At 69.6% G+C, this 57,671-nt stretch carries 46 protein-coding genes, 3 tRNA genes and 4 pseudogenes (2 of these 53 running past the window's edge); 28 read left to right on the forward strand and 25 right to left on the reverse strand.

From position 1 onward, the window contains the following. Positions 1-213: pseudogene (locus EDD90_RS28285) on the forward strand (hypothetical protein); its annotated part reaches 267 nt to the left of the window's first position; the annotation flags it as partial. Between the two features lie 371 nt (positions 214-584). Here the strand turns inward: EDD90_RS28285 and EDD90_RS28290 are convergent. From EDD90_RS28290 to EDD90_RS28300, 3 genes are all read right to left on the reverse strand, one after another. Beyond that, positions 585-1,550: a DUF5926 family protein gene (locus EDD90_RS28290; protein WP_123975794.1), complete on the reverse strand. Its 966-nt coding sequence runs from the start codon at positions 1,548-1,550 to the stop codon at positions 585-587. A 211-nt stretch (positions 1,551-1,761) separates the two neighbouring features. Then, a complete protein-coding gene (locus tag EDD90_RS28295; RefSeq protein WP_123975795.1) occupies positions 1,762-2,409 on the reverse strand; it encodes an ATP-binding protein in 648 nt (215 codons plus the stop codon). Between the two features lie 205 nt (positions 2,410-2,614). Beyond that, positions 2,615-3,442, reverse strand: a complete 828-nt coding sequence (locus tag EDD90_RS28300; protein ID WP_123975796.1) for a glycerophosphodiester phosphodiesterase — start codon at positions 3,440-3,442, stop codon at positions 2,615-2,617. Between the two features lie 257 nt (positions 3,443-3,699). Between EDD90_RS28300 and EDD90_RS28310 the strand changes: the two genes are divergently transcribed. Both EDD90_RS28310 and EDD90_RS28315 read left to right on the forward strand, forming a co-directional pair. Further along, entirely contained in the window at positions 3,700-5,211 is a 1,512-nt protein-coding gene (locus tag EDD90_RS28310; protein ID WP_123975797.1) for a S1C family serine protease, read from the forward strand. A gap of 60 nt (positions 5,212-5,271) precedes the next feature. Further along, a tRNA-Ser gene (locus EDD90_RS28315) sits at positions 5,272-5,358 on the forward strand. Here the strand turns inward: EDD90_RS28315 and EDD90_RS28320 are convergent. Both EDD90_RS28320 and EDD90_RS28325 read right to left on the reverse strand, forming a co-directional pair. Beyond that, positions 5,329-6,144, reverse strand: coding sequence for an alpha/beta fold hydrolase (locus EDD90_RS28320; RefSeq protein WP_123975798.1), 816 nt, complete (start codon positions 6,142-6,144; stop codon positions 5,329-5,331). The two genes, EDD90_RS28315 and EDD90_RS28320, sit on opposite strands and share 30 nt — an antisense overlap. Before the next feature lie 7 nt (positions 6,145-6,151). Further along, positions 6,152-7,075, reverse strand: a complete 924-nt coding sequence (locus EDD90_RS28325) for a bifunctional DNA primase/polymerase (protein ID WP_123975799.1) — start codon at positions 7,073-7,075, stop codon at positions 6,152-6,154. 360 nt (positions 7,076-7,435) lie between these two features. Between EDD90_RS28325 and EDD90_RS28330 the strand changes: the two genes are divergently transcribed. The 8 genes from EDD90_RS28330 (at position 7,436) to EDD90_RS28365 (ending at position 15,220) form a co-directional block, all read left to right on the forward strand. After that, entirely contained in the window at positions 7,436-7,753 is a 318-nt protein-coding gene (locus EDD90_RS28330; RefSeq protein WP_123975800.1) for a hypothetical protein, read from the forward strand. A 197-nt stretch (positions 7,754-7,950) separates the two neighbouring features. Continuing rightward, a complete protein-coding gene (locus EDD90_RS28335) occupies positions 7,951-9,123 on the forward strand; it encodes an acyl-CoA dehydrogenase family protein (protein ID WP_123975801.1) in 1,173 nt (390 codons plus the stop codon). Next, positions 9,104-10,024, forward strand: a complete 921-nt coding sequence (locus EDD90_RS28340) for a bifunctional MaoC family dehydratase N-terminal/OB-fold nucleic acid binding domain-containing protein (RefSeq protein WP_123975802.1) — start codon at positions 9,104-9,106, stop codon at positions 10,022-10,024. The genes EDD90_RS28335 and EDD90_RS28340 overlap by 20 nt, the downstream gene beginning before the upstream one ends. 1 nt (position 10,025) lies before the next feature. Next, positions 10,026-11,054 (forward strand): acyl-CoA dehydrogenase family protein, encoded by a 1,029-nt coding sequence (locus EDD90_RS28345; protein WP_123975803.1) that lies wholly within the window; start codon positions 10,026-10,028, stop codon positions 11,052-11,054. A 10-nt stretch (positions 11,055-11,064) separates the two neighbouring features. Beyond that, positions 11,065-11,547: a MaoC family dehydratase gene (locus tag EDD90_RS28350; RefSeq protein WP_123981739.1), complete on the forward strand. Its 483-nt coding sequence runs from the start codon at positions 11,065-11,067 to the stop codon at positions 11,545-11,547. Further along, the gene (locus EDD90_RS28355) at positions 11,544-12,710 is read left to right on the forward strand and encodes a lipid-transfer protein (RefSeq protein ID WP_123975804.1); all 1,167 of its coding nucleotides are present in this window, start codon (positions 11,544-11,546) and stop codon (positions 12,708-12,710) included. Before EDD90_RS28350 ends, EDD90_RS28355 begins: the two co-directional genes overlap by 4 nt. 170 nt (positions 12,711-12,880) lie before the next feature. Then, entirely contained in the window at positions 12,881-13,450 is a 570-nt protein-coding gene (locus EDD90_RS28360) for a SigE family RNA polymerase sigma factor (protein ID WP_123975805.1), read from the forward strand. Positions 13,451-13,564: 114 nt separating this feature from the next. Beyond that, positions 13,565-15,220 carry a long-chain fatty acid--CoA ligase gene (locus tag EDD90_RS28365; protein WP_123975806.1) on the forward strand — a complete coding sequence of 552 codons (1,656 nt, stop codon included), beginning with the start codon at positions 13,565-13,567 and terminating at the stop codon, positions 15,218-15,220. Between the two features lie 127 nt (positions 15,221-15,347). Here EDD90_RS28365 and EDD90_RS28370 read toward each other — a convergent pair whose 3' ends face one another. Both EDD90_RS28370 and EDD90_RS28375 read right to left on the reverse strand, forming a co-directional pair. Continuing rightward, the gene (locus EDD90_RS28370; protein ID WP_123975807.1) at positions 15,348-19,346 is read right to left on the reverse strand and encodes a PAS domain-containing protein; all 3,999 of its coding nucleotides are present in this window, start codon (positions 19,344-19,346) and stop codon (positions 15,348-15,350) included. Positions 19,347-19,583: 237 nt separating this feature from the next. Continuing rightward, positions 19,584-20,075, reverse strand: coding sequence for an SSI family serine proteinase inhibitor (locus tag EDD90_RS28375; RefSeq protein ID WP_123975808.1), 492 nt, complete (start codon positions 20,073-20,075; stop codon positions 19,584-19,586). Between the two features lie 181 nt (positions 20,076-20,256). Here EDD90_RS28375 and EDD90_RS28380 point away from each other — a divergent pair. Further along, positions 20,257-20,347 (forward strand) — tRNA-Ser (locus EDD90_RS28380). A gap of 508 nt (positions 20,348-20,855) precedes the next feature. Continuing rightward, positions 20,856-20,928: transfer RNA gene (locus tag EDD90_RS28385), tRNA-Arg, on the forward strand. A gap of 154 nt (positions 20,929-21,082) precedes the next feature. On the opposite strand, the gene EDD90_RS28390 is transcribed toward EDD90_RS28385, so the two are convergent. The 4 genes and pseudogenes from EDD90_RS28390 to EDD90_RS28405 form a co-directional block, all read right to left on the reverse strand. After that, the gene (locus EDD90_RS28390) at positions 21,083-21,382 is read right to left on the reverse strand and encodes a hypothetical protein (RefSeq protein WP_123975809.1); all 300 of its coding nucleotides are present in this window, start codon (positions 21,380-21,382) and stop codon (positions 21,083-21,085) included. A 171-nt stretch (positions 21,383-21,553) separates the two neighbouring features. Next, positions 21,554-22,654 (reverse strand): tyrosine recombinase XerC, encoded by a 1,101-nt coding sequence (gene xerC, locus EDD90_RS57620; RefSeq protein WP_260328118.1) that lies wholly within the window; start codon positions 22,652-22,654, stop codon positions 21,554-21,556. 983 nt (positions 22,655-23,637) lie between these two features. Beyond that, positions 23,638-24,162 carry a hypothetical protein gene (locus EDD90_RS28400; RefSeq protein WP_123975810.1) on the reverse strand — a complete coding sequence of 175 codons (525 nt, stop codon included), beginning with the start codon at positions 24,160-24,162 and terminating at the stop codon, positions 23,638-23,640. A 664-nt stretch (positions 24,163-24,826) separates the two neighbouring features. After that, positions 24,827-25,164 (reverse strand): annotated as a pseudogene (locus EDD90_RS28405) (tyrosine-type recombinase/integrase); the annotation flags it as partial. Positions 25,165-25,182: 18 nt separating this feature from the next. On the opposite strand from EDD90_RS28405, the gene EDD90_RS28410 reads away from it, so the two are divergent. Together EDD90_RS28410 and EDD90_RS28415 are read left to right on the forward strand one after the other, a co-directional pair. After that, positions 25,183-25,461, forward strand: coding sequence for an ATP-binding protein (locus tag EDD90_RS28410; RefSeq protein ID WP_260328119.1), 279 nt, complete (start codon positions 25,183-25,185; stop codon positions 25,459-25,461). After that, a complete protein-coding gene (locus tag EDD90_RS28415; protein WP_123975811.1) occupies positions 25,455-25,850 on the forward strand; it encodes a hypothetical protein in 396 nt (131 codons plus the stop codon). The genes EDD90_RS28410 and EDD90_RS28415 overlap by 7 nt, the downstream gene beginning before the upstream one ends. 949 nt (positions 25,851-26,799) lie before the next feature. Here the strand turns inward: EDD90_RS28415 and EDD90_RS28420 are convergent. From EDD90_RS28420 to EDD90_RS55690, 4 genes and pseudogenes are all read right to left on the reverse strand, one after another. Next, positions 26,800-28,767, reverse strand: coding sequence for a SpoIIE family protein phosphatase (locus EDD90_RS28420; protein ID WP_123975812.1), 1,968 nt, complete (start codon positions 28,765-28,767; stop codon positions 26,800-26,802). A 399-nt stretch (positions 28,768-29,166) separates the two neighbouring features. Beyond that, a complete protein-coding gene (locus EDD90_RS57625) occupies positions 29,167-29,838 on the reverse strand; it encodes a site-specific integrase (RefSeq protein WP_260328121.1) in 672 nt (223 codons plus the stop codon). A 38-nt stretch (positions 29,839-29,876) separates the two neighbouring features. Further along, positions 29,877-30,221, reverse strand: coding sequence for an N-terminal phage integrase SAM-like domain-containing protein (locus EDD90_RS57630; RefSeq protein WP_260328766.1), 345 nt, complete (start codon positions 30,219-30,221; stop codon positions 29,877-29,879). A gap of 237 nt (positions 30,222-30,458) precedes the next feature. Beyond that, positions 30,459-30,653, reverse strand: a pseudogene (locus tag EDD90_RS55690) (helix-turn-helix domain-containing protein); the annotation flags it as partial. Positions 30,654-31,459: 806 nt separating this feature from the next. Here EDD90_RS55690 and EDD90_RS28435 point away from each other — a divergent pair. Together EDD90_RS28435 and EDD90_RS28440 are read left to right on the forward strand one after the other, a co-directional pair. Further along, entirely contained in the window at positions 31,460-32,698 is a 1,239-nt protein-coding gene (locus tag EDD90_RS28435) for an IS256 family transposase (RefSeq protein ID WP_123972384.1), read from the forward strand. An 82-nt stretch (positions 32,699-32,780) separates the two neighbouring features. After that, complete coding sequence (locus tag EDD90_RS28440; RefSeq protein WP_123975814.1) at positions 32,781-34,307, forward strand: FAD-binding oxidoreductase; 1,527 nt, start codon at positions 32,781-32,783, stop codon at positions 34,305-34,307. Between the two features lie 268 nt (positions 34,308-34,575). On the opposite strand, the pseudogene EDD90_RS59110 reads toward EDD90_RS28440, so the two are convergent. From EDD90_RS59110 to EDD90_RS28460, 4 genes and pseudogenes are all read right to left on the reverse strand, one after another. Then, positions 34,576-34,709 (reverse strand): annotated as a pseudogene (locus EDD90_RS59110) (IS1380 family transposase); the annotation flags it as partial. Between the two features lie 231 nt (positions 34,710-34,940). Then, positions 34,941-36,329, reverse strand: coding sequence for an MFS transporter (locus EDD90_RS28450; protein WP_221305135.1), 1,389 nt, complete (start codon positions 36,327-36,329; stop codon positions 34,941-34,943). After that, positions 36,322-38,241 carry a glycoside hydrolase family 15 protein gene (locus tag EDD90_RS28455; RefSeq protein ID WP_123975815.1) on the reverse strand — a complete coding sequence of 640 codons (1,920 nt, stop codon included), beginning with the start codon at positions 38,239-38,241 and terminating at the stop codon, positions 36,322-36,324. The genes EDD90_RS28450 and EDD90_RS28455 overlap by 8 nt, the downstream gene beginning before the upstream one ends. Positions 38,242-38,419: 178 nt before the next feature. Further along, positions 38,420-38,911, reverse strand: coding sequence for a MarR family winged helix-turn-helix transcriptional regulator (locus EDD90_RS28460; protein ID WP_123975816.1), 492 nt, complete (start codon positions 38,909-38,911; stop codon positions 38,420-38,422). A gap of 120 nt (positions 38,912-39,031) precedes the next feature. On the opposite strand from EDD90_RS28460, the gene EDD90_RS28465 reads away from it, so the two are divergent. From EDD90_RS28465 to EDD90_RS28475, 3 genes are all read left to right on the forward strand, one after another. Next, the gene (locus tag EDD90_RS28465) at positions 39,032-39,373 is read left to right on the forward strand and encodes an HGxxPAAW family protein (RefSeq protein WP_123975817.1); all 342 of its coding nucleotides are present in this window, start codon (positions 39,032-39,034) and stop codon (positions 39,371-39,373) included. Positions 39,374-39,495: 122 nt separating this feature from the next. Beyond that, complete coding sequence (locus tag EDD90_RS28470; protein ID WP_123975818.1) at positions 39,496-40,512, forward strand: Bro-N domain-containing protein; 1,017 nt, start codon at positions 39,496-39,498, stop codon at positions 40,510-40,512. Between the two features lie 120 nt (positions 40,513-40,632). After that, positions 40,633-41,508 (forward strand): DUF2797 domain-containing protein, encoded by an 876-nt coding sequence (locus EDD90_RS28475; RefSeq protein WP_123975819.1) that lies wholly within the window; start codon positions 40,633-40,635, stop codon positions 41,506-41,508. A 149-nt stretch (positions 41,509-41,657) separates the two neighbouring features. Here EDD90_RS28475 and EDD90_RS28480 read toward each other — a convergent pair whose 3' ends face one another. After that, positions 41,658-42,227 (reverse strand): DUF3291 domain-containing protein, encoded by a 570-nt coding sequence (locus tag EDD90_RS28480; RefSeq protein WP_123975820.1) that lies wholly within the window; start codon positions 42,225-42,227, stop codon positions 41,658-41,660. A gap of 348 nt (positions 42,228-42,575) precedes the next feature. Continuing rightward, complete coding sequence (locus EDD90_RS28485; RefSeq protein WP_123975821.1) at positions 42,576-42,902, reverse strand: hypothetical protein; 327 nt, start codon at positions 42,900-42,902, stop codon at positions 42,576-42,578. A 662-nt stretch (positions 42,903-43,564) separates the two neighbouring features. Here EDD90_RS28485 and EDD90_RS28490 point away from each other — a divergent pair. The 6 genes from EDD90_RS28490 to EDD90_RS28515 all read left to right on the forward strand — a co-directional run bounded on the left by EDD90_RS28490 (position 43,565) and on the right by EDD90_RS28515 (position 52,189). Then, on the forward strand, positions 43,565-44,305 hold the full coding sequence (locus EDD90_RS28490; protein ID WP_150134013.1) for a response regulator transcription factor: 741 nt from the start codon (positions 43,565-43,567) through the stop codon (positions 44,303-44,305). Further along, positions 44,302-45,942, forward strand: a complete 1,641-nt coding sequence (locus tag EDD90_RS28495; RefSeq protein ID WP_123975822.1) for a HAMP domain-containing sensor histidine kinase — start codon at positions 44,302-44,304, stop codon at positions 45,940-45,942. The genes EDD90_RS28490 and EDD90_RS28495 overlap by 4 nt, the downstream gene beginning before the upstream one ends. A gap of 14 nt (positions 45,943-45,956) precedes the next feature. Continuing rightward, entirely contained in the window at positions 45,957-47,483 is a 1,527-nt protein-coding gene (locus tag EDD90_RS28500; protein ID WP_123975823.1) for a bifunctional glycosyltransferase family 2/GtrA family protein, read from the forward strand. Continuing rightward, positions 47,480-49,780, forward strand: a complete 2,301-nt coding sequence (locus EDD90_RS28505) for a glycosyltransferase family 39 protein (RefSeq protein ID WP_123975824.1) — start codon at positions 47,480-47,482, stop codon at positions 49,778-49,780. The genes EDD90_RS28500 and EDD90_RS28505 overlap by 4 nt, the downstream gene beginning before the upstream one ends. A 117-nt stretch (positions 49,781-49,897) precedes the next feature. Further along, the gene (locus EDD90_RS28510; protein ID WP_260328122.1) at positions 49,898-51,280 is read left to right on the forward strand and encodes an MFS transporter; all 1,383 of its coding nucleotides are present in this window, start codon (positions 49,898-49,900) and stop codon (positions 51,278-51,280) included. 159 nt (positions 51,281-51,439) lie between these two features. Further along, positions 51,440-52,189 (forward strand): TetR/AcrR family transcriptional regulator, encoded by a 750-nt coding sequence (locus tag EDD90_RS28515; RefSeq protein ID WP_185149632.1) that lies wholly within the window; start codon positions 51,440-51,442, stop codon positions 52,187-52,189. Between the two features lie 98 nt (positions 52,190-52,287). Here EDD90_RS28515 and EDD90_RS28520 read toward each other — a convergent pair whose 3' ends face one another. Continuing rightward, positions 52,288-52,761 (reverse strand): PPOX class F420-dependent oxidoreductase, encoded by a 474-nt coding sequence (locus EDD90_RS28520; RefSeq protein ID WP_123975826.1) that lies wholly within the window; start codon positions 52,759-52,761, stop codon positions 52,288-52,290. Between the two features lie 72 nt (positions 52,762-52,833). On the opposite strand from EDD90_RS28520, the gene EDD90_RS28525 reads away from it, so the two are divergent. Further along, positions 52,834-53,325, forward strand: coding sequence for a hypothetical protein (locus EDD90_RS28525; RefSeq protein ID WP_123975827.1), 492 nt, complete (start codon positions 52,834-52,836; stop codon positions 53,323-53,325). 37 nt (positions 53,326-53,362) lie between these two features. Here the strand turns inward: EDD90_RS28525 and EDD90_RS28530 are convergent, their stop codons facing one another. From EDD90_RS28530 to EDD90_RS28540, 3 genes are all read right to left on the reverse strand, one after another. Beyond that, positions 53,363-54,184 (reverse strand): YceI family protein, encoded by an 822-nt coding sequence (locus EDD90_RS28530; RefSeq protein ID WP_123975828.1) that lies wholly within the window; start codon positions 54,182-54,184, stop codon positions 53,363-53,365. A 122-nt stretch (positions 54,185-54,306) separates the two neighbouring features. Further along, positions 54,307-56,853: an MFS transporter gene (locus tag EDD90_RS28535; protein ID WP_123975829.1), complete on the reverse strand. Its 2,547-nt coding sequence runs from the start codon at positions 56,851-56,853 to the stop codon at positions 54,307-54,309. Between the two features lie 20 nt (positions 56,854-56,873). After that, positions 56,874-57,461 (reverse strand): MarR family winged helix-turn-helix transcriptional regulator, encoded by a 588-nt coding sequence (locus EDD90_RS28540; RefSeq protein WP_123975830.1) that lies wholly within the window; start codon positions 57,459-57,461, stop codon positions 56,874-56,876. A gap of 194 nt (positions 57,462-57,655) precedes the next feature. On the opposite strand from EDD90_RS28540, the gene EDD90_RS28545 reads away from it, so the two are divergent. Beyond that, positions 57,656-57,671: the beginning of a hypothetical protein gene (locus tag EDD90_RS28545; protein ID WP_123975831.1), read on the forward strand. 191 nt of this gene lie beyond the right edge of the window; the window shows 16 of its 207 coding nt (coding positions 1-16); it begins with the start codon at positions 57,656-57,658; the stop codon falls past the right edge of the window.

Genomic DNA, 57,671 nt, shown 5'->3' on the forward strand with positions numbered 1-57,671 from the left:
CAGGCCGTTCTGAGCCTCATGGGCCCGTCCGGCCGCACCCTGCAGACCCGCTGCGACGCCGGTGCCGACGACGAGCCGGCCACCTGTGAGACCCCCAGGGAGCACACCCGGGGCGCGCTCGACGCCTACACGGCCGTCGCGGAGTTCGCGGCACGCGGCGGGGGCGGACCGCTGCTGCTGCGCTCGGGGAGCAATTCAGGGGCGGCGGCCGGGGGCGGCCCCCGTAGCTCGGCCGGGAGCAATCCCGGGAGTGGTTCCGGGGGCTCCGCCGGGAACGACCCCGAGGGCGGCCCCGGCGCTGTGGCGGGGAGCAACTCCGCCGGGTCAAGCGGGAGTTGACGTATCGCTACGGTCCGTACACCGGACGCGGGCATGAAAAGGCCCGGTTGCTGGCGACGGGGGATGCACCAGCAACCGGGCTACTGAGACGGTAACAAGAGATCGGCGGTTCGCAAATTCGATCTCGGCTATTCGGACACGTATTTGCTTGCCGTGTAGGGAGGTTGTGACAGGAGTCACCCGAGTCAACGGGCCCGGTGCGGCTGACCGGTCGGTCAGCCGCGACCCTTTGCCCGCGCTGATCGTCAGCTGAGCGTGACCTGCCGGTTGGTCAGCCCGCCACGGGCCCGGCGCTCGTCCGCCGTGAGCGGTGCCTCCGAGGCCAGAGCCGTCGCGAGCCGCTCCGCGAACTCGGCGGCCGGCTTCTCCACGTCCTCCGCGCCGACCCCGCTCGGCAGGTCCCAGACCGGCACGGTGAGGCCGTGGGCACGGAAGGAGCCGACCAGCCGGGTGCCCTCCCCGAGGCTCGACCTGCCCGCCGCGTGCAGCCGCGCAAGAGCGTCCAGAAGCTGCTCCTCGGGATACGGCATGACCCACCGCAGATGGTTCTTCTCGGGCGTCTCGCACCAGTAGGCCGAGTCGACGCCGGTCAGCTTCACCGTCGGGATGGCCGCCGCGTTGGCCCGCTCCAGGGAGGCGGTCACGTCCGGGGTGGCGTTCTCCGCGTCCTGCACCCAGAACTCGAAGCCGTCGTGCACAACTGGCTCGAACGGACCCTTGGGGTCGAGCAGATCCTGCAGCCGCGGGCTGTCGGCGGGGGCGCGGCGACCCTGCACCGGGGTGCCCGGCTCGGCCGCGAGGGCGCGCTGGAGGGTGTCGGCGAGGTCGCGGCTGATGTCGCCGGACGCCGTGTCGTTCTGCAGGCCGAGGAGGACCGAGCCGTCGTCGCGGCGCAGTGCCGGCCAGGCCATCGGCAGCACCGTCGCGAGCGTGACCGACGGGACGCCCTCGGGCAGGCCGTCCTTCAGGTGCAGCTCGACCGTGGCGGCGGGCACCAGCTCGCGCAGGGCCACCCAGTCGCCCTCGCCCGGCAGCGCCTCGAACGGGCGGTGCACCAGCTCGGTCGCCGCGTGTGCGGCCGCCCTGCCGTGGCACGCCTTGTAGCGCCGGCCGCTGCCGCAGGGGCAGGGCTCACGGGCACCGACAACCGGGATCTCGGCATCGCCGAGCTGCGGCCGCGTGGCCTTCGTCTGGGGTCGCTTCTTGGCCATCTGCGTTTCTCCCGGTTACGGCTCGTCTCGTACTGGCGGGAGCCTAGCCGTTCACGCCTCGGACCACGGGAACCTGTGGACAACGGCGCCGACACGGGCCGCCCACCCGGGCACGGAGCCGCTGCCGCGTATCCGGACAGAGCCGCCGTGTCGCACCCGGACGGGGCCCGCGGTGTCGTACCCGGACGGATCCGGCCGCGCCGTGATCCGGTCAGTCCAGGTCGTCGAACGCGTCCGCGAAGTCCAGACCGGCCAGTTCCGGGGCCGAGGGAGCCATGACGCGCGTAGCGAAGGCGTCACGGCGGCCGACGGCATCCGGGACATCCGGGTCGACCGCGTTCTCCTGGACCACGACCCAGACCGTCACCTCGCCCCGGGCGTCGTCCCGGACCCCCCAGTCGTCGGCCAGGGCCGTGATGATGTTCAGCCCGCGGCCGCCGTGTGCCGTGACCGAAGGGGTCATGGGGGCCGGGCGGGTCGGGCCGCCCCCGTCCGTCACCTCGACGATCAGCCGGCCGCGCGGGTCCACCCGCCAGGCGGCCCGGACGTCACCGTCCCCGGCCAGCGCGTCCCCCAGCGGACGCCCGTGTTTGCAGGCGTTGCTCAAAAGTTCGGAAAGGATGAGTACGGCGTCGTCGATGACCGATTCCGAAACGCCACCCATGCGCAATTGATCGCGCATACGGTGTCTCGCCTTCCCCACGCCCGCAGGGCCATGGGGTACGGCCATGCTCGACGACGTGGGCACCTCCTGTGCCACCACCAACGCCACCCCCGAGACCTCCTTTGCCCCACGCCACGGTGTGGATGCCCCATCGGCCTGAACCGGAAACCGGCCAATGAATGTCCGGTGACGCATTCGCAACGAACGAATACGTACCGAACGCGCCGGAGCACTCCCTGTGACGGGCTCGAAGCCATATCCCCGCGTATGGCTTCGTGTGGCTTGATTTCGATGGTGTGGCCGAGAAGTGAGAATGGTGTGAGTGCGCTGTCGGGTCAAGAGGTGCGGGAGCGTCCTTACGTGACTTTTTATCTGAGGCCCGGTCAGGACGGTCCCGGATTCAGCGGCCCAGCCTGCGCAGCACCGCTCCCGGCCGGTTGGTGATGATCGCGTCGATACCGAGGTCGAGGCAGAGATCCACGTCCTCCGGCTCGTTCACCGTCCATACGTGCACCTGGTGGCCGTTGCGCTGCAGCCGCTCCACGTACCCGGGGTGATTGCGCACGATCCGGATCGAGGGACCCGCGATCCGCACCCCCGCCGGCAGCCGGCCGTCGCGCAGCCGGGGCGAGAGGAACTGCAGCAGATAGACCGTCGGCAGGGTCGGCGAGGCAGCCCGTACCCGGGCCAGCGACCGCGCGGAGAAGCTCATGACCCGCACCGGCGAGTCGGCCGCCGTGGCCGGGGCGTCCAGTCCGAACCGCTTCAGCAGCAGCAACAGGCGCTCCTCGACCTGTCCCGCCCACCGCGTGGGGTGCTTGGTCTCGATCGCCAGCTCCACCCGCCGCCCGGCGTCCGCGACCAGCTCCAGCAGCCGCTCCAGTGTCAGTACGGAGGTGTCCGCGCGGTCCTCGGGCCGGAACTCCCAGTCGGGCTCCTCGTCCCGCCCCCGCCGGCCCGCGCCCTTCTTCCATGAACCGAAGTCCAGGGCGGCCAGCTCCGCCAGCTCCAGGGCCGACACCGCACCGCGCCCGTTCGACGTACGGTTGACCCGGCGGTCGTGCACGCACACCAGATGTCCGTCGGCGGTCAGGCGTACGTCGCACTCAAGGGCGTCGGCGCCGTCCTCGATGGCCTTCTTGTAGGCGGCCAGCGTGTGCTCGGGGGCCTCTTCGGAGGCGCCGCGGTGGGCGACGACCTGGATGCGGTGCTGTGGTGCGTGGGTCACCGCGACATGGTGCCACCGAGCGGGGGTACCTGGGGGCATCCCCGATGCCAGCAAAGGGAACTTTTGTCAGACAGGCCCTATATAAAGGTTGTCCGTGTACCCACAGCCACCGCTTATGGTGCTCTGACGGCCTGTGGGAAAAGCTGACGGCATACAAAAGCACATGCACAGCTGAATCGCGCCGGACCGACAACAAGCGTGAAAGAGCGTGACCGAGTGCGACCGACAAGAACAGCCGTGGACCGAGGAGAGAAGCTGTGAGCACCGAGAACGAGGACAACCCGGTACCCCCGGCCCCGTCCGTACCTCCCGTGCCGCCGGCGACTCCCGCCGCCTCCCCGCAGCCGGCCGCATCCGACGGGGACGCGCCGACCGCACCGATCCCACCGGCCCCCCAGGGCACCCCCGCCGCAGCCGCGGGCGACCCCTACGGTCCCCCGCCGCAGGCTCCCGCGGGCGACCCCTACGGGCCCCCGCCGCAGTCTCCGGAGGGCTCCTGGCCGCCCCCGCCCCCGGCGACCCCCTCCTACGCGGACGCCGGCGCGGGCTCAGGCACCGGCTGGGGCTCGTCGTACGACCAGGCACACCAGGCGTACCAGACGAACCAGGCGTACCAGCAGCCGCAGGGCGCGCCGCAGAAGGGCAGCGGGCGTGGCGGTCTGATCGCCGCCGTCCTGGTGGCCGCGCTGGTCGCGGGCGGCCTCGGCGGCGGCCTCGGCTACACGCTGGCCAAGAACAACGACAACACCGGCTCCACGACCGTCTCCGCGTCCACCGACGCGGGTGCCGCCCAGGTCAAGCGCGCCGCCGGCACCATCGCGGCGGTCGCCGCGAAGTCGCTGCCCAGCACGGTCACCATCGAGGCCGAGGGCACCAACGGCGAGGGCGGCACCGGCACCGGGTTCGTCTTCGACACCCAGGGCCACATCGTCACCAACAACCACGTGGTCGCGGACGCCCTCGGCGGCGGCAAGCTGACCGCGACCTTCCCGAACGGCAAGAAGTACGACGCCGAGGTCGTCGGCCACGCACAGGGCTACGACGTCGCGGTCATCAAGCTCAAGAACCCGCCGTCGGACCTCAACCCGCTCACCCTCGGCAACTCCGACAACGTGGCCGTCGGCGACGAGACGATCGCGATCGGTGCCCCCTTCGGCCTGTCCAACACCGTCACCACCGGCATCATCAGCGCCAAGAACCGCCCCGTCGCCTCCAGCGACGGCAGCAGCGACAGCAAGGCGTCCTACATGAGCGCCCTGCAGACCGACGCCTCCATCAACCCCGGCAACTCCGGCGGTCCGCTGCTGGACGCCTCCGGCGCGGTGATCGGCATCAACTCCGCGATCCAGTCCGCCTCCAGCGGCGGCCTCGGCAGCACCGGGCAGTCGGGCTCGATCGGCCTGGGCTTCGCCATCCCGATCAACCAGGCCAAGTACGTGGCCCAGCAGCTGATCAAGACCGGCAAGCCGGTCTACGCGAAGATCGGTGCGTCGGTGTCCCTGGAGGACTCGTCGAACGGTGCGCAGATCACCGACTCCGGTTCGGGCGGCTCCGCCCCGGTCGAGTCGGGCGGCCCCGCGGACAAGGCCGGCCTCAAGCCCGGCGACGTCATCACCAAGCTCGACGACTCGGTGATCGACAGCGGTCCGACCCTGATCGGCGAGATCTGGACCCACAAGCCCGGTGACAAGATCCAGATCACCTACAAGCGCGGCGGCTCCGAACACACGGTCACCCTCACCCTCGGCTCCCGCGTCGGCGACAACTGACCCGCACGCGCCCGCACGGACCGGTTACTCTGTTTCCCGCGTCGATCTCGATCGACGCGGGGTGGGTTGCCCGAGCGGCCTAAGGGAACGGTCTTGAAAACCGTCGTGGCAGCGATGTCACCGTGGGTTCAAATCCCACACCCACCGCATGCAGTGGCAGGCCCCTGACCAGGCAGTACGGTCAGGGGCCTGCTTCGTGTCCGCTGGATGCGGGTGACAGGAGCGGCCTTCCGGACGTCGAGGGCGATCTGTCCTATTGCACGGCGAAGAACGCTTGAGCTGATCGGCGACCGCTTTCGGGTTGCCGTGCGGGTTGCGCTGCGGGTCGACGTTCCAGGACGCGTCGTGGCCGACGCCGTCGAGGGTGACGCGTCGCACGGTCGGGATGACCTGCTGGAGTTGGTCCAGGGACCGGGCGAGGAACGCCGGGCTCTTGCTGCCTCCCAGAAGCAGTACCGACCGGGTGAGTGTGCCGAATGCCGGGATCGAGTCGTCCATGGACCGTACGATCGCGAAGTCATACTGGAAGGCGAGAGCCAGCTCCGCCATCGTGGCGTAGTGGCCGGAGCCCGATGCGGCTTCCTTCTTCATGATGGCCCTGATGGCCGGCGTGACCACCCGGTCCGGCATGGCCCGTATGAGCCCGAGGCCGAGCCGGGCGAGTTTCGTGCCGGTCACCAGCATGCCCGCGAGGTCGGTGGAGGGCTCGTAGAGGGCGATCTTCTCGATGCCCGGCAGCGCGAGTGCCGCCTTGAGGGTGATGCCGGCGCCGGAGCTGAGCCCGTACACGAAGCGGGCGCCGGTTGCCTGGAGGACCGCGTCGAGGTCGTGCACGTCGTCGTCGACCGTGTAGTCCGGGGTGTAGGGGTGAGGGCTCAGGCCGCGTCCGCGCCGGTCGGGGACGACGACGGTGAATGTGTCGGCGAGTGACAGGGCGAGTTCACGGCCGGTGGCCTGTCATCCGCGCGGCCGACGCGATCGTCGCGCGGGCCTCGTGTTCCGTGAGGCCGGTGTGTACCGCCGCGTCGATCAGGGGCGCCCGCAGGGCCCGGCCGATGCCGTTCTCGTAGGCGCGGCAGGCCGCCCAGAACAGGCGGGTGTTGCGCTGGCCCTCGTGGGCGGCGAGGACGAACTGGACGAGGCCCTGGCCGCGGTTGCCGACCGAGGGGTGGGTCGCGGGGTGCGGCGCCCGCGGGGGCGGCAGGAGGAGGCGGAGCAGGGAGGGCGGGCAGGGGGCGGGGACCAGGTGCTCGGTGCCGGGCGCGGTGGCGTACACGCCGTGGTCGGTGCGGGAGCCGGGGCCGACCAGGTAGCCGCCGGCGCCCCGGATGTCGATGCCGGGGGCCAGACGGCTCGCCGAGTTGGGGATCACGGCGTCCGGCGGCCCGGTCAGCCAGATGTGGCGGCCGCCGCTCGGTGTGAGCACGACGACCGTCGGCGGGATGGTGAACAGGTGCCGCAGCGCCAGTTCGCGCAGGGCGGAGGTGGAGTCCGTACCGGACTTCACGTCCAGGTCGATGCCGATGAGGCGGTGCGGGGGCAGCCCGCAGGCGATGCCGTAGCCGGTCGCCCAGGGGGCCGCGGTGAACAGCTCGCGGATGCGGGCCGGGTCGGCGGTGGCGTCGTACACCCCGTGGCCGGGGCGGCCGCACTCCCCGCGGCAGGGCGGAGCCGCTGGTTCCGGGGCGTCGTGGTGCGAGGAGCGGTTCGAGGGCTGGTTCGGGGTGTGGTCCGAGGAGCGGTGCGGGGAGCGCAGGGCCGGGAGCTTGGTCCGGGAGAGGGGGATGACGGCCAGGCCGCGCTCGGCGGCTGACAGTGCGTGTGCGAGGGCCAGCGTCGTGGCCTGCCGATCGGTGGTGGCCATGGCTCTATGTTCGTACTCACGTTCGAAAAAAGGAAGAGGGGCCCGCCGTGACACGCCGAGGGTGGCGGCTTGGTCGGATGCCGCCGCCGGAACGGTTCTCCCTTTGGGGCGCCTGGCGGGATGGATGTCCGGAGTAGTCATGACTTAGGTGGAAGTCGATCAAAGATGGCGAAAGGGGTTTATCGACTTGTCATCACGCTTGAGGGCGAATCATGCCTTCCGGTCTGGTTCGCCGGGGATTCGGTGGGCAATTCTGATCTCGCGACGTCGATGACAACCACCGAGGCGGTCGGCCAACTGCCTTGGAAAAAGCCTTACTTGATGTACTTCCGGCACAGCCGGGCTCTGAGAGGAATCAACATGGCAAGCATCCGTACCGCCCGCGTTCTCGCCGCCGTCTCGGCGCTTCCGCTCGCAGCCGCTCTCTTCACCGGTGTCGCGGCCGCGGACAACGGTGCGATCGCGGACAACGGATCGAGCGCCAACGCAGGCGTGGCGGGCATCATCGGCAGCGGGGTCGGCCACGACAACAACGGCAACTCCTCGACCACGCAGCAGAACGCGGTGGGCCACGGTGCCACGAACCAGAGCAACACCGCGCAGGTCAAGGGCTCCGCGTGGACTGCCGTCCAGCAGGGCAACGACAACGTCGCCATCCACTTCGCCCGGCTGTGGTAAGCCCCGCCTGAACCCTCGTGGGGGGTGGTCTGTGGGGACAGCGCGTCAGCGCGGCGGTGCTTCGGCACCGCCGCGCAGGCGTTTTCCGGCCCGCCGTGCAGACGTTCTCGGACCGCCGTGCCGTCCGGTCCGCCCCCGGCGCGCGCCGCCCTGTTCGACCTTGACAGTGGGCCAGATCTGACGGACAGTCAGAAACCATGCATCTGGCCCCCACCGAACGCCAGCAGCGGCTGCGCGCCGAACTCCGCGCCTATTTCCGGACCTTGATCCCGTCCCCCGCCCCCGAGGCGCCCGAGGAACGCCGTGCCCTGCTGCGCCGTATCGGCGCGGACGGCCTGCTCGGTCTCGGCTGGCCCGTCGAGTACGGCGGTCAAGGGCGGGGCGCCGACGAGCAGTTCGTGTTCTTCGACGAGGCGTACCGGGCGGGCGCCCCCGTCTCGATGGTCACGCTCAACACGGTCGGGCCCACGCTGATGAAGTACGGCAGCGACGAGCAGAAGTCCCGCTTCCTGCCCGGCATCCTCCGCGGGGACCTGGTCTTCGCCATCGGCTACAGCGAGCCCTCCGCCGGCACCGACCTGGCCTCGCTGCGCACCCGGGCGGTGCGGGACGGCGACGGCTGGCGGATCGACGGGCAGAAGATCTTCACCTCGGGCGCCCAGCACGCCGACTGGATCTGGCTGGCCTGCCGCACCGACCCCGAGGCGCCCAAGCACCGCGGCATCTCGATCCTCCTGGTCCCGACCGACGCCCCCGGGTTCTCCTGGACGCCGATCGAGACGGTGGGCGGCCAGATCACCACGGCGACCTACTACGACGGCGTCCACGTCCCCGCCGGCAACCTGGTCGGTACCGAGCACGACGGCTGGTCGCTCATCACCAACCAGCTCAACCACGAGCGGGTCGCCCTCGCCGCGACCGGCATGCAGGCCGAGGACTTCTACGAGGCCGCGCTCACCGCCGCCCGCACCCCCGATCCGGTGACGGAGCGGCGCCGTATTGACGAGTCGTGGATTCGATTTCGGCTGGCCGAAGCACATGCCCGGCTGGCGGCAAACCGCCTGCTCAGCTGGCGTTTGGCGGGGGACGTGGGGGCGGGCCGAGTGGCCCCCGCGGAGGCCAGCGGGGTGAAGTTCGCGGGAACGGAATCGGCAGTCGCGACGTATCGCATGTGTCAGGAAATCGTCGGTGAGACGGCATTGGTCCGGTCCGGGTCGCCGGGGGTGTTCGGGGACGGCGAGCTGGAGCGGCTCAACAGGGCGGCGCAGATCAACACGTTCGGGGGCGGGGTGAGCGAGGTGCAGCGCGAGATCGTCGCGACGATGCGGCTCGGGATGAGGAGGGGTGGGCGTGACCGGGGGGAGCGATGAGTTCGGAGTACGGCTCAGGGTGTACGAGGGGCAGCCGGCCGCCGTCTCGGGTGTGGGCAAGGACCCGGTCAACCTGCCCATGATCCGGCACTGGTGTGAGGCCATGGGCGACACGAACCCGGCGTACGAGGGGCCGGACGCGATCGCCCCGCCCACCATGCTCCAGGCATGGACGATGGGCGGCCTGTCGGGCCACGTGGGGCGCACGGGCGCGTACGACGAACTGCTCACCCTTCTCGAAGAGGCGGGCTGCACCTCGATCGTCGCCACCGACTGCGAGCAGGAGTACCTGAGGCCCCTGCGGCCGGGCGACCGGGTCACCTTCGACACGGCGATCGAGTCGGTGTCGGAGCAGAAGACCACCAAGCTGGGCAGCGGCTACTTCATCACGACCCGCACGGACGTCCGCGTCGGGGACGACCTCGTCGGCACCCACCGCTTCCGCGTCCTCAAGTACGCGCCGAGCCGGCGGCCGCCCGCCGGACGGGCCCGGCGCCCCCGCCCGGTGGTCAACCGGGACAACGCCGGCTTCTGGGAGGGCGTGGCCGAGGGCCGTCTCCTCATCCAGCGCTGCGCCGTCTGCGGCACCCTGCGCCACCCCTGGCTGCCCGGCTGCAACGCCTGTGGCTCCCTCGACTGGGACACCGTCGAGGCGTCCGGCGAGGGCACGGTCTATTCGTACGTCGTGATGCACCACCCGCCCTTCCCGGCCTTCGAGCCTCCTTACGCCGTGGGCCTGATCGAACTCGCCGAGGGCGTGCGGATGGTGAGCAACGTGTTCGGAGTGCCGTACGACAAGGTGCGGATCGGGCTGCCGGTCCGGGTGGAGTTCCGGCGGTACGACGATGACGCCGGGGAACTGGTCCTGCCCCTCTTCCGGGTGGTCGAGGGTGAGGCCTGACATGGACTTCACGCCCACCGAGGCACAGACCGAGGCCCGTGACCTGGCCGCTCGGATCTTCGGCGACCTCGCCACCCACGAGCGCCTCGGCGCGGCCGGCACCGGCAGTGACCCGGAGCTGTGGAAGGCCCTCACCGAGGCCGGGCTGGTGGCCGCCGTGGAGGAACTGGGCCTGTTGGGGCTGGTGCTGCTCCTGGAGGAACAGGGGCGCACCACGGCCCAGGTGCCGTACGCGGCGAGCTGTGTGTACGGGCAGCTGGCGATCGCCGCGCACGGCACGAGCGCACAGCGGGAGCGGCTGCTGCCGGGGATCGGGGCCGGGTCGGTGGTGGTGACCGGCGCCTTTCCGGCCCAGGCGGCCGTACGACCCTCCGCGTCCGGGAGGCTGAGCGGTGCCGTCCCCGTCGTCCCGTGGCTGCGCGAGGCCACGCACGTCCTGGTCGCCGACGCGGAACGGCGGCTGTGGCTGGTGCCGGTCGGTGCGGAGACCGGTGTGGAGGAGGTCGAGCTGACCGCGCCCTGGTCGGCGGGCCGGCTCACGCTCCACGCGGCTCCGGCCGAACGCCTCGGCTCGGATCCGGCGGCCTACGCCGACATGCTGGCCACCGCCCGCACCGCCTTCGCCGGGCTCCAGGCCGGGGTCTGCGAGGGCTCCCTCGCCCGGGCCGTCGCGCACACCAACACCCGCGAGCAGTTCGGGCGCCCGCTCGCCACCCGGCAGGCCGTGCAACTTCGGGCCGCCGACGCCCATATGGACACCGAGGCGATACGGGTGACGGCGTACGAGGCGGCCTGGCGGCGGGACGCGGGGCTGCCCTACGTCACGCATGCGCTGACCGCCGCCTGGTGGGCGTCCGAGGCGGGGCAGCGGGTCGTGCACACGGGCCAGCATCTGCACGGCGGCACGGGGGCCGACGTCGGCCATCCGGCGCACCGGCACTTCCTGTGGGGGCGCCAGCTGGACGCGTATCTGGGCAGTGGGGGCGAAGTGCTCCAGGAACTGGGGGAGTTGATCGCGAGTGGGGACTGAGACGACGAGGTTGGCCGCGGGGACGGACCTGCCGCCCCTGGAGATCCCGATCACGCGGACGCTGATCGTGGCCGGGGCGATCGCGTCCCGGGACTACCAGGACGTGCACCACGACGTCGAACTGGCCCGGCAGAAGGGCTCGCCGGACGTCTTCATGAACATCCTGACGACGAACGGCCTGGTCGGCAGATACATCACGGACTGCTTCGGCCCGGGGGCGGTGCTCCGCAAGGTGGCCATCCGGCTCGGGGCGCCCAACTACCCCGGGGACACCATGGTGCTGACCGGCCGGATCGAGGAGCTGGACGAGGAGACGGGGACGGCGACGGTCCGGGTGATCGGTGACAACGCCATCGGCAGGCATGTGTCCGGCAGCGTGACCGTCACCTTCACCGAAGCCGTGGTGACCGTCACCCTCACCGACGAGACCGACGAGACCGACGAGACCGACGAGACCGACGAGACCGACGAGACCGACGAGGGGGCCTCATGAGCGTGCGGGGCCGGGACTCGCTCGGCGGGCGGGCGGCGATCGTCGGGATCGGGGCCACCGAGTTCTCCAAGGACTCGGGTCGCAGCGAGCTGCGGCTGGCGGCGGAGGCGGTGCGGGCGGCGCTGGACGACGCGGGGCTGACAGCGGCGGACGTGGACGGGATGGTGACGTTCACGATGGACACCAGCCCGGAGATCACCGTGGCCCAGGCCTGCGGGATCGGCGAGCTGTCCTTCTTCTCCCGGGTCCACTACGGCGGCGGCGCGGCCTGCGCGACCGTCCAGCAGGCGGCGCTGGCCGTCGCGGCCGGGGTCGCCGAGGTGGTGGTCTGCTACCGGGCCTTCAACGAGAGGTCGGGCCGCCGCTTCGGCTCGGGAGTGCAGCACCGGGAGCCGTCGGCGGAGGGGGCGGCGCTCGGCTGGGCGCTGCCGTTCGGACTGCTCACCCCGGCGTCCTGGGTGGCGATGGCGGCGCAGCGCTATCTGCACACGTACGGGCTGACCCCGGAGGCGTTCGGGCATGTGGCGGTCGTCGACCGGAAGTACGCGGCGACCAACCCCGCCGCCTACTTCCACGGCCGCCCCATCACCCTGGCCGAGCACGCGGCCTCGCGCTGGATCGTGGAGCCGCTCCGGCTTCTGGACTGCTGCCAGGAGACGGACGGCGGACAGGCCCTCGTCGTCACCTCGGTGGAGCGGGCGCGCGATCTGCCGCGGGCGCCGGCCGTGATCGCGGCGGCCGCGCAGGGGGCCGGCCGGGCCCAGGAGCAGATGACCAGCTTCTACCGCGACGACCTGACCGGGCTGCCCGAGATGGGCGTGGTGGCGAGACAGCTCTGGCGGACCTCCGGGCTCGCTCCGGCCGACATCGACGTGGGGATCCTCTACGACCACTTCACCCCGTTCGTGCTGATGCAGCTGGAGGAGTTCGGGTTCTGCGGACCGGGAGAGGCGGCGGACTTCGTGGCGCGGGAGCGGTTGCCGCTGAACACCCACGGGGGGCAGCTCGGGGAGGCGTACCTGCACGGGATGAACGGGATCGCGGAGGGGGTACGGCAGTTGCGGGGCACGGCCGTGAACCCGGTACCGGGGGCGGAGCGGGTGCTGGTGACGGCGGGCACGGGTGTGCCGACATCGGGGCTGGTCCTGACCTCGGACGGCTGACGTCCCGAGTGCGGCCGTACCACCCCCTCAGGGGTAAACCCGCACGAGTACCGCTCCCGTACTCCACCTTCAGGAGGTGTAGTCAACCCCACCCCTACAACCTGAGGCGGAGGCTCCTTCGGGACCTGCGGCCGATCCGCCGGAACACCGCTCGCTCATAGCGTGGAGCCATGACCACACCCGTCTGCACCAGCGCTTCGGACGCCGCTGTCTCGGCGAGGCAGACCAGCCCGTACACCCGGCCCTATCCGTCGTTCGCGTCGTACGTCAGGGCGCGCCAGCCGGTCCTGCTGCGCACCGCCCGGTCGTTGACCGCGAACCCGAGCGATGCCGAGGACCTCCTCCAGACCGCGCTCGCCAAGACGTACGTGGCCTGGGAGCGGATCGAGGACCACCGGGCGCTCGACGGCTATGTGCGCCGGGCCCTGCTGAACACGCGGACCTCGCAGTGGCGCAAGCGCCGGGTCGACGAGTTCGTCTGCGACGAACTGCCCGAGCCGGAACCGGTGGCCGGTGCGGACGATCCGGCCGAACGGCAGGCGCTGCACGACGCGATGTGGCGGGCGATCATGAAGCTGCCCGCGCGGCAGCGGGCGATGGTCGTGCTGCGGTACTACGAGGACCTGAGCGAGGTGCAGACGGCGGAGGTGCTCGGGGTGTCGGTGGGCACGGTGAAGTCGGCGGTGTCGCGTGCGCTCGGCAAGTTGCGCGAGGACCCTGAACTGGACCTCGCCCGATAGCGGTCGGCCGGGCTTTGTTGGCTTTCCCCTAGTGACATACCAAGTGGTATGTGCGCAGAATCAGCGCAGCCCTTATACCGCCGAGTAGGCAATGTCGCCCCCCGGGAGGACGCCGTGCTGAGCACCATGCAGGACGTACCGCTGACCGTGACCCGCATCCTTGTGCACGGTGTGCTGGTTCACGGACGGTCCCAGATCACCACCTGGACCGGGGAGGGCGAGCCGCAGCGGCGCAGCTTCGCCGAAGCGGGAACCCGTGCCGTGCAGCTGGCGAACGCCCTGAAGGACGAGCTCGGTGTCCAGGGCGACGACCGGGTCGCGACCCTGATGTGGAACAACGCCGAGCACGTCGAGGCGTACTTCGCGATCCCCTCGATGGGCGCGGTCCTGCACACCCTCAATCTGCGGCTGCCCGCCGAGCAGCTGGTGTGGATCGTCAACCACGCCGCGGACAAGGTCGTCATCGTCAACGGCTCGCTGATCCCGATGCTGGTGCCGCTGCTGTCCCAGATGCCGACGGTGGAGCACATCGTCGTCTCCGGCCCCGGTGACCGGTCCCCGCTCGCGGGCGCCACCGCCCAGGTGCACGAGTACGAGGAGCTGATCGCGGACCGGCCGAAGACGTTCGACTGGCCGGAGATCGACGAACGCCAGGCCGCCGCCATGTGCTACACCTCCGGCACCACCGGCGACCCCAAGGGCGTGGTGTACAGCCACCGTTCGATCTACCTGCACTCCATGCAGGTCAACATGACCCAGTCGATGGGCCTGACCGACCAGGACACCTCGCTGGTCGTCGTGCCGCAGTTCCACGTGAACGCCTGGGGCCTGCCGCACGCCACCTTCATGACCGGCGTCAACCTGCTCATGCCGGACCGTTTCCTCCAGCCGGCCCCGCTCGCCGAGATGATCGAGCGTGAGCGCCCGACGCACGCGGCCGCCGTCCCCACCATCTGGCAGGGCCTGCTCGGCGAACTCACCGCCCGGCCCCGTGACGTCTCCACCCTCACCCAGGTCACCATCGGCGGCGCGGCCTGTCCGCCCTCCCTCATGGCCGCCTTCGACAAGCTGGGCATGCGGGTCTGTCACGCCTGGGGCATGACGGAGACCTCCCCGCTCGGCACGATCGCCCGGCCGCCGGCCCACGCGGTGGGTACGGAGGAGGAGTTCGCGTACCGCCTCACCCAGGGCCGTTTCCCGGCCGCCGTCGAGGCCCGGCTCAGCGGTCCCGGCGGGGAGCGCCTGCCCTGGGACGGCGAGTCGGCGGGCGAGCTGGAGGTGCGCGGCCCCTGGATCGCCGGCGCCTACTACAACGGCCCTGACGCGGAACCGCTGCGCCCCGCCGACAAGTTCAGCGAGGACGGCTGGCTGAAGACCGGTGACGTCGGTGTCATCTCCCCCGACGGCTTCCTCACCCTCACCGACCGCGCGAAGGACGTCATCAAGTCCGGCGGCGAGTGGATCTCCTCCGTCGATCTGGAGAACGCGCTGATGTCCCACCCGGATATCGCCGAGGCGGCGGTCGTGGCGGTCCCCGACGACAAGTGGGGCGAGCGCCCGCTGGCCACGGTCGTCCTGCGGGAGGGGGCCACGGCCACCTTCGAGGCCCTGCGGACCTTCCTCGCCGAGGAGGGCAAGATCGCGAAGTGGCAGCTGCCGGAACGCTGGACGCTGATCGAGGCCGTGCCGAAGACGAGCGTGGGCAAGTTCGACAAGAAGGTGCTGCGGAGGCAGTACGCCGAGGGCGAGTTGGACGTCACCAGCCTCTGAACGCCCTTCGCCGAAGCGCCCCTTCAGGGGCGCGGGGCGGTAGTCGATGTGCGGCTGCCGCCCCGCGGGCGCGACCAGCCACGGACAACCCGCGGCCGAAGGTCGGCAGTTCCCCAACGGCGCCGAATCAGTTCGTCCCGATCCTGGCCAGCAGATCCACGATCCGGCTCTGCACCTCCGTGCTCGTCGACCGCTCCGCCAGGAACAGCACCGTCTCTCCGGACGCCAGCCGAGGCAGGTCCGCCTGGTCGACGGCCGCCGTGTAGACGACGAGCGGCGTCCGGTTGAGCTGTCCGTTCGCGCGGAGCCAGTCGATGATGCCGGCCTGGTGACGGTGCACCTGCATCAGGTCCATCACCACCAGGTTCGGCCGCAGCTGTCCGGCCAGCGTCACCGCGTCCGCGTCGCTCGCCGCCCGCGCGACCTGCATCCCGCGCCGTTCCAGCGTCGAGGTCAGGGCCAGCGCGATCTCCGCGTGCTCCTCGATGAGCAGCACCCGCGGCGGATGCTGCTCGCTGTCCCGGGGCGCGAGCGCCTTCAGCAGAACGGCGGGATCGGCGCCGTACGCCGCCTCGCGGGTCGCCTGTCCCAGTCCGGCCGTGACCATCACCGGCACCTCGGCGGCCACCGCCGCCTGCCGCAGCGACTGCAGCGCGGTCCGGGTGATCGGCCCGGTCAGCGGGTCCACGAACAGCGCCGCCGGGAACGCGGCGATCTGCGCGTCGACCTCGTCACGGGAGTTCACGATCACCGGCCGGTAGCCGCGGTCGCTCAGTGCCTGCTGGGTGGTGACGTCCGGCGCGGGCCACACCAGCAGCCGGCGAGGGTTGTCCAGCGGCTCCGGGGGCAGCTCGTCGTCCATGGGCTGCGGGCGCGGCGGGTCCGCGACCTCGATCGCACCGCCGGGACCGTCCAGCGGTTCGGGGCCCTCGGCGGCGTTCACGTCCGGTGCGCCTATCGCGTACGACCGTCCGGCCCCGTCGGTGGCGCCCACCAGCCGGGACTGCCCGGCCAGCGACGGCTGGGGCAGCGGCTGGGCGGCGGCCGGCTTGGCGGCGACCGGCTGCTCGGCCGGCGGGTGCGGCCGGGCCGACTGCTCGGGCTGCGGCTGCTCGGCACGCGGGCCCGGGTCCGGCGGCGTACCCAGCTTGCGGCGCCGTCCGTTGCCGTTCGGCTGGTGCGGGGGCGGCGTGGCCGTCGGCTGCTGCACCTGTGCGGCCTGCCGTGAGAACGGCACCCCCTGCCCCAGCGTCCGCACGCTGAACGCCCGGCCCTGGGTGGAGTCCGGGTCGACCGGCGCGGGCACCGCCGCCTCGGCCGGCAACGGCTGCGCGGCACGCGCGGGTTGAGCGGCGGGCAGCGGGGCGGGTGCTTCGTCCGCGCCCGGCCACTGCTGCGGGACGGGGGCGGCCTCCGCCGGGAGCGGCTGGGCAGGCGCCGGTGCGGCAGCGGCGGGAGCCGCCGGAGCCGCAGCGCCGGCCGTCGGCGTGGCGCTCTGCGGCTGTGCCTGTGCTTGAGCCTGTGCGGGTACGGCGGCCGCGGCCGAGGCGGGCAGCGCCGGCTGGCCGGGCTGACCGGCCGGCGCGACGACCTGGGCCGCGGGCCCCGCCTGGACCGGGATACCCGGACCGGTCGGGCCGGGCTGGCCGGCCGGGAGCTGCTGCCCGGAGGCGGCCGCCTGCGCGGGCACCGTCGGTACCGCCGGTGCTGCCTCCGCCGGCTGGCCCACGGCCCGCCTGCGGCGGCCGGTCGGCGCGCCGGTGGGGTGCGGCTGCGGCGGGGTGTGGTCCTCGGCCTGGTCCAGAGGCACGGCATCGTGCCGCCCCTCGTCGACCGGCGCCTCGGCCGGCTCGGGGGTGCGGTCGGCCTCGGCGGGCGGCAGTGCGAAGACCGGGCGAGGCCCAGCCTGCTGCTGCTCGGCCCGCTCGGCGGCCGCGGCCAGCGCACGGCGCCGCCGTCCGCTGGGCTGCTCTTCATCGGCCTGCCCGGCGGGGGGCAGGGCGGGCGGCAGCGCCTGCAGTTCCTCGGGCTCACGCCGGGCCCGGCGCCCCGACGGCGGTACGGGCACACCCTGCGGCGGAACGGCGCCGCCCAGCCCCGTACCGGAGGCGGCGGTCCCGGCGCCCTGCTCGGCCGCCGTCACCACGGCGCCCTCCGCCACACCGGCGTCACCGGTGGAACCGTCGGACGGACGCCCGCGCCGCCGCCCGCTGCCGCCGGACGCCGACTCCGCGCTCTCGATCGCGAGGGGCCCGCTCTCCTGGTCCTCCGCCTCGGCGGCACGCCGGCGCCGGCGCCCGGTCGGCGCGGCCGGAACCTCGCCCTCGCCGGACTCGCCGGGCGCGTCGCCCTCCAGGAAGGCGTCCACGGAGGACCGCCGGGCCCGGCGCCGCCCACCGGCACCGGACTCCTCGACGGCGGGGGCGATCTCCAGTGCCGTACCGGCGGGCGGGGGCACGGCTCCGGCACCGCCCCCGATCGGCACCTCCAGCACGAACGCGCTGCCGCTCATGCCCGGCACCTCGTGGGTCTGCAGCACACCGCCGTGGGCGCGCACGATCCCGCGCACGATCGGCTCGTGCACCGGGTCGCCGCCGGGGTACGGCCCGCGCACCTCGATACGGACGACCTCGCCGCGCTGTGCCGCCGCGACCACCACGGTGTTGTCCATGTAGCCGCCGGCCGAGACGGGCGCGTTGCCGGTCGCGTCGACGCCCGCCACGTCCGCGACGAGATGCGCGAGCGCGATGGCGAGCCGCCGCGGATCCACCTCGGCCTCGATGGGCGGCGCATGCACGGCGAACTGCACCCGCCCGGGCCCGATCAGCTCCACCGCGCCTTCCACACCGGCGGCGACGACGGCGTCCAGCATGACCTTCGTGCGGTTGATGTCCTCGGTGCCGGCGTCCAGCCGCTGATAGCCGAGCACGTTGTCGATGAGCTGGGTGATGCGCGAGTAACCGGCCGACAGATGGTGGAGCACCTGGTTGGCCTCGGGCCACAGCTGCCCGGCGTCGTCGGCGGCGAGCGTGGCCAGTTCCCGGCGCAGCTCGTCGAGCGGCCCGCGCAGGGACTGCGCGAGCAGGGTCAGCAGCTGCTCGTGGCGCCCGTGGAGGGCCTCGTAACGGTCCTTCTCGCGCTCGCCGAGGGCCGCGTACCGCTCCTCGCCGGCCGCCAGCTCCTCGGCGTGCCGCTCGTGCAGCTCCTCCACCTCTGTGACGTGCTTCTGGCGCAGCGCGGTCAGGTCGGAGGCGTGCTCCTCGGAGAGCTTCTCCAGCTCCTCGGCGTGCGCCTGCTCCAGGGCCGCTTTCTCGTCGACGACGGAGTCGTAGGGCCGCCGGTCGGTGAAGGTCATCACGGCGCCGACGAGCTGGTCGCCGTCGCGCACCGGCGCGGTCGTCAGATCGACCGGAACCTTCTTGTCGCCCTTGGCCCACAGCACCTGCCCGCGCACCCGGTGCTTGCGTCCGGAGCGCAGGGTGTCGGCGAGCGGCGACTCGGCGTACGGGAACGGCGAACCGTCGGCGCGCGCGTGCAGCACGAGGTTGTGCAGCTCCTTGCCGCCGAGCTCACCGGCCCGGTAACCCAGTATCTGGGCGGCGGCCGGGTTGACGAGGACGATCCGCCCGTCCGTGTCCGTCCCGACGACGCCCTCGCTCGCGGCCCGCAGGATCATCTCGGTCTGCCGCTGCGAGCGCGCCAGCTCGGCCTCGGTGTCCACCGTCCCGGTCAGGTCGCGCACGACGAGCATCAGCAGCTCGTCGCCGCTGTAGCCGTAGCCGTCGTAGGCCTGCTGCCCGTTCTCCAGGTTGGCGCTGGTGACCTCGACCGGGAACTCGGTTCCGTCGGTGCGCCGGGCGATCATCCGGGTCGGCTTGGTCCGGCCGCGCGGATCCATGTGGTCGGGCCGCCGCATGGACCCGGGGATGAGCCTGGAGTCGAACTGCGGGAGCAGATCGAGCAGCCCTCGCCCGACCAGCGCCGTCCCCGGTGCCTCGAAGGCCTCCAGGGCGATGGTGTTCGCGTTGACGACGGTCCCGTTGGCGTTGACCAGCACCAACGCGTCCGGCAGCGCGTCCAGTATGGCTGCGAGGCGAGCAGCGCCTCGGGATGGCCTGCTGCTCACGAGACGCTTCCTCCCTGTTACCGCACCTTGCCGACCGCTCCGGCCATCTTGCCAATCGGCCCGCAGCGTGTCACGCGAGGGAGTCTAAAGGCACCGGTTCCGGTCGCGGCGCCGGATGAGAGGGAGGTCGCACGACGAAGTGACGGCGAACATGTGACCGACGTGCCTCACCTCCGCCGTACCTTCGCGAGACTTTTACGTGCGTGGGGCCTCCGCCATGCATCGGCTGTGGCGGCTTCATGAGCCCAGGGCGGGCAGCAGGGGCACCATCCGGTCCCAGCGGCCGATCTCGCAGCCGTTGCTGCGGTCGTACGTCGCGTCCACCGGGCGGCCGGCCCAGTCGCCGGTGACATGGGCGGTGGCCGGGCCGCCGTAGAGCACGGTGCAGGCGGTGCCCGGGGCGACGGGGGCGAAGGTCTCCCGGCCCCAGTTGGTGTTCCGGTCGAGCGTCCGGCAGGCCCCGGCCACGTCCGGGTGACTGCCGGCGCCGGGGTGACAGGACAGCTCGTACGTCCCGTCGCGGCCGTCCCCGGCGTGTTGGACGGTGACGGTGAGGTGGTCGGCCCGGACGGCGGCGGCGGAGGCGGGCGGGGCGGGCAGCGCGGGCAGTGCGGGGAAGGCCCCGAGGACGGCGGTGACGCCCCCGAGGGCGCCCCGTACGGCGGGACGGGACCAGCCCTGCCGCGAGCGTGCGGAACGGGACCTGACCTGAGACGGGAGTCGAGACATGCCCTGCCCAACGCGCCGTCCGCCCGGATGGTGTGCGGCGCGCTCACCGGCGCGCTCACCGACGAGAAGGGCTTTGCCCTGCGGCCCGGCTGCCTAGTACCGTGGGAGCCGATTGGTGACAGCACGCTCGACTGTGTCATCATCTGCACGCACCACTCGCGCTCACGCGAGAGGTTGTGCTGGAGGCGTCGCCTAGTCCGGTCTATGGCGCCGCACTGCTAATGCGGTTTGGGCCTTAAAGCCCATCGAGGGTTCAAATCCCTCCGCCTCCGCCCTCTGACTCAGGGAGTCCAGCCCATTTCGGGCTGGACTCCCTGAGCCGTTTTCTACGACTTCCGCTCTCCACGTCGTCGGCCGACGTGGGCAGCCGCCCGGTCAGGGTCTGGTCGGCGGCCCACCTCAAGCGCCGGCCGGACTGCGCTGGGTCGGTTTCCCGCACGAGCACGCACCGGGCTGCTTCGACGAGCTCACGGCGGTGCTGCGGGCCCACGGGGTCGAGGCGGGGCGGGCGGTGACGGAACTGCGGGCGGCCCCACTGCACCTGGGCAGCCTGGCCGGCCCCCTCCAACCGCCGTGACCTCGGCCACTTCATCGCGGCCTTCGACCTCCCGGCCTCCGCCCCACCGGTGCGCGCAACACCCCCAAGATATGACGTATCCGCAGGTCACAAGGGGTGCACCTAACGGATTTCACATGGCGGCGGCAGTCATGTAATGTTCTTCCTGTCGCCGCGAGCGGGCCAGAAGGACCGAAAGCGAAGGCAAGAAAACAAAAAAACAAGCACTCGTAGCTTAACGGATAGAGCATCTGACTACGGATCAGAAGGTTGCAGGTTCGAATCCTGCCGAGTGCACAGCACGTCGAAGGCCCTGTGGAGTGATCCACAGGGCCTCTGGCTTATGCCTTGACGGCGGTGCTTGACGGCAACCGCCTCAGAAGACGCGGGGGCCTTTGCTGGGCGTTGCTTGAAGAAGCAGGTATTCCTGTGCCCGGCAGGAGCATGTGCGTCAGACGGTCGCGGCCAGCCAGCCGATGGTTTCGGTGGTGTGCTTGCCATCGCTCTTGGTGGCGCCGGCGTACACCTCGTTGAGGCGGATCAGGAAGCCCGTGTTCGTGACGTCATGGACGCGGATCCCCGGCGTCTCCGGGCCGTTGAAGGTTTGGGTCAGCGGGAGGACGACGACGTTGGAACCCGCGGGGAACGGAGTCGGAAACGTGACGCGCGTGAAGGTCGAGGTGTTACCGCCGCTCGTCTCGATCGGGTTGTCGGACCTCAGGTCGATCTTGCCGGTCTGAATGAAGCTCACTGTCGACTTCCTTCGTGTGGGGGGTTGGATCGCTCGGCTGTCTCTGACAGCCGACGGGACACTCGTCACCAAATGGGCCATGTATGCCGAAGTCCCGCAAACGAGTGATCGTCTTTCGGACAGCGGTAGATCTTGCGCTTCCCGGCTTGTCCACGGGCCAAAGACGTCTAGCTAGACAGCTACGAGGGCACCGGCCGCGCCGTCGTCATCGTCCGAATCTTTGCCGTCACCCCTCAGCGCGTCGCCGACGCGGTCGAAGGCCGAACGCTGGGAGTCGAGTCGCACGAAGGTGTAGATGTCCATGGTCACTCGGATCGAGCTGTGGCCCAGAACTTCCATGATCATGCGAGCATCAGCGCCCTGTTCGTGCAGGAGCGACGCGCAGGTGTGGCGCAGGTCGTGAAAGCGGACCTTGCGGACGCCGGCGCGGACGCACAGCACCTCGAAGGAGCGGTTCAGGTTGCGCGGCTCGATGGGTGTCCCGTTCTTGGTGGTGAAGACGAGGCCGTGGCCCGTTCCTTTCCAGTTGTCCCCCGCGCCCTTCCGATCGGCGATCTGCTGTGCCCGCTGGGCACGGAGCGCCGTCACGCACTCGGCCGGCAGGGCGACGCGACGGGCCGAGCGCTGAGTCTTCGGCGCGACGATCAGCGGCTCACCGCCGACGCGCTGTAGGGCCTGCCGAACGGTGGGAGGAGCGTGTCTGAGGTGAGCCCAGAAGAGTCCGAGCTTGAAGTGAGTCCAGAGGGGTTCAGGCTCGGCAGGAGACGCCGTGACTGGCAGATGGGGAGGATGCCCGCATCTGAGCAGGACTGGGTCACTGAGTATCGTCTCTTGCTCAAGCGCGTAGAGAGTTACGTAGACGTGTACGGGCGCCGGAGCGATGAGGTGGAGAGTCTCACGCAGCAAGTAGCCGAACTCACGGCAGAGACGGAGCAGCTCAGGACTGAGCGCGAGCAGCCTGTATTTCATCTCGGTAAGCGCCCAGAGACGCCCGAGGAGATCGACGCCGAAGTTCGTCTGCGCGAGATCGAGCGGCGCTGGGAAGTTGAACTCGCAGATCGGAAGCATCGGGCAGATCTTGCCTTCGAGCAATCCGGGCTCATACGACGCGCAGAGGGTGTTCGTGGCTGGGCGCTGGTGGCCGTAGTTTTTTCGATCATCGCCTCCCCGTGGGTAGCCATGATCGCTGGGGTCGCTGCGAAGGACTTCAGCCTCTATGTGACACCGGTCACGGGGATCGCCGGAGCCATCATCGGTTACTGGTTCGGCCAAGGACAGCAGAATGAGCTACGGCCTCCTACCGTCGCCAACTCCTCTGCCTCTCCGGGAAGCTGACCTCACCGAGGCCGCTTGGCCCTTCTCCCGAGGGCATCGAAGTGCCGCTGCGGCAACCCTGATGCCATTTAATGGCTTTCGGGGCCTTGTGCATCTCCGCGCCCCCTGCTCGACGAGGAACCGGGCGAGGTCGGCCTGGGTAGCAGGGCGTCGAAGGTCATCACATGTCCGGTCAGGTCGAGCGGATCCTGGAGGGTCATGAGCGCGATGATCTCGTTCGTCTTCGCCGGCACTTCTCGCTGGGTAAGGAGGACACCGTCTATGCGGAACGCGGACACGAGGTGGCTGCCGTCTCGCGAGGCTGAGGCTATGGGGGACGGATCGGGCTCGCTAACGTGACGAGACAAGTCCTGCCGGGCCGGGCGATCTGGTCCCGGCCACAGCAGTGTCAGTCATGGTGGTCGGTGGCTTCGTTCGCAGGATCTCCGATTGGTCTCCAGCTCGTCGTTGTCCCGCCCGTTTGCATCTCACCCGGCCATCCTTGAGAGAGCGGAAGCGAATATCGGTGCATGCCCGAGTCGCTTTCGAATCGGTATCCAGTCAGCACTGCGCCATCAGGTAGGGGTTCTCCAGCGAAGCGAAGGCCGAAACGCTCGATCACGGGTGAAAGAGTGAGCTCTTGATCTGACCCATCACTCAACTCTGCGGTCAACGACGTTACCGATGGCAACGTGCAAGCGACGATGAATGGGGGTAGGTTTTCCGCCTGGCCAAACGAGACAATGACTGGCCTTTCCTTGCGTTCCTGACCTCGACGGAATCCGCCCGATGAGTGCTCTTCCCCGAGATGAAGGTGCAGCATTACTCCGAGCGAACCATGGAGGTGGTTATCGACCCTGACTTGCCACTCCAAGCCATCGGGCCGGGCCCCCGAATGTACCTGAACTTTTTCATTCACGGGAGCCTCCGGAAATCGTTTTCTAGTCGTGGATCTCCGCGCAAGGATACCCACTGATCTCGTCCCAGTAGGTGCATACCGCGGTTCCGTTCGGGTAATGCCCCGTGGGCCCATGTGCCCAGTAGTAGAATCCCGGGCCACTGCTGTCGGAGCAGATTATTCCGCTGTGCTTCGCGCCGTAGGTACTTCCATGGAGCCAGTCGCCCGTAGCGACTGTACAGCCTACGTTTCCGGCCGCTGTGCTGGTCCACTCGTCGACGGTCAGCCCCGTGCCCGTGATGTTCATGCAGACCTGGTCGTCGCATGGGTGGGCGTTGGCCGGGCTCACGAGGCGCGAGTGAGCCTTGCTTATCGCCATGGAGATCCCAGGGACGGCGTTCGGATGCTCATTCAGATACTTCAGCGAGACCCAGCCGGCCGTCCCTCCATCTATCTGGACGAATCCCTTTTCTGTGCCAGCGTCGGTACTCGCGTATGCTGGACTGCCGAGGAACGCTATAGCGGCTACGGCGGTGATCCTCGTGAGATTTCTTAACGCGGTGCGCATTCCAGTCACTCCTTCCTCTGGACATTTCATGTGTCACGCTTTCACGTAGTCGTAACGGCGAGAAATGGCGGAATAAGCCACTCCGTACGACGAGCACTCCTGATTCGGCCACCAACCGTGAAGCGAGAACAGGGGAGGCAGGAGCGTGACTGAGGTCGGGCCGCGCGGTGAAGAGAGCGCGGCAGAGCGCCAAGGTCGTCCCGCGTGGACGCCATCCGTCCACATACATAGCGGCAGAGAGAAACGGTCCGCTACTCAGTGGCGGGGGGTATGGGAGGTAGCCAGCGGACCTCAGTGGACCACTGCCCCGCTCGGCTCTCGATCTCGGTACGCCGGACCCGCTCCGGCCCGGGTCGGCGGAGGCACGGTGTGTCTGAGCGGCCGAAGGGAACGGTCTTGAAATCGTTCGTTGCAGGAGGTGCAACCGTTCAAAACTGACGGCAACCTTGACGGCAACGACGGCACGTAGTGGCTGTTGATCACAATCATCAGCGATCAGCCGGGTGGAAGGCGGAGTGGCCGCCCAACAGCCTGCCCGATCCTACGGATCAGAAGGTTGCAGGTTCGAATCCTGCCGAGTGCACACAGGTCAAAGGCCCCGGATTACTCCGGGGCCTTTGTCGTTTCGGGGTCGTACAGCAGCGAAATACAGCAACGGCTGATGTCAGCCGTCGGTCCGTGCCCCGCCCATCGCTTCCGACAGCTTGCCGAGCGCGGCCCGCACTTCCTCCTCGCTCGCTTCCGCGTAGACCTCCATCGTCATGGCGATCTGTGAGTGCCGGAGGATGCGCTGAGCCACCTTGGGGTGGACTTTCAGGGCGACCAGGAGCGAGCTGCACGTGTGCCGGGTGTTCCGGAGCGGGATGACCCGGAGGCCGGCACGGCGAGAGGGAGAGCGAACATGCGGGTGAGGTTGCCCGGCTCGATCGGGGTCCCGTACTTCGTGGTGAAGATGAGTCCCCGGGTGTCCTGCCAGAGATCACCGGCTGCCTTCCGGTCGCCATCGGCACCAACGCCCTGGTGCACACCGCCAGCGGCGAGACCGCCGGCACCTTCCACGTCACGCTCACCGCCTCCGAGCTGATGACCGTCATCGAGGTGGCCGACTCAGGAGGCGCCAAGACCGCCCCCGAGATCCAGCAGCCATCTGGCAATGCCACCCATGGCCGCGGACTCGGCATCGTGGCCACCCTCGCCGACAACGTGCTTGTTCACGGCGACGACTCCGGACGCACCGTCACCGCGGAGCTCCGCACCCCGGCACCGTGTTACGCACACCCCGGAGACCGCCAGTGCTGACGAACAAGCCCCTGCGCGGCTACTGGTGCGAGTGCTGGACCGAGGACCTCAGCGACGGAATGCAGTGGCCGGCACTCCGGGCATCCTTCGACGCCTACTCGGCTCCCCAGGCGGACAGATGGGTAGCCGTCACCCTCCGCACCATCTCGCCTGCACTGGACCCCGACGCGTCGGACCAGGCATGGGCCTGGCTGTACCAAGGCCGCATCACAACGAGGCAGGCCCTCATGCGCGCCGAACCCTGCGCAGTCACAGTCGCCCAGGACCAAACCCGCATCACCTGGACCATCCGCCCAGTGCTCTTCCTGCCACTGGCACATCGTCAGGGCCCCGAACTCCCGCCCTGCACCCAGGAATTCAAACCCGGCACGCCCCACGCGTCCGACTGAGTAACAACCTTCTTCACGGGTTCAAGGGCCCGCGCACGGCGCGGGCTGGCCCCCTGGGCCCGGCCCCTTTGCGCCTTCGGCGCCAGGGCCGTGCCCCTGGGGCCGCAGCGAGCTACGGCCCTGAGTCGAGACCTGGACGAACGCAGCCACGGCGAGAACGAGCCTCCGGCGGGGGGCGCTCAGGCTCCGAGATGGCGGGGGCGCCGTTCGCGAGTGCCGGCGGACAGTGGCGTGCGTGGGGTGCTCCCATCCCGCCTGCCATCGACCCAGGCAGAGCCGAGCAGACGCGGCCCATGGCGTCCAGGTCGTTCGTACAGTGGCGCGCTCCACCTGGACGCCATGAACCACGCCCGCTCCACATGCGTGTGGGTCGACGGCAGACGGGATGGGAGCTGAGGAGGGTGGTGAAGGTGCAGCTCGAAGAATCAATCTTCGTCATCCGACGAGGAGCCCCGTCGTACGGAGTACACCAAGATCCCTACCAGCGTCAGGACGACCAGCCCCCATATCCCCGACGACCAACCCGCACTGTTGTCACCCTTGAGAGGCGACAAGCCGCCGGGACCAACGGCGAAGATCCCACGCCCCACATCCCCCAGGTTCATGGGCGAAGCGTATTGCCGCCTACGATCCACGGCTAGGAGCGCGGCGCCTGGCAGCCCAGCCCAAGGGCGCACGTGCCCCTTGCGTGCCCGATCGTGCAGACACCGGCGGGGAACACCAGGGAACACCGGGAAGCGCGCCAGGAAGGTGCAGGTCACCGTCTCGCCAGATCAGCAGCCACCCACGTACGCGATCTTCCAAACTGGGGCTCTGGGTGACTAGGGCCCGAGGGTCCCTGCGCGGCCGGCTTGGCCGAGTCATCGAGAACACACCGCTCGGCGAGTGAGCGCGAGGGGCGGTCTTACAGCGGGGTCCGTTTAGAGGGTGTGTGAGGACGCGGGCGCCGTCATGTGCGGCGGATGACCAGCACGGCCACGTCGTCGGCGTGGTCCACCGCGACCGCGGCGTCGAGGATGCGGTCGGCGGTCTCCTCGGCGTTCAGCCCGTCGTGGACGGCTTGAGCGGCCAGTGTTCCGGCTCGTTCCAGTCCGGCTTCCAGCGTCAGGGCCGGTCCTTCGACCACGCCGTCGGTGACCATGACCAGCGCGCTGTCCTCGTCCAGGGTGAAGGTCTCCTCCCGGTACTCGGTGCCGGGCACGACTCCCAGGACCGGCCCGCCCGGCAGCTCACGGACATCGTGGCTGCCGTCACTGTGCGCGTACAGCAACGGCACATGGCCGGCGCTGGTGCCGGTGACCCGTCCGTCGCGTGGGTCGACGTGCAGAATGGTGCAGCTGGCGAATCGTGCCGGATCCATCGGGGCCAGCAGCTCGTTGGTCCGCATCAGCACGGTAGCGGGATCCGGTTCCTGGGCGGCGATCGCGCGCATGGACAGGCGGACCTGTCCCATGAAGGCGGCGGCGTCCACGTCGTGCCCCTGGACGTCGCCGATCTCCAGTGCGATCGCGCCGTCGGGCATCACGAAGGCGTCGTACCAGTCTCCGCCGATATCGAGCCCGTCCCGGCTCGGCCGGTAGCGGGCGGCGACCTCCAGGCCCGGGAGGTGCTCGGGCAGCGTGGGGAGCATGGTCTGCTGGAGTGCCATGGCCAGCTCGACGCGCGCCTGCTGCGATCTGATGCGCCGCAGTGCCTGACCTGCCAGGTCGGCCAGCGTGCCCATGAGGGTCAGCTCCTCCAGGGACGGCCGGTATCCACTGCGGTACGTAATCTGCCACGCTCCAAGTGGCAGATTGCCGCTCTCGCTGAGGGGGGTGATGGAGACGGTGTAGTCGGAGCCGAGCCGGGCGAGCCACGGCAAGGATGCCCCGTGCGGCCAACGGCGGACGTAGTCCTCCTGGTCGGGGACGAACTGCGGCTCGCCGGTGCGGATCGCTTCGGGCAGCGGGCTCGGATGGTCCAGTGACATGCCATGCAGGGCCTGCGCCTCCTCCGTCAATATCCCGGCGTCGGAGGAGACGCTCAGGCGGCCGTCGTCGACGAGTGCGAACAGGGCACCGGTGGCGCCGAAGGTCGCGGCGAGCCGGGTCAGGACGACCTGCTGCAGTTCCTGCTCCGTGGCCGCGGTGATCAAGGCCGAGGAGAAGTCGGCAATGTCCTTGACGCGCTGTCGCTCGGCAGCCAGTGCGGCCCGCGCCTTCTCTCTGCGCTTCTCCTGTTTGGTGTCGTCGCGGACCACCCCGAAGACCCGTTCGGGGCCGCCGTACCCCAGCTGGATCCGACGGGTCTGAACGGCCAGCTGGTGCCAGCCGTCGTGCTCGGTGAGGTACCGAGACCTCACCCAGAGGGACTGGGCGGGGGGCGAGCGCAGGAGCTGCCGGAAGGCCTCCCGGTCGTCGGGGTGCACTGCCGAGATCATTCTGGACAGCGGGGCGGTGAAATCCGGGTAGAGCGCGACCAGGGCGGGTAGGCCACCGAGCCACTCCAGCTGCTGCTCATCGGGCGAGTACATCCACAGGCCGAGGTCGGCGGCCTCGGTGGCCAGCCGGAATGGGATCAGCAGGCTCGTCACGTCGTTCCGCGCGTCCAGGGCGTGCACCCAGACAAGCTGCTCGTCAGTGGAGGGATCCTTCACCGGCCGCGCCTCGAGCAAGGAGGCAACGGATGCTCCGCCGCGCCCGGGGAACTCCAGCACCCGCATCGCAACCGTCTTCGTCCGGGCGGCGTGGGCCACGAGACTCTCGACCGACGTCCGCTGGCTTGTGGGCCACAGATTGCCGAAGTCGCGTCCCTGACACTGCTCCGCCGGCTTGCCCAGCGCCGTGGCCATCGCAGCGTTGAGGCTGCGGATGGATCCGTCCGTCGTCAGAAGAGCCGACGGGTCAGCCCCTCGAAGAAGTTCGTCCGAGGCATCCATCCGTGACTCCCTGGCGCATAACAAAAAGCCTCTTCAGCTATTTTTGCGTATTTTGGCGTGATGTTCCGATGAAGGGTGTGTCTGACCGCCTGCGTCGAGTGACGACGGCAGGGAGCCCGCTGGACACGGTGGACGGCGGCTCGCGAAGGGGCTCGATGGATCTCGGTTGCGGTACAGCAACGGAGTACAGCAACCCCAGCAATGGCCCATGGCCCGTAGCGTCCCTTGGAGACTTCGACGCGACCGCTATGGCCGCCGTTGACCGACCCACATAGAGCTACGGATCAGAAGGTTGCAGGTTCGAATCCTGCCGAGTGCACACAGGTCAAAGGCCCCGCCGGTTCACCCGGTGGGGCCTTTGACATCAACGGCTGACATCAACGCGGTTGAAAGCGGCGGTCAGTCCTCGGTATCAGGCCCCTGCTCGTCCTGTGAATCTTCCTTCGGGTCGTCCGTCCCAAGAGCGTCGTCCATCCGATCGGCGGCGGCCTTGAGTGTCGTGTTCATGACGTGGGTGTGGGTGTCCAGCGTCATGGTGATCGTGCTGTGTCCGAGCGTTTCCATGATCGTGCGAGCGTCCACGCCCTGAGCGAGCAGCAGTGAAGCGCACGTGTGCCGGAGGTCGTGCACGCGCACGCGCCGTACGCCGGCGTCCCTTCCCAGGATGGTGAGCATCCGGTTCAGGCTGCGGGGGTCGGTGACGCGGCCGGTCGTCGTGGTGAAGATCAGGCCGTTGGGCTGCCCCGGCGCTGGCTGCCACTTCTTCCCTGCGACCTTGCGTTCCCGCTCCTGCTGCGCCTGGTGCCGCGTCAGCGCCTGCACACAGGTCTTCGGGAGTGACACGTTACGGACCGATCGCGTGGTCTTGGGGGTGCCGAAGATCAGCTCTCGCCGGATGCGCTGTACGTTCCTGCGGACACGGAGTTGGCCGTTCTTGAGGTCGATGTCTTCCCAGGTGAGCGCGAGAGCCTCCCCCCGACGCAGGCCCGTCGACACAAGCAACAGCCACAGGGTGAAGAGACGGTGGGACCGGGCGGTCTTGAGCAACAGTCGAGCCTCTGCGCCGTCCAACGGACGAACCTCCTTCGGGGTGACGGTCGGGGTCTCCACTATTCGGGTATTCGGGCGACGTTCCGCGCGATCAGCTCCTCACGCATCGCCTGCTGAAGTGCGGACCGGAGAACGGCGTGGATGTACTGGACGGTGCGCGCCGACGGGCGACGCTCGCAGCAACGCCCGACCGCGCAGCAGGACCGCTTGTCCTCCGGGCGTTTCTTGTCCGCACCCCGGAGGCAGCACAGGCACGAGACCTTGAACTCCGACAGGAACCGACGCACATCGGCCGGCGACAGCCGATTCAGCCGCTTCTTCCCGAGAGCGGGCCGGATGTACAAGCGGGTCAGCCCCTCGTAGCTGTTCAGCGTGGACGGCTTGAGCCGCTGCGAGGCGATCACGGCGAGCCAGTAGGTCAGGTAGTCGCCGAACGCACGTGGACTCCGCTGCCGGGATCCCCTGCCGCGTCTTCTCCTGCAACTCCGTGAGCTTGTCGGCGACTTCCCGGCGGGTCTTGCCGTGGACGAACTTCCGGGTGCGGGTCCCGTCGGGTCGGTAGACGTACGCGGCGGCCTGATAACGGCCGTCCGTGCGGCTCGTGATCGTTCCTTCGCCGTTGGCGCGACGCTTGGGCATCGGGCGGACTCCTCAATGCGGTTCTGCATGTACCGGCGTACGGCGTCGACCGGGACGCGACGGGCGCGCCCGGACGTGAAGCTTTCGAGCTGTTTCGAGCGAATGAGGTCGTAGACCTTGCTGCGGCTGAGGCGCAGCGCGGACATGACTTCGGGGACCTTGAACGCCTCGGGACTCGGGGGCATGGCGGTGGTCATGCAGAGATCTCCATGGGGTGAGGAGAGGCGGACAGTTGTTTGGTCGGCTCGCGGGCCTCCCAGGGGGCCCGTGTGTGTCCGAGGTGGGGATTTCTGCGTCACAGCGTCACCCGCGTCACGCAGGCTTCTGACCTGCGGGTTTGATGTGACGCAGAGCGTTCGGGGTGCGTCACGCGTGACGCAGGCTCTCGTCACGCGTGACGCAGGTGACGCGGCGTGACGCAGAGATGGGCCGTCTGTGTCACGCCCTTATGCGCAGGTCACCGGCCGTTTTCCAAGATCGTGTGACGCTGTGACGCAGCGTTCCCCTACTTAGGAAAAAAGTAGGGGTGTCTGTAGTGGTGTGGCGCGGCTCAGAACGTGAAGAAGGAGCCGCTGCGCGGCGCGTCCATCGAGCGGCGCGAGCGCCGAACAGCAAGAGGAGCACGCGCGGCCGGTGGTGCTCCTCTTGCTTGTCCGGCCGTGGCGCCGGTCAGAACGTCTGCTGCTCGTTGGTGCATCCCAAACCGGTTATGACGGGATCCCGCTGAGTTACTCCTTCAGGCTGTCGTCATCGTCCTCAATTGGCGTGTCGGGAAACACCGCATGGTCGCCCCGTTACCGTGCGGGAGTCGACCACAAAGGACTGCCCGGCGGCTGGCGGGTAAGGATGGCGTCCCGTGAAGTGGTGTAGCCGGGCAGGGTCCCGGAACGCGCGGGTGTCTGCTCGGGGCGTGCATCCGCCGGCGGTGCATGCTCCCTGAACAAGGGCAGGCCATCGCGCAAGTCTCTCTGGTGAACGGGCAGTTCGACCGGAGGAGCACGCGATGGCCTTGTCCCAGTCTGAGCTGATGCGGCTGCTTGAGTCACTACGTCGGGCCGATGGAGTTGAAGCAATCAGGGTGGTGTGCGAGCGCATCCTGCAGGAGCTGATCGAGGCCGAGGCCACCGAGGTGATCGGTGCCGCGCCGCGCGAGCACTCCCAGACGCGCACGACCTGGCGCAACGGGCACCGGGACAGGGTGCTGACCACGCAGGCCGGCGATCTGGACCTGAAGATCCCGAAGGTGCGGAGCGGGTCATTCTTCCCGTCGCTGCTGGAACGCCGGCGGCGGATCGACCGGGCGTTGTTCGCCGTGGTGATGGAGGCATACGTGCATGGTGTCTCGACCCGCTCGGTCGACGACCTGGTCAAAGCACTCGGTGCGGACAGCGGGATCTCCAAGTCCGAGGTCTCCCGCATCTGCGGTGAGCTGGACGAAGAACTGACCGCGTTCAAGGAGCGGCCGCTGGAGCACACCGTCTTCCCCTACGTCTTCCTGGACGCCACCTACTGCAAGGCCCGGGTCAACCACCGGATCGTCTCCCAGGCCGTGGTCATCGCCACCGGGATCTCCGCCACCGGACACCGCGAGATCCTCGGGCTGATGGTCGGCGACAGTGAGTCGAAGCCGTTCTGGACGAAGTTCCTGCGCTCGCTGCGGGCCCGCGGCCTGGAGAACGTCCAGCTGGTCATCTCCGACAGCCACAGCGGTCTGGTGGCCGCGATCCGCACCGTTTTCCTCGGTGCGGCCTGGCAAAGGTGCCGGGTTCACTTCGTCCGGGACGTGTTCTCGGTGATCGAAAGGGGCTCCGGGGAGATGGTCGCCGCGACCATCCGCACCATCTTCGCGCAGACCACCGGTGAGCAGGTGCGCACCCAACTGAACGTGGTCGCCGACATGCTCGGACGGCAGTTCCCGCAGGTCAAGACGATGCTGCTGGATGCGGCAACGGACATCACCGCGTTCGCCGACTTCCCGCCGGCGCACTGGAAGAAGATCTGGTCGACCAACCCGCTGGAGCGGCTGAACCGGGAGATCAAACGGCGGGCCGACGTCGTCCAGGTCTTTCCCAACCCCGCCGCCCTTGACCGGCTCGCCGCCGCGGTCCTGGCCGAACTCCACGACGAATGGCAGGTCTTCGACCGCCGCTACTTCTCCGAAGCCTCCATGGCCGAGCTCTTCACCACCAAGCCGGCCGAACCCGAAATCACCCCACAACCGGAACCGAAACAGCTGCCGTGACTACACCACCTCGCGGGACATGACCCGGGTAAGGGCTCCGTCAGCCGCGTAGCGGCGTAGCCCGATCGAGAGGATCTGGACCTTGAGCGATTTTTCCCGCCGCTACCTACTCAGGGCGTCAGCGGCCGCCGGCGCCGGGGCGATCGTCATCCCGGGCCTTACGGCCGCAGGCGCGCCGGACATTGCGGCCGCGAGCACCTCGGGCCTTCTGGCCGCGAGCGACCCGACTAAAGGGTCGTCGGGATGTCCGCCGGCGAAGCTGACCGGTCGCGTCGTCCGCCCCGGTGACGCCTCGTACACGGATGATCGCATCGACTACGACCAGCTGTTCTCTCACTACCCGCTGGTCATCGTCTTCGCCCAGGAGACCCAGGACGTGGTGAACGCCCTCACCTGGGCGCGGCAGCACAACGTCGCACTGCGGGTACGCAGCGGCCGCCACGCCCTGGAGGGCTGGTCGAACATCGACAACGGCATCGTGATCGACGTCAGCCAGCTCAAGTCGGTCCACATCGACACCGACGCTCGTATCGCGACGGTCGGCGCCGGCCTGACCCAGTTGGAAGCGGTGACGACGCTCGCCAAGCAGGACCTTGCGGTCACGACCGGAAGCGAGGGCAGCGTCGGCTTGGTCGGTGCGACGGTCGGCGGCGGCCTTGGCCCCCTCAACCGCTGGCTCGGCATGGCCTGTGACAGCCTGATCGGGACCGAGGTCGTCGTCCCGTCGGGTCGCGACTGCGCCGAGGTGATCCATGCCGACCTGAAGGACCACTCAGACCTGCTCTGGGCGCTCCGTGGGGCGGGAAACGGCAACTTCGGAATCGTCACGCAACTCACCTACAAGGTGCACCCGCTCAAGCGCATCGCCTATGTGCAGGCGACCTGGGACGGCCTTACGGACCTGCATGGGATCTTCGATGCATGGCAGCGTACGGTACCGTTCGCCGACAACCGCCTCGGATCCGAAGTCGAGATCCACAAGTCCCAGATCCTGCTGTTCGCGTGGCTCGCGGAGGGCACGGAGGCAGAGGCCAGAAAGATGCTGGCCCCGATCCTGTCGATCGGCACGCCCGATGTGAAGGTGCAGGTCGGTAACTGGGGCCCCATCTTTGCCGGAGCCCAGGTCCCGCGCTCGCAGGAGCCCGCCAACGTGAAGTTCTTCTCACAGTTCGCCAAGAAGCTGTTCCCGAAGAAGGCGATCGACGTCATCGGCTACTACATGCGAAACGCTCCCACGGAGGACAGCAACTACTTCGTCGATGCCTTCGGCGGGGCGATCAAGAAGGAGCCCCGCGGCGGCACCGCGTTCGTGCACCGCGACGCGATCTTCTACGGCGAGATCGGCGCAGCCTGGGGGACTCCTTCAACGACACCAGGCGTCTGCGACCCGCTCACCTCGACGTGCCAGGCCTGGACCGCCGAATTCAGCCAGGCGATGCGCAGCTTCGTGGACGGCGCCTACGTCAACGTGCCGAACGTCGGCATGCAGGAGTGGGAGACCGCCTACTGGGGGAGAAGCCACTTCGAGCGGCTGCGCGAGATCAAGGCGAAGTACGACCCCTGCAACGTCTTCCAGTACGAGCAGAGCATCCCGCCCGCGTCACGCTGATCGACAGTTCGCCGTCGGGGCGCCGCCCCGGTCAGGCTCGGCCTTTCACGCAGAGGGGACCGACGCAGTCGAAGGGGTGTCGTTAGCCTCGATCTTGCATGAGGGATCGTCAGCTTGCTGACGATCCCTTTGCTCGTTCAGAGTGAAGATTTCTGCTTGCGGGCAGGGCTGATGGTCCGGCTGTCGTGCCGGGTGGGCGCCGGGTTCCACGGCTCCGGTTGTGATGGTGCTGGTAGCAGGTATGGGATGCTGCTGGTCAGCCAGGGTTGGGCAGAGCTTCGAGCCGGTCGAGGGCGATCTGGATGATCTCCAGCCAGATCTGGCTCTGGGGCGTGTCGTGCAGGGCAGGTTGCGCAGGCCGGTGGAACGGGCGGCGCGGATGCGGTCCTCGGCGCGGACGCGCGGTGCTGACATCAGCAGCTGACATCAACAAGTACGGACAGCGGTGCATAGCCACGGACGGTTACCTGAAGCAAGGTGCGACGTTGGTGCATTGGATGGCTTCTGCGACTTGATCGACTGCGACCTGCACGCGCCTACGGATCAGAAGGTTGCAGGTTCGAATCCTGCCGAGTGCACGTAGATGAGAGGCCCCGGAGAGATCCGGGGCCTCTTGCGTTTTTTGGGCGTGTATCAGTGGAGTGCGGCAACGCTCTCGCGGGGGAGGCGGGTTGCGGCGGTCAGGCCGGCCAGGCCTATGACAGCCAGGGCCAGCATCGCCGCCGCGTAGGCGCCCTTGGTCAGGCCGGAGACCAGGATGGTGCCGGCGATGGCCGTGCCGAAGGACGAACCGAGGTTGGAGACGCTGCGGGACAGGCCTGAGATCTCCCCTTGTTGCTCCTCCGGGAAGCTCGACTGGACCACGTTGACCGACGGCGTCAGCATGACGCCCAGGCCGAGTCCGACGAGCAGCAGCCCGGGGACGAAGGCCCAGGCGGTCGAGAAGGCGGCGGCGAGGGCGACCAGGACGATCACGCCCGCGATGGAGAGGGCGAAGCCGGTCATGATGAGGGTGCGCTGGCTGCGGCGCTTCGCCAGCCGTTCGGCGGACAGGGAGGTGACCAGCAGGCCCAGCGTGGCCGCGGTGAAGATGACCCCGGTCTGGATCGCGTCGTAGTGGCGCACCACCTGGAGGTAGGCCGCCACCGTGAACGACGTGCCCATGAGGATCAGCCACTGGACGTTCTGGGTGATGAGGCCGAGGTTCGAGGTGCGGTTGCGGAACAGGGTGAGGGACAGCAGCGGTTCCTCACCGGCCGCCTCCTTGGCGCGTACGGAGCGGAAGAACCACCACAGGACCAGTGCGCCGAGGACCAGCAGGCCGACCATCAGCCAGACGTTGTTGTCCGCGGCCAGGATGCCCATGACGACGAGGACGAGACCGGCCGCGGACAGGACCGCCCCACGGGTGTCGAAGGAGCGGGTGGGGTCGGGGGGCAGGGGATCGTCGATGCGCCGGGCGAGTACGACGATCACCGCGATGATCAGGGCCTGGAACACGAACGCCGCCCGCCAGCTGATGCCGGTGGTGATGAGCCCGCCGATCAGCGGTCCGGCGGCCGCGCCGATCCCGCCCAGTGCCATGACGACCCCGAACGCCCGGGCACGGGAGGTCGTGTCCGGGTAGAGGAGGGTGGTGAGGATGTAGACGGGCGGGATGAGGAGGGCGGTGCCGACGCCTTCGAGGATCGAGTTGCCGAGGATCAGCACGCCCAGCCCCGGAGCCGCCGCACTCAGCAGCGCGCCGATCGCGTAGACGACGAGCCCCGTCGTGAAGCAGCGCTTGCGGCCGTAGCGGTCGGTCAGTTTGCCGCCGGGGATCATCAGTGCCGCCATCACCAGCAGGAAGACCGTGATCGCCACCTGCACGCCCTGGACGGTGGTGTCCAGGTCCTTGCTGATGTCGTTGATCATCACGTTCATGTTGGAGCCGGCGAAGCTGCAGATGAACTGGGCGAGAGCCAGGGCGGCCAGGACGCTCCGTTGTCCTGCCGCGCGCCTCGGTACGGCCGTCTCAACCACCGGTGCCGCCCCCTTGGCCGCTCTCGACGGGCGCGGTCAGGCCGTGGGTCGCCGGGTGCCAGTGCCGGTGGTTGTCGGCCTGGACACCGGTCTCCGCCCTGCGCAGTTCCTCGTCCAGCGCCATGGCCGCGGTGACCAGGGAAAGATGGGTGAACGCCTGGGGGAAGTTGCCGAGTTGCTCGCCGGAGGGGCCGATCTCCTCGGCGAACAGGCCGACGTGGTTGGCGTAGGTGAGCATCTTGTCGAAGGCGTGCCGGGCCTGGTGGAGCCTGCCGCTGCGGGCGAGCGCCTCTACATAGAGGAAGCTGCACAGGTTGAACGTGCCCTCCGAGCCGCGCAGGCCGTCGGGGGACGCGGCGGGGTCGTACCGGTAGACGAGGCTGTCGCTGACCAGTTCCTCGTCCATCGCGTCGAGGGTGCTGAGCCAGTCCGGGTCGCTTGGCGAGAGGAAGCCGACCTTCGGCATCAGCAGCAGCGAGGCGTCCAGGACGTCCGTGTCGTAGTGCTGCACGAAGGCGTGCCGCTTCTCGTGCCAGCCCCGCTCGACGATCTGGCGGAAGACCGCGTCCCGGGCACTGCTCCAGTGGGAGACGTCCGCCGGGCGGGAGAACTCGTTGGCCGCGTGGATGCCCCGGTCGAAGGCCACCCAGGTCATCAGTCGGCTGTAGGTGAAGTCCTGCCGGCCGCCGCGGGTCTCCCAGATGCCCTCGTCCGGCTGGTTCCAGTGGTCGGCGAGCCAGTCCAGGACCCCGCTCAGTGTGTTCCAACCGCGGATCGCACCGACGTCGTTCCCCACGATCAGGGCGTCCGAGGCCTCGCCGTAGATGTCGAGCTGGAGCTGGTCGGCCGCCGCGTTGCCCGCCCGCACCGGGCGGGAGCCCCGGTAGCCCTCCAGATGACCGAGGATCTCCTCGGTCAGGTGGGGGTCGCCGTCGACGCGGTACATGATCTGCAACGGGTCGCCCGAGACGGTGCCGCCGGCCTCGATGCGCTCGCGCAGCCACTGTCGGAATGCGCGCGCCTCGTCGTGGAAGCCCAGGTCGATCAGCGTCCTGACGGACAGGGCCGCGTCACGGACCCAGGTGTAGCGGTAGTCCCAGTTGCGCTCGCCGCCGATCTGCTCGGGCAGTCCCATGGTGGCGGCGGCGACGGGGGCACCGGTCGGCGCGTACGTGAGCAGCTTGAGCGTGATCGCCGAACGGTTCACGATGTCCTGCCAACGGCCCCGGTAGGTGCAGGACCGCAGCCAGGACAGCCAGAAGGCGCGGCACGTCTCGAAGTCGTCGGCGATCCCTTCCAGCGTCGCGTGCGGCGGAGCGGGAGCACCGCTCGCGTCGCTCGTCAGTACGACCGCCGCCGCCTGCCCGGCCGAGAGGGTGAAACGGGCGGTGATGTCGTCGCCGTCCGTACGCAGCCGGAACCCGGGTGTGGACTGCAGCCGCAGGTCGGTGCCGGGGCCGTGGAAGAGCGCGGTGTGGTCGTCGTCCCGGGTGAGCGTGTGCGGGGCGCGGCCGTAGTCGAAGCGCGGGCGGCAGGTGAAGGTGAAGGGCAGGCTGCCGCGGACGACCCTGGCGACCCGCACCAGGCGGTGTGTGTCCTGGGGCTCGGTGGAGTCGATGGGCGGCATGAAGTCGGCCACCTCGCCGACTCCGTCGGCCGTCATGAAACGGGTGACCAGGACGGCGGTGTCAGAGAGGTACAACTGCCGGACCGTTCCGCCGGACCCGTCCGGGCGTTCCACCGCGAGACGGCAGTGGCCTCCGCGGTCACTGTCCAGGAGCGATGCGAAGAGACTGGGTGAGTCGAAGCGCGGGGTGCACCACCAGTCGATGGTTCCACGGGAGGACACCAGGGCGGCGGTCTGGAGATCGCCGACCATGCCGTGCTCGGCGATGGGCGGGTACTGGTTCACGGGCCCTCCTCTGCCGCAGGGGCGCGTCCTTCGGCACGGAGGTGGTGCCGACCGGCACCTGCAGCCTGCCCCCGGGGCGCCGCCGCGGCATCCCCCACCGCGGGTGAAACCGGTCCGGGCGACGGCGCTGCGGAGCTGTAGCACTTTGGCTACCGGAGGCTCCAAGGGCTCCGTGGCCTCAGCACGGCTCCGCGGAGTCGTTCCGGTGCAGTTTCTCCAGGTACTCGTGGGCCAGCGCGGTCGCGCGGGTGAACCAGTCGGTCAGGGCGGCCAGTTCGTCGGGGGTGTAGTCGGCGAACAGTTCCGTGAGGCGTCGGTAGTGGCCGGCGTACACCGCCTCCACGCGGGTGACCGCTTCCGGGAGGGCGGCCACGCGGACGCGGCGGCGGTCGGCGGGGTCCGGGCGGCGGGTGACGTAGCCCGCGCGTTCCAGCCGGTTGAGGATGCCCGTCACCGCGCCGGTCGTCACATGGGCGCGGGCGGCCAGGTCACCGGCGGTGAGCAGGTCGGTGCCGGCCTCCAGGACGAAGCCGAAGCAGGTGAGGTCCGTGACGGTCAGCCCGAGCCGCCGGGCCAGTTCCTGCTGCCCGATCAGATGGGCCGCGATGAGATGGTCCATCGCGGCCAGGGCCCGGGCCGGGTCCGCGGGCGGTCGCGGCTTGCCGTGCATGGTCGTTCCCGACTCCTCGTCGAAGATTTCCCCGCATTCCCTTAGCAGGTGAGAGATGTAGGGAGTAAATTCCTTACTTGGTGAGAGATTCTAGCTGCCTATCGCATAGGGGGCGGGTACGTGAGTCAGCACGACGAAGGCCACACGGTGGCGGGGTGGACCGGTACCGCGATCGCGACCGTCGGAAGCGGTCTGCTGGGGTGGGGTGTGTGTGCCGTCTCGGTCCCGGCCCTGGCCGGAGGTCTCGCGGTGTGTGCCGTGAGCGTTCTGGCCACCTGGTACCTGCACCTCGCGGGCTGGGGCAAGCCGCCGGGCCCGCGGCCGCGGAGCCAGTGGCCGCTCGGGGTCCGGGACACCACGGCCCGCGCCGGTCACGCCGGGTGCGTGAGCTGCCGGCTGGCGGGCCGGGGGCGGCGCGCCGCGTCCGAACTCCAGCCGGTGTCCGCGGAGGCGGGCGGCTGATCCAGGCGTACGGGACACCCTGGGCAGAATCGATACGTCCGTCACCTTTCGGGTGAACGTGCCTTCTTCGAACGCGCGTTACCCATGGGCGTCCCTAGCTTCCGTCATGGAGGTGATGCTCGATGAACGAGCAGAATGACACCCCGGCGCAGGAGTCGGCGGGACGGAAGCAGGACGCGATCGACGTCAACGACTTCGTGTTCGCGGCCACGGGGGCACGGGTCCGGAGGCTGACCACGCCGGAGGGGGAGCACTGGTTTCCGGCAGCGGATGTGGCCATGAACCTTGGGTACGCAAACACGCGGCAAGCGTTGCTGTGGCACGTTGCACCGGATTGCACCATGCGGCTCAGTGAGCTTGCAGCAGGCGTCTATGCACTAGACGCCTTGAGCAAACTCGCAGGTCACAAGCTTCAGAAGTCGATGCGGATGGTCAATCTCAGGGGTTTGGTCCAGCTTGTCAACGGCTGCACCAAGCCCGAGTGCGAGCCCTTCAAGGCCTGGGTCTGCGAGGTCATCGAGACCGTCCAGCGCGACGGTTCCTACAGTCTCGAACCGGCCCCCGTGCAACCCGCGACCCCCACCGGCGGCATCGCCTACCTCATGCCGCAACAGGTCGCCGACGTCATCGTCCGGCTGGAGGAGCGCAACATCCGGGCGGACGAGGCACTGGCGATCGCGCGGCTGGAGGAGACCGAACTGCTGCGGCGCGCGAACGAGGAGAGGAGCCGCGCGAACGAGGAGCGGCGGCGAGCGAATGAGGAGCGGACCCGGGCCAACGAGGAGCGGCGGCGGGCCAACGACGTTCTGCACCGCATCGCCGATACCCTCGATCTCCTCGTCGACCGGTTCAGGCCCACAGACCCTGCCGTCGAGCCCCCGGCGATCACGCCCCAGCAACTGCTCGCCGCCTGGCGGGCGAAGAACCTGGTCGTCACCGATGACGTGCATGCCGTCGCCGCCTGTCTCGCCCCGGCGCTGGTACGCGGGCCGGCCCGATGTCGGCTGGACGAGGTGGCCGCCCGGACCGGGCTGACCCTGGACCGTGTCAACGACTGCCTGCGCATGCTGCTCAAACGCGGTTGCATGAGGCAGACCGGGTGTGACGGCGACGGTGTGCCGGTGTACGTCCTGCCGTAGTCCCACGTGAGGGAGAGGCCCGAAGCCGCAAAACCAAGTTGCGGCTTCGAGCCTTTGCCCACCGTACCCCGTCGCCTCTCCCCGGCCCGTTGTCAGTGCTGGCCTCTAACCTCACGAGTGATGGCACAGATGTGGAAGTGCTCGGGACTGCGGTGGTCCGACGACGGGCCCGTGCTGGTGTGGAGCGGTGGGCGGCGGAGTGCGCTCGCCCGGGGGAGACGCGTGGCCTTCGGGGTCGCGGAAGGGGGCGGGCGGGAGTGCGTGGGGGCGCGGGGGAACGTCTGTCCGACGCGGGCGCCGGTGTCGGGGCGGAGTACCGGGGCGCGGTGTGAGGAGTGTGCGCGGCTGGACCGGGCGCACTCCGTGGCCGCCGACACCGTCGCCGACGATCCGCGGCCGTACCACGTGTATCTCGCGTGGTTCGGGCCCGGGATGGTCAAGGTCGGGATCACCGCCGTCGAGCGCGGATCGGCGCGGCTGCTGGAGCAGGGTGCCGTCTGCTTCAGCTGGCTGGGTCTGGGTCCGCTGATGGCGGCGCGGCGGGCGGAAGAACTGCTGCGGGCCGCGCTCCAGGTGCCGGACCGTGTCCCGTACGCCGAGAAGCGCGCCGTCCGGTCCCGTCTGCCGGCTTCGGCCGCGGAGCGGGCGGCTGAGGTGGAGGCCCTGCACCGGCGGGCGTTCGCGCTGGCCGCCTGGCCGGAGTCGCTGCGCCGGGAGCCCTGCCAGGTCGTCGACCATGTGGAGGTGTTCGGCCTCGCCGACCTGCCGACCGCCGTCGGGGAGGTGACGGAGCTGGTCGCGGGCGGCGGGGTGAGCGGGGATCTGCTCGCGGTCGCGGGCCCCGATCTGCATCTGGCCGCCGTGCACGGCGTGGTCGTGCTCGACACCCGGCTGATGACCGGGTGGGACATCGTGCCGGTCGCGGGCGAGGGCGGATTCACGCTCCCGGTGAAGAAGTTCAAGGGGGCGGCGGGGGTGCAGGACGGGCTCTTCTGAGCGTGTGAACCGATGAGCGATGAGCGACGAGCGATGGGCGACGGGCGACGGTTGAAGAGCGACGAGGGCGGTGGAGGAGGGGTCATGGACATCACCGGCCAGTGGATACACACGACTTGGCCGACTCGTGCGACAGCGAACCCAGTCGTTCAGGCTTCCTTGTCAGCAAACCGGTCGCTCTTCGGCCCGATGCCTTTGATCCTGGCCGGAGTTCCGTCCGGGGCGAACGAGTCGCGGAAGGTGAAGGCGTGCGGCGCGGAGCCGTGGTCGTGGAGGTGCTCCAGCCTGGAAACCCCGTCCCGCCAGGTGGGTATCACGCCGTCGGAGACCCACCAGAACACGTAATTCGGGTGCCCTGTCCTCTCGAACCAGTCGTAACGCCTGTTCAGCGCCTCGCGGTGCAGACCGGTGTAGACGGCGTCGAAGGCGGGGCGCAGGCCGGTCCAGAGCGAGAGGGTCGCGGCCAGGGCGGTGGTTTCCACGGTACGGCCCTTGCCGTACCAGGCCGGTGCGGCGAACTCTCCCCACGCACCCCAGTCCGCCTCGAAGAGCGCACCCCGGTCACCGGCTGCCGCTTCCGCATGCGCGAGGTACCCGGGGTGCCGGCTGACCTTCCGGTAGACGGCCTCACCGATGTCGTAGAACTCGCCCGTGAGAGGTGCGGGATCGGCGAGGGGTGACTTCAGGACGCCGAATGTGTACAGAGCAAGAGGGGGCATGCGTCTCTCCCTGGTGGAGGCTGCCTGGCGTGGACCGGTTCGGTGGCGTGCGCATGGGGGCGAGGATGCGTGGGCGTGACCGACTCGTCCCGTTGCGGGTGGCTCGGCCTGAAGGAACTCCGGTGCGACCGTGGGCGATCGCCGAAGACCAGGTGAAGGTAGCCGCCTCCGCGGGCCATGTCGAAGTTGCGTTTTCCCTGTCCGAGTGGCCTCTTGCAGCGCCGCGGATCGGAGAGGCCGCTACGTGAAAAGCCCTGATCCGTACAAGGGGTTGCACGGATCAGGGCTCCGCCGTACTGGACGGCCGGAAATCAATCGCCTGGGCCGACCTGCGCAGGCCGCTCTGTTTCAGCCCGTCCAGGGGCCCATGTCAGTGATGCTCTTGACGGCACCGTAATCCTTGTAACTGCCCTTCTCACCAGCCCCGTAGGGAGCCTCGTACTCGCCGCCGCCGTGAGTCCAGATGATGTCGATCCACTCGGCGCGCTTGCACGTGTTGTGGAAATACACGGTGGTGGTGACGTCTCCGTCGGCCCATGACCAGTTGAAACAACCGGCTGTTCCGGTGTGCTTGCTCATCGGCTGCATCTCGGTCGCCGACGCGGGCGCTGCTGCCGCGCCGAGCGCGATCAGTGCGGTGGCGCTTGCCAGCGCAACACGAAACCTGCTGCTCATGGGTGTCGATACCTCCTGCGCGGAGTACAGGGGTGACCGAACTCCGCGTTGGTCGATGAGGGGTGGGGGCTGTCGATCGAACGGTCTCCGTGAACGGGATTCCGGGTGCTCCTGTCAGGAACCTGCCAAGCAGCGACTTTTCTCGACTGCGATTGCGAGCCTCATCAGTCCCCCGTTTACGGTGATGGCGCGGATCCGAAGGGAAGGGTGGTCAGCCCTGTCCGGTCGTGTGACCAATCCTGATCATCTGGCTAGATCCTCACGACGGAGCCGAAAGCCTGTCAAGAAAGTTCTGATCAAGACCGCCCGGGCCGGAACCGGCCCGCGTCCCGCCGCCCGGCCCGCGTCCCGCCGCCCGGTGCGGGGTCGTCGTCCCTGGTATGCGCTTGCTGCCCGGGCGGGGACCATCCGTTCCCCGCCTCGCCGTGCGGTTGCCGGTGCTGCTCGGTACGCTCTCATCGGTGGTTCATCGGCGCTTCATCGGCGCCCCCGGGCCGGTGGCGGAAGCACATGATCCACACAGCTCGGAGCGGGCGTGATCAGGAGTTCGTGCGCACGTGATGGGATTCCCAGGCGTTCCCTGAGAGGCGCCTGTGAGTTTCTTAGGGAAAACACAGATTACTGAAAGCGTGTTCTCAGAGGACCCCGACAAGGTGTCCACCATGACCACGACCTCGCCCCAGGGGCGCACCGAACTGCTGAGGCCGGACGGGAGCCCCGTCCGAGTGCTTGTGGTGGACGACGAGCTGTCGATCACCGAACTCCTTTCCATGGCCCTCCGCTACGAGGGCTGGCAGATCAGGAGTGCGGGCGACGGCCAGGGCGCCATCCAGACCGCCCGGGAGTTCCGGCCCGACGCCGTCGTCCTCGACATGATGCTGCCCGACATGGACGGCCTCACGGTCCTCGGACGCCTGCGGCGCGAACTGCCCGACGTTCCCGTCCTGTTCCTCACCGCGAAGGACGCGGTCGAGGACCGGATCGCCGGGCTCACGGCAGGTGGCGACGACTACGTCACCAAGCCCTTCAGCCTCGAAGAGGTCGTGGCCCGGCTGCGCGGGCTGATCCGCCGCTCCGGTGCCGCCGACCGGCGCTCCGACTCCGTGCTCGTCGTCGGCGACCTCACCCTGGACGAGGACAGTCACGAGGTCTCGCGGGCCGGTGAGTCCATCCACCTCACCGCCACCGAGTTCGAACTGCTCCGCTTCCTCATGCGCAACCCACGGCGTGTTCTCAGCAAGGCCCAGATCCTGGACCGGGTGTGGTCCTACGACTTCGGCGGCCAGGCGAACGTCGTCGAGCTGTACATCTCGTATCTGCGCCGGAAGATAGACGCCGGGCGTGAGCCGATGATCCACACCCGGCGTGGCGCCGGCTACTTGATCAAGCCCGCCGCCTCATGAGCGGGCGACGACGGCCGCGTACGCAGAAGCGACGAGCGGGAAAGCCGCGCACCCTGCGGACCCGGCTCGTCGTCGCGTCCGTGGTGCTGATAGCCGTGGTCTGCGCGGTGATCGGCACCGTGACGACCCTTGCGTTGAGGTCTCATCTGTACGACGAGCTGAACAAGCAGCTGGGCGAGGTCGGGAAGCGCGCGTCCGGTGCGTTCGGGCCAGTGGCCCCTGGCAAGGACGGGAAGGGCGCGCCCGGCCAGCAGAGCAACGGGCAGAAGAACAACACGGGCGACAACACGACCAACCTCACAGACTTCGTGGCCCGGGGGCCGCAGCCCACGTCCGCCACGATCGCCGCCACGGTCGTGAACGGCTCCGCCACTTCGGGGAAGGTGGGCCGCAAGTCGACCTCCACCTTCGAGATGAGCGCGGTGTCACTCACCAGCGCCCAACTGGCCGCCCTCAACTCCATTGCCCAGGACGGCGACATGCACACGGCGGACATCCCGGGCCTGGGGTCCTACCGCGTTTCGTACGTCCACGGTCCCAACGGCAGCTACTACGTCGCCATCCCCACCAAGGACGCCGACAACACCATCAACACGCTGATCCTCGTCGAGATCAGCGTCACGGCCGCCGGCCTGATCGCCGCCACCCTCGCCGGCACCGTCATCGTCGGTGTCGCCACGCGTCCCCTCCGCAAGGTCGCCGCCACCGCCACCCGGGTCTCCGAACTCCCCCTGCACACCGGTGAGGTCAACCTCAGCGAGCGGGTACCGGAGTCGGAGACCGACCCGCACACCGAGGTCGGCCAGGTCGGCGCCGCGCTCAACCGCATGCTCAACCACGTCCACGGGGCGCTGCATGCCCGCCAGCAGAGTGAGATGCGGGTACGGCAGTTCGTCGCCGACGCCAGCCATGAGCTGCGCACCCCGCTCGCCTCCATCCGCGGGTACGCCGAGCTGACCCGGCGCGGGCGGGAGCAGGTCGGGCCCGACACCCGGCACGCCCTCGGCCGTATCGAGTCCGAGGCCGGGCGGATGACCCTCCTCGTGGAGGACCTGCTGCTGCTCGCCCGGCTGGACGCGGGGCGTCCGCTGCAGTTCGAGCACACCGACCTCATCCCGCTCGTCGTCGACACGATCAGCGACACGCGGGCCGCCGGCATGGACCACAACTGGCGCCTCGACCTGCCCGACGAGCCGGCCCTGGTCGCCGCCGACGCGGCCCGTATCCAGCAGGTGCTGATCAACCTGCTCGGCAACGCGCGCAAGCACACACCGGCCGGGACCACCGTGACCGCGCGCATCCAGCGGCGCGGGCCCTGGATGTGCGTGGACGTCGAGGACAACGGGCAGGGCATTCCACAGGATCTGCTGCCGCACGTCTTCGAGCGGTTCGCCCGCGGCGACTCCGCGCGCTCCCGGTCCACCGGTTCCACCGGTCTCGGCCTGGCCATCGTGCAGGCGGTCGCCTCCGCGCACGGCGGTGCCGTCACCGTGGACAGTGTTCCCGGTCGCACGGTGTTCACCCTGTATCTGCCCGCGCTTGCCCCGGCCGCTCCCCAGCCGCACCCCGAAACCAACTGGCAATCGGACTCACAGGCACAGCACAGTGCCACCACATGGGCACAACAGGGCGCCTGAGGACAGTCGGTGCCATGCGAACCGACTCTTCTCCCGGCACCCTGCCGGCGCGGGAGCACCTCCCGGCCGGAAACGCCGGTACGCCTGTCCTGGACGTAGTGATCCCCGTCTACAACGAGGAGAAGGACCTCGGGCCATGCGTCCTCAGACTGCATGACCACCTCAAGCGCACCTTCCCGTACGCCTTCCGCATCACGATCGCGGACAACGCGTCCACCGACACCACCCCCCAGGTGGCGCAGCGGCTTGAGGCGGAGATCCCCCAGGTCAACTCGTTCCGGCTGGAGCAGAAGGGCCGCGGCCGGGCGCTGCGGACCGTCTGGTCCGCCTCGGACGCACCGATCCTCGCCTACATGGACGTCGACCTGTCGACCGACCTGAACGCGCTGCTGCCGCTGGTGGCGCCGCTCATCTCCGGCCACTCCGACCTGGCGATCGGTTCCCGGCTGGCCCGCTCGTCGCGCGTGGTGCGCGGCGCCAAGCGGGAGTTCATCAGCCGCACGTACAACCTGATCCTGCGCGGCTCGCTGCAGGCCCGCTTCTCGGACGCACAGTGCGGCTTCAAGGCGATCCGGCGCGATGTCGCACAGGGGCTGCTGCCGATGGTCGAGGACACCGGCTGGTTCTTCGACACCGAGATGCTGGTGATCGCCGAGCGGGCGGGGCTGCGCATCCACGAGGTGCCCGTCGACTGGGTCGACGACCCGAACTCGACCGTGCACATCGTGAAGACGGCCACCGACGACCTCAAGGGCGTGTGGCGGGTCGGCAAGGCACTGGCCACCGGTTCGCTGCCGTTGGACCGGATCGCCCGCCCGTTCGGCGACGACCCGCGCGACCGCGACATCCAGGACGTGCCGAAGGGCCTGGCCCAGCAGCTCGTCGGGTTCTGCGTGGTCGGCGGCCTGTCGACCCTCTTCTACCTGGTCCTCTACAGCGCCTTCCGCTCCTTCTCCGGTTCGCAGCTCGCCAACGCGCTCGCGCTGCTGGTCTCCGCGGTCGCCAACACCGCCGCCAACCGGCGCCTCACCTTCGGGGTGCGCGGCCGGGGCGGGGCGGTCCGGCACCAGGCACAGGGCCTGGTCGTCTTCGGTATCGGCCTCGCGCTCACCAGTGGTTCCCTCGCCGCCCTGAACGCGGCGAGCAGCGACCCCGCGCACTCCACCGAGCTGGCGGTGCTGATCGCCGCCAACCTCGCGGCGACCGTCCTGCGCTTCCTGCTCTTCCGCGCCTGGGTCTTCCCGGACCGTGACACCGCCGGCCGGCCGGAGCCGTCCTCGTCCACGGTGGTGGCCGCGCACAACCCGTCGTCCCAGACCTGCACGACCGGCGGATACCAGGCGTACCAGCCGCAGCCGTACCAGCCGCAGGGCCCGCTCCCGCAGCGCATCCCGCTGCCACAGCAGCAGCCCTACGCGCAGGGCGGCACCACGACCACCCAGTTCCGCGCCGGTGAAGCCGCGGACGGCACCTGGAGGGACAGCACCATGCAGCTGCACCCGGTGCACCCCCACGACACCGACCCGGGGGACCCCCGATGAGCACCCACACCGACCATCCGGCCCAGTGGGGCCCGCCCCCCACGTCTCCCCCGGCGCCGTACCCGCCCGAGGCCCGCCCTGAGGCACCGGCGCCCGAGTCGGGCGAGCCCGCGCAGCCCTTCGTACGGAGACTGTGGCGCGGCCGTCCCGAGGACCCGCGCTGGGTGCGCCCGGCCTTCCTCGGCCTGCTGGCCGCGACCCTCCTGCTCTACCTGTACAACCTGAGCGCCTCCGGCTACGCCAACTCCTTCTACTCGGCGGCCGTGCAGGCGGGCAGCAAGTCCTGGAAGGCCTTCTTCTTCGGCTCGCTGGACGCAGGCAACGCGATCACCGTCGACAAGCCCCCGGCCTCGCTGTGGCCGATGGAGCTGTCGGTCCGGATCTTCGGCCTCAACTCCTGGGCGATCCTCGCCCCCGAGGTCCTCATGGGCGTCGCGACGGTCGCCGTCGTGTACGCGGGTGTGCGCCGCCGGTTCAGCCCTGCCGCCGGTCTGATCGCGGGCGCGGTGCTCGCGCTCACTCCGGTCGCGGCGCTGATGTTCCGGTTCAACAACCCGGACGCGATGCTGGCGCTGCTGATGGCGGTCGCCTGCTACATGGTGGTCCGCGCGGTCGAGGACGGCCGGACGAAGTGGCTGGTGTGGGCCGGGGCCGCGATCGGCTTCGCGTTCCTCGCCAAGACCCTCCAGGCCATCCTGATCCTGCCGCCGCTCGCGATCGTGTACGCGGTCTGCGCGCCGGTGTCGGTGAAGAAGCGGTTCGGCCAGCTGGCGGTCGCCACCGGCGCGCTCGTCGTCTCCGGCGGCTGGTGGGTCACGATCGTCGAGCTGTGGCCCGCCTCCTCCCGCCCGTACATCGGCGGCTCGCAGGACAACAGCTTCCTGTCGCTGACCTTCGGCTACAACGGCTTCGGCCGCCTCAGCGGCAACGAGACCGGCAGTGTCGGCGGCGGTGGCGGCGGCAACGGCAGCACCGGCCAGTGGGGCGCGACCGGCTGGAACCGGATGTTCAACTCCGAGATCGGCGGCCAGATCTCCTGGCTGCTGCCTTCCGCGCTGATCCTCCTGATCGCCGGCCTGGTGGCCACGCGCAAACTCAAGCGGACCTCGGCGACCCGCGCAGCGTTCCTGGTCTGGGGCGGCTCGTTGCTGATCACCATGGTCGTCTTCAGCTACATGGCGGGCATCTTCCACCAGTACTACACGGTGGCCCTGGCCCCCTACCTGGCGGCCGTGATCGGTATGGGCGCCGACCAGCTGTGGAAGCAGCGCGCCGAGCTGTGGGCGTCGATCACCCTCGCCGCGTCCGTGGTCGCGGCCGCGGTCTGGGGCTACGTCCTGCTCAACCGCACCTCGGACTACCTGCCCTGGCTGAAGTACCTGGTCCTGATCGGCGGTCTGGCCGCCGCGCTCGGCCTGGTCTTCGCGGGCCGGATCAGCCGTCAGCTCGCCCTCGGGGCGGCGGCGGTGGGCCTGGTGGCCGCGCTGGCCGGCCCGACCGCGTACACCCTCAGCACCCTCCAGACGGGCCACACCGGCTCCATCGTCACGGCCGGCCCGGCCGGCGCGAGCATGATGGGCGGTGGCCCCGGCGGCGGTGGCGGTATGCGCGGCGGCATGGGCGGCGGTGGCGGCTTCGGCCAGAACCAGCAGGGCCAGAACGGCCAGAGCCAGAACGGCAACGGCAGCACCCAGAACGGCCAGCAGGGCTTCCCCGGCGGCGGCATGGGCGGCAACGGCAACAGCACCGGTGGTACCGGTGGCTTCGGCGGCGGTATGCCGGGCCAGAACGGCCAGAGCCAGAACGGCAACGGCAGCACCCAGAACCAGCAGGGCAACGGCACCACCCGGAACGGGAACGGCTTCCCCGGCGGCGGTCAGATGGGCGACGGCGGCGGCATGGGCGGCGGCGGTGGCGTCGGCGGCCTGCTGAACGGCGCGACCGTCAGCTCCCAGGCCAAGAAGCTGCTGGAGAAGGACTCGTCCAAGTACACCTGGGTCGCCGCGGCCATCGGCGCCCAGAACGCGGCGAGCTACCAGCTCTCCACCGGCGACCCGGTGATGGCGATCGGCGGCTTCAACGGCACCGACCCGTCCCCGACCCTGGCCCAGTTCAAGAAGTACGTGGCGGACGGCAAGATCCACTACTTCATCTCGTCCGGCAGCGGCGGCGGCATGGGCGGCAGCAGCAGCGGCACGTCCTCGCAGATCACCTCATGGGTCGAGAAGAACTTCAAGAAGGTGACGGTGGGTTCGGCCACCTTCTACGACCTCACGCAGAAGGCGAGCAGCAGCTGACGGCCGGCTGAGCGACGCAGGGACCGACCCGAGGGCGGTGGCTTCGGCCACCGCCCTCTGCCGTGCCCACGGGAAATGCGTTGTACGCCGTACAGGACGTCTTCTACGGTGTACAACATGACTTCAAAGGGCCACCCCCAGCGCTGGCTGATCCTCGGTGTCATCTGCCTCGCGCAGCTCACCGTGCTGCTCGACAACACCGTCCTGAACGTGGCCATCCCCTCCCTCACCCGGGAGCTGCACGCGGCCACCGCCGACATCCAGTGGATGATCAACGCGTACTCGCTCGTCCAGTCCGGCCTGCTCCTGACTGCGGGCAGCGCGGCCGACCGCTACGGCCGCAAGAAGCTGCTCATCGCGGGCCTGGCCCTGTTCGGCGCGGGTTCGCTGGCTGCGGGCCTGGCCGACACCACCGGCCAGTTGATCGCGGCGCGGGCCGGCATGGGCGTGGGCGGCGCACTGCTTCTCACCACCACCCTGGCCGTGGCGATGCAGATCTTCACCCCCGACGAGCACCCCAAGGCCATCGGCATCTGGAGCGCCGTCAACGCGCTGGGCTTCGCCGCCGGTCCGCTGATCGGCGGGTTCATGCTCAACCACTTCTGGTGGGGCGCGATCTTCCTGGTCAACCTCCCGGTCGCGGCGCTGGCCCTGGCGGCGGTCGTGGTCCTGGTCCCCGAGTCGAAGAACCCCCAGGGCGACCGCCCCGACCTGCTCGGCGCGCTGCTCTCCACGATCGGCATGGCCGCGCTGGTCTTCGCGATCATCTCCGGCCCGGAGCACGGCTGGACGTCCGGACGGGTACTGGCCACCGCCGCCGTGGCGATCGCGGTCCTGTCGCTGTTCGCTTACTGGGAGAGCCGGATCCCGTTCCCCATGCTCGACCCCCACTTCTTCAGGAACCGCCGGTTCACGGGTGCGGTCGCCGGCGCGGTGCTGATCACCTTCGGCATGGGCGGCGCGCTGTTCCTCCTCACCCAGCACCTCCAGTTCGTCCTCGGCTACGGCCCGTTGGAGGCGGGTCTGCGTACGGCACCGCTCGCGCTGACGGTCGTCGCCCTCAACTTCACGGGCGTGTCGGCCAAGTGGGCGACGAGGCTGGGGACACCGGTGGCGGTCGCCGTGGGGATGCTGCTGATGTCGCTGGGCCTGGTGTCGATCGCGCTGTTCGACTCCGGCGGATACGGCGGCACGCTACTCGGTCTGCTGCTGATCGGTGCGGGGTGCGCGGTCGCCAACCCGGCGATGGCGCACGCCGTCATGAGCGCGATCCCGCCGGAGAAGGCGGGGGTGGGGGCCGGGATCAACGGAACGCTGGCCGAGTTCGGGAACGGTTTGGGAGTGGCCGTGTTGGGAGCTGTTCTGAGCTCTTGGGTGGCGTCGGGGAAGTCATTGTCGGCGGGGCTGGGGGCCGGGCAGTTGGTGGGGGCGGTCGCGGTGGTGGCCGGAGGGTTCGTGGCGGCGGGGCTTCTTCGTCGGGCGGAGAAGAATGTCGCCTAGGGGGGAGGGGGTACATGTTCATCGGCGAGTGCGGGTGGAATGTTGCTGGTCGCGCCCACGCGGCGGAGCCGCATATCGATCACAGCCCCGCGCCCCTGACGGGACGCCGGAGTTCTAGCATCTTGGGAAGTGGTCGTGGTGGTGGAGGAAGGTGTCGCGATGATGCGGGCCAGTGTGTGGCTGGAGGAGAAGGCCCGTAAGGGCGGTCGTACCGGGCAGCCCTCCGGACTCGACCGGGCCCGCATCACCTCCGCCACAGTCCGGCTCCTCGACACCGACGGGCTCGCCAAGTTCTCCATGCGACGGCTGGCGGGCGAGCTCAATGTGACCGCCATGTCCGTGTACTGGTACGTCGACACCAAGGACGACCTGCTCGAACTCGCCCTCGACGCGGCCTTCGGTGAGCTGAGCCTGCCGGATACGGCCGAGGGCGACTGGCGGGAGCAACTGCGCACGCTGGCCACGGAGTACCGTGCGCTGCTGGTCCGCCACCCCTGGCTCTCCCCGCTGGCCGGCCGCTACCTCAACATCGGCCCCAACTCGCTCGCGTTCTCCCGCGTGGTCCAGCAGGTCGTCCGCCGCGCCGGCCTGCCCGCGCACGGCGTGACCGGCGCGATCTCGGCCGTCTTCCAGTTCGTGTACGGCTACGGCACGATCGAGGGCCACTTCGCCGAACGGGTGGCAGGGGCCGGCATGACCCCCGACGAATACTTCAGCACCGCGATGGACGCGGTGGCGGAGACGCCCGAGACGGCCGACGTCATCAGGGAGTCCAGGGACCTGATGGCAGCGCGCGGCGGCGACACGGTGGCCGAGATGCTCGACAGGGACTTCACCTTCGCCCTGGACCTGCTGATCGCAGGAATCGAGGCCAAGGTGCAGCGCCCCGAAAGGGGCGCGGGGCTGTGATCGATATGCGGCTCCGCCGCGTGGGCGCGAGCAACCACACACAGCCCGCACCCGCGAACGAGGCCGCACCCCCGGGCTCTTAGGCGCCCGGCCTCCCCTCACGCGTCCGGCGCAGCCAACCGCGCCGGGAAACCGCCGGTGGCAACCGGCCCCCACTTCTCCGGCGTGACCCGGATGATCGACTTCCCCTGCTTCACCATCGCCGCCCGGTACTCGTCCCAGTCCGGATGCTCCCCGGCGATGTTCCGGTAGTACTCCACCAGCGGCTCCACCGACTCGGGGGAGTCGATCACCTCGGCGCGTCCGTCGACCTGTACCCACGGCCCGTTCCAGTCGTCGCTCAGGACGATCACGCTCACCCGTTCGTCCCGCTTCGCGTTCCGCGTCTTCGCCCGTTCGGGGTACGTGGAGACGACGATCCGCCCGGAGTCGTCGACCCCGCAGGTCAGCGGCGACCCCTGCGGGCTGCCGTCGGCGCGTCGCGTGAGCAGGATCGCCCGGTGCCGGGGCCGTACGAAGTCCAGCAGATCGTCGAGGGAGACAGCGGTGTTCGTCGCAATGTTCGGTGCCATGTCGTCAGCCTAGGGCCGCGGAGGCCGCTCAGCCTGTCTCCGCCGTGCCTACGTCCACGCTTCGCTGACAGGATGCGGGACGTGGCCACCAGTCTCATAGCCGTGCTCGGAACACTGCTCGGCGCAACCCTGACCCATCTGTTCCAGCAGCGCACCGCGGTGCGGGCCGAACAGTTCGCCCGGGGTGAGCGCCTGCGGAGGGAACGCATCGACGCCTACTGCGAGTTCGGGGGCGCACTGGCGAACTACCGGCGCGGCCAGATGGACTACTGGTTCGCCAAGAACGACGGCCGCTCCATCGCGGAGGAATCGCTCCATGAACTGCGGCGGGAGGCCCAGCGGCTGCGGGCCGCGGCCATGGAGGCGATGTTCCGGTCCGAGCTGCTGACCCACTCCGCGCAGTTGGACGAGCTCGGGCGGCAGGCCCTCAAGTCGGTCGACCGGATCAGCGACGCGCGCTCGCGTGCCGATCTGGGTCCGGCCCGGGAGACGTCACGGGCCTTGATCTACGACTTCGTCGCGGCGTCACGGGTCCACGTCACGGGGCTGTACCCGGCCGAGTAGCCCTGCCGGGTGGCCCCGTGCGAACGCGGGGCATGCGTCACGCCTGCGGCAGCGACTCGCCCTGTACCGCCTGGATCTCCAGTTCGATCTTCAGGGTCGTCCCGATGGCGGCGATGCCCGCCTGGACCACCTGGTTGTAGTTCATCGCGAAGTCCTCGCGGTGCAGTTCGGTCGTCGCGCGGAACGCGGCCCGGGTGCCGCCCCACGGGTCCGCGCCGGTGCCGAGGTAGGCGAGGTCCAGGTCGACGGGGCGGACCACACCGTGCAGCGACAGTTCGCCGTGGACCGTCCAGCGGTCGGAGCCCGCCGCCGTCAGACCGGTGGAGGTGTAGGTGATCTCCGGATGCCGTTCCACGTCCAGGAAGTCGGGCGAGCGCAGATGGGTGTCGCGCATGCCGTTGCCCGTGTCGATGGAGGCGGCCCGGATGACCGCCCGGACGCGGGACTTCGCGACGTCGTCGGGGGCGATCTCGATCCAGGCGCCGAAGTCCGTGAAACGGCCCCGGACGCTGGAGATGCCCAGGTGCTGGGCGACGGCGCCGACGGTGGAGTGCGCCGGGTCCACGGTCCACGGGCCGGGCGGGGGCAGTTCGCTGCCGCCCTGCCGCGCCAGCGTGATCGCGCCGATCTCGGCACGGCCGCTCGCCGTGACGATGGCGCTGGCGGCGGCGGGCGCGTAGCCCACGGCCGTGACGATGACGGTGTACGCCCCGGGCGCCAGCGGGTTCGGGTCACGGACCGCGCCCTCGTCGTCGGCCTCGGCGCGCAGCACCTGGCTGCCGGTCATGTCGGTCACCGTGACGACCGCGTGCGACACGGCCCATCCGTCCCGGGTACGGATCCTCGCGGTCAGTCCCATCCCGTTTCTCCCTGCGAACACTTGAGTGGCAATGCACTCAGACGCTTACAAAATGGTCGTATGAGACCGGCCCGTGGCGGGCGCCTCCTTGTCGGCGCGCCCGCCACGGGCCGGAGTGCGAACTACTCGCCCGGGTGGGAGAGCTCGATGTCGTGGCCGTCGACACCGGCGCCGGCGACGTTCAGGGCCGTGGCGACCGGCGGGTAGCCCGTCGCGATGACGGTGTAGTCGCCGCCGTCCAGGTCGGCGAAGGCGTACGCGCCGTCCACGCCGGTGGTGGCCGTGCCGACCACGTTCCCGGCCGCGTCCACGAGGGTCACCCGGGCGTCGGCCAGCGGACCGTGCGGGGCCCGTACGACACCCTGCAGCTGGGCGCCGGCGTCCAGGTCGACCTCGATCCGGGTGACCCCGGTGGTGCCGATCTCGACGGGCAGGGCGCGGGGCCGGTACCCGGCCGCGTTCACCGCGACCGTGACGACACCCGGCACCAGCTCGCCGAAGACGAACTGTCCCTGCTCACCGGTGGCCGCGGTGGCCAGCAGGTCGCCGCGCACATCGGTGACGATCACCATGGCGTCCTTGACCGGGAGCGCGCTGCCCGCGCCCCGCACCACACCGCTCAGCCCGCTGGTGCCGCTGAGCAGGATGTCGTACGACAGCGGGTCCTCGCCCACCAGGACGGTGGAGGCCTGCGGCTGGTGGCCGTCGGCGGAGGCGATCAGCACGTACGAGCCCGCGCCGGGCGCGTCCAGCCGGTAGGAGCCGTCGTAGCCCGCGACCGAGCGGCCCAGCTGGCGGCCGGAGAGCGAGATCAGGGTGACCGCGGCCTGCGCGACCGGGGCGCTCTCGGCGCCGCGCACGTAGCCGTGCACCGGGGTGCCGCCGGAGGCGGACTGCTCGGGAGCGGCGATGGTGGCGACGGCGGCGAACTGCCGGGTGGCCTCCGTGGCGGCCTGAGGAGCTGCCTCCGTGCTGCTCACGACGGGGGCGGCCCAGCTGGGGACCTGCTGCTCGGCGGTGACGGCCTCGGCGGCGGCCGGGACGCTCTCGGCGCCCGACGGGTTCTCCGCCTCGGCGGCCTGGGCGAGCCCACCCTTGGTCTTCAGCGGGACCTCCTTGATGAACAGGCTGATCAGGAACGCGAGGGCCGCGAGGCAGCCGGCGATCAGGAAGACGTCGGCGATGGCGTGGCCGTAGGCGCTCTCCATCAGGGTGCGCAGCGGGGTGGGCAGCTTGCCCAGGTCCGGGAGGCTGTCGCTGGACGAGCTGGAGCCGGCCAGGGCGGCCTGGTACTTGGGGGAGAGGGCGGCGACGCCCTCGGTCACGTAGTGCGTGATCCGGTGGGCCATCACGGCGCCAAGGGCCGAGACGCCCACAGCACCGCCCAGGGACCGGAAGAAGGTGACCGTGGAGCTGGCCGAGCCGAGGTCGGCGGGGGCGACCTGGTTCTGCGTGCAGAGCACCAGGTTCTGCATCATCATGCCGATGCCGAGACCCAGCAGCGCCATGAAGATCGACATCTTCCAGTACGCCGTGTCGTAGCGGATGGTCCCGAGCAGGCCGAGGCCCGCCGTCACGAGGACACCACCGCTGACCAGCCACGCCTTCCAGCGGCCGGTGCGGGTGATGAACTGGCCGGAGACGGTGGAGGAGATGAACAGACCGCCGATCATCGGGATCGTCATCACACCGGACATCGTCGGGGACTTGTCGCGGGCCAGCTGGAAGTACTGGCTGAAGAACACCGTGCCGGTGAACATCGCGACACCGACGAACAGGGAGGCCAGCGAGGCCAGGGTGATGGTGCGGTTCTTGAACAGCCGCAGCGGGATGATCGGTTCCTTGGCCTTCGACTCGACCAGGATGAAGATCAGCGCGAGGGCGATCGAACCGCCGACCATGGCGTAGGTCTGCCAGGAGATCCAGTCGTACTTGTCACCGGCGAAGGTGACCCAGATCAGCAGCAGCGAGACGGCGGCGGCGACGAAGAACGCACCGGCCCAGTCGACCTTGACGTCCCGCTTCACGACCGGCAGGTGCAGGGTCTTCTGCAGCACGATCAGCGCGACGACGGCGAAGGGGACGCCGACGTAGAAGCACCAGCGCCAGCCCAGCCACGAGGTGTCGGTGATGACACCGCCGAGCAGCGGGCCGCCGACGGTGGCGACGGCGAAGGTCGCGCCGAGGTAGCCGGAGTAACGGCCGCGCTCACGCGGCGAGATCATGGCGGCCATGACGATCTGGGCGAGGGCCGACAGACCGCCGACACCGATGCCCTGGATGACACGGCAGGCGATCAGCATGCCGGCGTTCTGCGACAGACCGGCGGCCGCGGAGCCCAGGACGTAGATGACCAGGGCTATCTGGACGAGCGCCTTCTTGCTGTACAGGTCGGACAGCTTGCCCCAGAGCGGGGTGGTCGCGGTCATGGCCAGCAGCGAGGCGCTGACGACCCAGGTGTAGGCGGACTGGCCGCCGCCGAGGTCGGTGATGATGTGCGGCAGGGCGTTGGTGACGATCGTGGAGGACAGGATCGCCACGAACATGCCGAGCAGCAGACCGGAGATGGCTTCCATGATCTGCCGGTGCGTCATCGGGGTCTGCTCGACGGAGCCTCCCCCGTGCGGCTTTGCGTGAGCCCGCACACCGGCTGGTGTGGTCGTTGCCATGGGCTTCCTTTTCTTACGTCTTATGCGGGTGTACGGGTGGTCGGTTCGAGTACGGGGGCTTCGAGTACGGGGGTGGGGGCGCGGGCGGCTGAGGCGACCGCGGCCGTGGCGGCGGCCTTCGCGATGCCCGGGGCCGCCGCCACGGCCGCGGTGGGCCGGGGATGCAGGGCGACCGTGGCCCGGCAGTCGCCGAAGCTGTCCCGGAGCCGGGTCATCAGCCCGATCAGCTGGTCGATCTCCGTGTCGCTCCAGTCGCTCAGCCGCTCGGTGAGCAGTTCGGTGCTGCGCCGGGACAGATCCTGGAGGGTCGCCTCGCCCGCAGGGGTGAGGTGCAGGATGCGGGACCGCTTGTCCGCCGGGTCGGGGGACCGCTCGATCCAGCCGCGCTCGCAGACGTGCGCCACGTGCCGGCTGGTCACGGACATGTCCACGGCGAGCAGCTCGGCGAGCTTGCTCATGCGCATGGAACCGTGGCGGCCGAGCAGCGTCAGCACGGCTGCGGAGCCGGCCGGGCACTCGTGCGGCAGGATCCGCGCGAGGTCCCGTTTCACGGCCCCGAAGGCGCTGAGCTGACGTGCCAGCTCCTCGAACTGCGCCTGCTCCGCCATCACACCTCCCGTTATCGTTGCTTGGGGCAACCATAGAACTGTTTGGTTGCTGCAGGCAAACAAACGGGTGGCCGCAGGGCTAAAAACTTGGCAAAGGCAAGTATTGCGAACGTAAACGCCCAGGTGGGGCGTGTTGCACCACCGGGTGGCCCCCCACTTGGGCCGCACTCCCCGATTCGCTAGTGTCTCGGGCCATGGCTAACACCCAGG

Origin of the sequence: Streptomyces sp. Ag109_O5-1 (assembly GCF_003814875.1) — a bacterium.
Taxonomy (GTDB): Bacteria; Actinomycetota; Actinomycetes; order Streptomycetales; family Streptomycetaceae; genus Streptomyces; species Streptomyces sasae.

Coding starts and splice junctions, on each gene's coding strand:
- EDD90_RS28290 (WP_123975794.1), bottom strand. CDS start 1,550: ATGGCCAAGAAGCGACCCCAGACGAAGGCCACGCGGCCGCAGCTCGGC.
- EDD90_RS28295 (WP_123975795.1), bottom strand. CDS start 2,409: ATGCGTCACCGGACATTCATTGGCCGGTTTCCGGTTCAGGCCGATGGG.
- EDD90_RS28325 (WP_123975799.1), bottom strand. CDS start 7,075: ATGGCCACCACCGATCGGCAGGCCACGACGCTGGCCCTCGCACACGCA.
- EDD90_RS28330 (WP_123975800.1), top strand. CDS start 7,436: ATGGCAAGCATCCGTACCGCCCGCGTTCTCGCCGCCGTCTCGGCGCTT.
- EDD90_RS28335 (WP_123975801.1), top strand. CDS start 7,951: ATGCATCTGGCCCCCACCGAACGCCAGCAGCGGCTGCGCGCCGAACTC.
- EDD90_RS28345 (WP_123975803.1), top strand. CDS start 10,026: ATGGACTTCACGCCCACCGAGGCACAGACCGAGGCCCGTGACCTGGCC.
- EDD90_RS28355 (WP_123975804.1), top strand. CDS start 11,544: ATGAGCGTGCGGGGCCGGGACTCGCTCGGCGGGCGGGCGGCGATCGTC.
- EDD90_RS28360 (WP_123975805.1), top strand. CDS start 12,881: ATGACCACACCCGTCTGCACCAGCGCTTCGGACGCCGCTGTCTCGGCG.
- EDD90_RS28375 (WP_123975808.1), bottom strand. CDS start 20,075: ATGTCTCGACTCCCGTCTCAGGTCAGGTCCCGTTCCGCACGCTCGCGG.
- EDD90_RS28400 (WP_123975810.1), bottom strand. CDS start 24,162: ATGCGCACCGCGTTAAGAAATCTCACGAGGATCACCGCCGTAGCCGCT.
- EDD90_RS28420 (WP_123975812.1), bottom strand. CDS start 28,767: ATGGATGCCTCGGACGAACTTCTTCGAGGGGCTGACCCGTCGGCTCTT.
- EDD90_RS28435 (WP_123972384.1), top strand. CDS start 31,460: ATGGCCTTGTCCCAGTCTGAGCTGATGCGGCTGCTTGAGTCACTACGT.
- EDD90_RS28460 (WP_123975816.1), bottom strand. CDS start 38,911: ATGCACGGCAAGCCGCGACCGCCCGCGGACCCGGCCCGGGCCCTGGCC.
- EDD90_RS28470 (WP_123975818.1), top strand. CDS start 39,496: ATGAACGAGCAGAATGACACCCCGGCGCAGGAGTCGGCGGGACGGAAG.
- EDD90_RS28475 (WP_123975819.1), top strand. CDS start 40,633: ATGGCACAGATGTGGAAGTGCTCGGGACTGCGGTGGTCCGACGACGGG.
- EDD90_RS28480 (WP_123975820.1), bottom strand. CDS start 42,227: ATGCCCCCTCTTGCTCTGTACACATTCGGCGTCCTGAAGTCACCCCTC.
- EDD90_RS28485 (WP_123975821.1), bottom strand. CDS start 42,902: ATGAGCAGCAGGTTTCGTGTTGCGCTGGCAAGCGCCACCGCACTGATC.
- EDD90_RS28490 (WP_150134013.1), top strand. CDS start 43,565: ATGACCACGACCTCGCCCCAGGGGCGCACCGAACTGCTGAGGCCGGAC.
- EDD90_RS28495 (WP_123975822.1), top strand. CDS start 44,302: ATGAGCGGGCGACGACGGCCGCGTACGCAGAAGCGACGAGCGGGAAAG.
- EDD90_RS28500 (WP_123975823.1), top strand. CDS start 45,957: ATGCGAACCGACTCTTCTCCCGGCACCCTGCCGGCGCGGGAGCACCTC.
- EDD90_RS28505 (WP_123975824.1), top strand. CDS start 47,480: ATGAGCACCCACACCGACCATCCGGCCCAGTGGGGCCCGCCCCCCACG.
- EDD90_RS28510 (WP_260328122.1), top strand. CDS start 49,898: ATGACTTCAAAGGGCCACCCCCAGCGCTGGCTGATCCTCGGTGTCATC.
- EDD90_RS28515 (WP_185149632.1), top strand. CDS start 51,440: ATGATGCGGGCCAGTGTGTGGCTGGAGGAGAAGGCCCGTAAGGGCGGT.
- EDD90_RS28520 (WP_123975826.1), bottom strand. CDS start 52,761: ATGGCACCGAACATTGCGACGAACACCGCTGTCTCCCTCGACGATCTG.
- EDD90_RS28525 (WP_123975827.1), top strand. CDS start 52,834: ATGCGGGACGTGGCCACCAGTCTCATAGCCGTGCTCGGAACACTGCTC.
- EDD90_RS28530 (WP_123975828.1), bottom strand. CDS start 54,184: ATGGGACTGACCGCGAGGATCCGTACCCGGGACGGATGGGCCGTGTCG.
- EDD90_RS28535 (WP_123975829.1), bottom strand. CDS start 56,853: ATGGCAACGACCACACCAGCCGGTGTGCGGGCTCACGCAAAGCCGCAC.
- EDD90_RS28540 (WP_123975830.1), bottom strand. CDS start 57,461: ATGGCGGAGCAGGCGCAGTTCGAGGAGCTGGCACGTCAGCTCAGCGCC.